We start from the raw sequence: 55159 nt of genomic DNA on the forward strand, positions 1-55159 counted from the left end.
GCGATCGTCGCCGTCATCGCGACCCTGGTGGTGGCCGGCGGGGCCTTCGCCGTCTGGACCCTGTGGAGTTCGGGTCGGGACGGACCCGCGCCGACGAGCGCACCGGTGACGGTCACCGAGACCGCATCGGCGACGACGACAACGGGGACTCCGCCACCGGATTCGGTGCCGTGCGACAGCACGGTCGGCGTCGGCTCGACGATGACCACCTGCCCCTTTGCCGCCGCCGTCCGCGACGCCTATCTGGCGGCCGGCGCGAAAGGTGAGGCGCGCACGGTGAGGGCCTTCAGCCCGGCGACCGGGCGCTCCTATTCGATGAGCTGTGTTCCCGAGCAGGGGATTGTGGTGTGTCGCGGCGGGGATAACGCCGTCGTCCATATCTACTAGTCGGTATGAGTCGTCGCCGCGTCATCTCGTATCTCGCCGTCGCGACCGCGGCCGGCTTGGTCTTCGGCGGCTGTGCCACCGGCGAGGATTCGCCCGGCCCCGCGGGCACCGCACCGGACTCGGCGGCCCCTTCGACGTCGAGCGCGTACGACCCGGGATCCTCGTCGTCGGCGCGACGTCCCGCTCCTGGTCCCGCGATGGACCGCGCGACGGCCGCCCTGGCCAAGGCCTACGGCTCGCTGAATCAGCGATTGGCCGACGTCGGCGCCAACCAGAAGGTGGCCATCGCGATCCTGCCGGTCGGCAGCAGCGCCGCCCCGATCGAGTTCGGCGACACCCGACCGCCGCAGGTGGCGTGGTCGACGATCAAGGTTCCACTGGTCATCGCCGCGGAACGGCATCACCGCGGGCCGATGCCGGCATCCGTCGCCGCGATCACGCGGTCGGACAACAACGCGGCGCAATCACTGTGGGCCTCGCTGGGCACCGACGAGCAGGCGGCAGCAGCGGTGACCGCGGTACTGCGCGACGGCGGTGATCGGCGATCGAGGGTCCCGTCGACGCGAAAGCGGCCACCGTACACGATCTTCGGCCAGACGGTATGGCGCATCGACGATGCCGCTCGCTTCACCGCGGGGCTGGTGTGCTTTCCCGACGGCGAGCGGGTAAAGCAATTGATGGGGAAGGTCGACGGGGACCAACGGTGGGGCGCCGAGCGGATGCGCGCGCAGACGTTTGTTAAAGGGGGCTGGGGCCCCGGCACAGGCGGCGGATACACCGTCCGCCAGCTGGCGCTGATCAGGCACCGAGACGGGGCTCAGACGGCCGTCGCGATGGTGACCTTCGGGCCCGGGACGACCATGTCCAGCGGCACGGCCGCGCTGAACCACGTCGGCTCCTGGCTCGATCAGCAGGCGCGCCACCTGCCGCGCGGCTTCTGCTGACTGTTAGTCGTGTCGCGCGATGGCGGGCTCGTGGGCTGCGACGGCACTGGTCTCAATCTGAAAAGTCGAATGAGGAACAGAAATCGCGAAGTGCTCGGCAACGCATGCCTTGACTGTCTCGAGGATCTCTACCGCGTGGCCGTCACGGAAGCAATCGTCGCGGACGACGATGTGAGCTGTGAGAACAGGCAGTCCTGTGGCGACGGTTGACGCGTGGAGGTCGTGCACCTCGACGACGTGGTCGAGCTCGGCGATGTGACGTCGTACTTGGTCAAGGTCCAGATCGGCCGGTGTGAACTCCATCAACACGCTGGCCGTCTCGCGCATGAGTTTGATCGCGCGCGGGACGATGAGTCCGGCGATAAAGAGTCCGGCGATCGCGTCCGCTCTCATGAAGCCGGTGGTTGCGATGACTATCGCGGCGACGATCACGCCGACCGAGCCGAGAGCGTCGTTCAGGACCTCCAGAAAAGCCGCGCGCATGTTGAAGTTCGCGCTACGGCTCGACGAGAGAACCAAGATCGCGACGATGTTCGCGGCGAGGCCGACGATCCCGAATACGAGCAACTCGGTACCCGGTACCTCCGGCGGCTCGAACAGCCGCCTGACACCTTCGACGGCCGCGTATGCTCCAACGCCCAGTAGGAGGGTGGACTGGCCGAGGGCGGCGATGACCTCGATCCTCCGAAAGCCCCACGTGCGCTTGGGATTCGCCGGCCGGAGCATGAGAGTCGCCGCGATTAGTGCTACTAGCAGGCCTGACGCATCGGCAATCGCGTGAGCGGTATCGGTCAGCAGCGCGAGACTGCCGGTGATAACTGCTCCGACAGCCTGTGCCAGAACTATGACTCCAGTGACGGAGAAGGCGAACCATAGTTTCCGCCGGTGGTCGCCAGGATGCCCGTCGGCCGCCATGGGTGTTCCGTGGTCGTGTCCTGCACCCATCGTTCCGCCTTTCGTTCCTCGTTTGCCAAACCACTCTAGCAGTAAAGAAATACGTGAATTCACAAAGTCGTGTACTATTAAGGTGGTCTCAAGAGTTGCCCAAGCTCAGGGGGATCGAGCGAGATCCGTAGGGCGGTGTCCATGTCGATTCGAGCCTCGGGTGAACGAACAGGGGTCGATCACATGGAGGTAACCCGATGAACCGTCTGTCCGAACCTGCCCGCCGCCGGTACCGCGAGGAGATGGCATCGGCGCGCAGCGTGACTGACCCGACCCGGCGCTGGAGCCACCTTGAACGCGCCCATATACTCTCGCAACCGGATCCGTGGCTGCATACATGCAATCCGCGGCGATGTTGACCTTGGCGATCCGTCAACGCGACCGACGCGAGGCTATCGGTCAAGTTGGTGCGGATCTTGCTCGCCGCGCCCGGATCGCTGACAGGCCGGTTCCCCGAGGGGAACACGGGCCGAGCGAGCGTCGGGCTCCTTCAGCCGATGCCGGTCCCCGGCGATCTGCAGCGACTGCTCGATTCGGGCGCGTAGATAGATCCACAGTGTCGGTGGCTACCCGGGGGACTCCCCGTTGCGTGTGCTGGATGCGGCGACCGACAAGTTCAGGTCGTGATCGTGTAGGTGTTGCAGCGTCGTGTCGTCGCCGGTGATGACGGCGATCGAGCTGCTTCCGATCTCGATGACCTGCGCAGTCGCGATGTCGAAGAAGATGCCGGCAACTGCCACCTCTCTCTGCTCGCCGGCGCGCAGGACGGCCGCGTGCGACCGTAGCCGTTCGACCTGGACTGCGATATTCGTCATGCTCAGCTGGTCGACTTCCGAGTAGCCGGCCTCGGCAGCCGCGCGGCGCACGGGGTGGTCGTTCTCGTACCGTGCGAGGCTGTCTCGTGCGTTATCGAGCCATCGATCGATGCTCGGCATTCCCGACCGTCCGCTGAGCAAGCCAGCCATGGCGCCGCATGCCGAGTGGCCGCAGACGACTACCGTCTCGACGCTCAGCACCTCAAGCGCGAATTCGAGAGCCGAGTCGACAGACGCGTCGCCGTGAGCGGGAACGATATTGCCGACATTCCGTACGGTGAACAAGTCCCCGGGCCCACTACCGGTTATCACGTTTGGGACGATTCGCGAATCCACACATGTAAGGAAGAACGCCTCGGGATCTTGGCCGGTGCGCAACTCATCGAGATGGGGGCGTAGCAGATGCGCGTGCCCGCTGTTGTAGTCGGCGATTCCCTTTGCGAGCGATGAATCGGTCTCACGTCGTGAGCCGCGCCACGAGGCGAAGATGTCGTCGAAGGTTGCCCGTCCCAGACTGCGGGAAGGTGGTGCCTCACCCGCCCGATCCATTCGCGCTTCCCCGATCTCGACGAAACGCACCGTGCCACCGTTGGCGCGGTGCTGTCTTGCCCACTCGTCGATTGTCTCGAACGCCGCGTGGTCGAGGAAGTCAACGGTCATCTCGACTACGACGGCGGCTCCGCGCGGCACTTGCTGCAGACTGCCCGTGAGCTTCGGCAGCGACAGGAAGGTCGCGGATCCGTCGATGCGGACCCTCCACTCGCCGGTTCCGGGGATCTCGCTCGCGTCAACGGCTACCCGGACGACCCGCCAGATCAGGAGCGCGGCAGCCACCGCGAGGCCGATCAGGACACCTTCGAGGAGGTTCAGGAACACCACGCATAGGAGAGTGATCGAGTAGACGACGAGATCGCCGGTGAGGTGCGCTAGGCGCACGTGTGACAGCTTCACGAGCTGGGTGCCGATGACCACCAGGAGTCCGGCCAGCGCGGCAAGAGGTATCTGCTCGACCAGGCCGACCAGGGACGCAGAAAACACGAGTATCCAGAATCCGTGAAGAATCGCCGACGCACGTGTGCGTGCTCCCGCCATGACGTTCGTCGAGCTGCGGACGATGACTCCGGTGATCGGCAGGCCGCCGATCATGCCGGACAACACGTTAGCGCTGCCCTGGCCGACCATTTCCCGGTCGAAGTTGGTCCGTTCACCGCTGTGCATCTTGTCGACCGCGACCGCAGAGAGCAGGCTTTCGACACTCGCGATCAAACAGATGGTCACAATCATGAGAACGACAGCGCTCCACTCGCCATTGGGTAGCTCGGGCAGCCCGATCGAGTCGAAGAGCGACCCGTCGATGCTCACCCGTTTGACCTCTCCCGGGATCGCGAGTGACACGATGGTTGCGACGACGATGGCCGCAAGCGCCGCTGGGACAATTCGAATCTTGGCCGGGACGTACTTCCAGCCGAACATGATCGCAACCACCATCAGTCCCAGCCCGGCAGACCATCCGTGAAGTGACGCCACCTGCTCAGGAAGCGCGATGACGTTCGCCCATGCGCTACTGCGCGACTCCCCGCCGAGAAGGACGTGGACTTGCTGAAGGGCAATGGTGATTCCGATGCCGGCAAGCATCGCGTGGACAACGACCGGTGCTACCGCGAGCGCTGCCCGGGCAACCTTGCTCAAGCCGAGCAGGATCTGAAGAATGCCGGCCACGACCACGATGAAGCAGGTGGTCCTAAAACCGAACTGATTGATGGACTCGGCGACGACGACCGTGAGTCCGGCAGCGGGGCCGCTGACCTGTAATGCGGAGCCTCCTATCGCGCCGGCGACTACACCGCCGACGATGGCGGCGATGAGGCCGGCAGCGACGGGCGCGTGAGACGCGATCGCGATCCCCAGTGACAACGGAAGGGCGACGAGAAAGACGACGATCGATGCTGGAAGGTCGTAGCGGGCGACCGCACGTGCCCGGTCGGCAATAGCTGGCTGGTTCATCTATCTCCCGTGGTCTACCGATGACGGATGTGAGGGACGACCGAAAGAATCCGGATGCGTTCACCGATGGGGCAGAACTGTTACGCACACAGGCGGCTAGAAGCCGGTGCTCCATTGCACCGAACGCTGTCGACGCTAATGGCAAAGACTTAGTAAAGCCTTAAGTAGGCGGATGCGGGTCGCATGATTCCCGTCACGCCGGTCGTTGCATGTGTCGACCGTCCCAAGTGACGCTTCCGGTCAATCGATAGTCGGGAGTAGGACACGAAATTCGGCGCCTCGGCCAAGGCCTTCGCTAGTCGCGACGAGCGTGCCGCCATGCGCTTCGACTATCGCCCGCGCAATCGTTAGTCCGATCCCCGTGCCGCCGGCTTCGCGACTGCGCGACGAGTCGGTGCGATAGAACCGGTCGAAGACGTGGGGCAGGTGGTCGGTGGCGATCCCATCGCCGTTGTCGGCGACGGTCACCGCCACGCGATCATTGTCGACGAGTCCAGCAGACACAGAAACCCGTCCGCCTCGCGGTGTATGTCGCTGGGCGTTGTTGAGAAGGTTGTGGAGAACCTGAGCGATCCGGACGGGGTCGACCATTACTCGGGCCGATGTCATGGTTCCGGTAACGAGCGTTACGCCGCTGTCAGCGAAGCGGGCCCGGGCTTCACGAACGGCCGCCGTGACCAAGGTGTCTGATCCCACCGGCGCGAAACGCATGGACGGTACGCCCTCGGTGACTTCGGAAACCTCTGCGATGTCATCGGCCAGTCGCCGTAAACGTAGAGTCGCTCCCTTGACTACACCGAGCGTCCGTTCGTCCGCGTCCCAGATGTGGTCTTCGATCGCTTCGAGGGTGGCGGAGATCGTCGCGAGTGGTGTGCGCATCTCGTGTGCCAGGTCCGATAGCATGCGCCGGCGCGTGTCCTCGACGTGTTCCAGCCTTTCCGCCAGTTCGTTCACCGTTGCGGTGAGTTCGTCGAACTCGCTGGCCAGTCCTGACGGCACGACGCGGGTGCGATAGTCGCCGGCGCCGATCCGGGCGGCGGAGTGTGCAACGTGGGACACCGATCGCTGGACCCGTCGTGAGATGACCCAGCTAATGGCGCCGGCGAGTACTACTGATATCCCGACGCCGACGGCGATCGCCAGGATCATCGAGATGGCGAATGCGTGATCGACATGCTGAGCTTGATCCGATTCGGTGTAGAAGTGCGCGTGTTCCAGGTGACTGTGGAACACGGTCGGCGCGATGATGTATGCGACTACGCCGGCAGTTGCGGCACAGACGGCGATCACGATCCCATGCAAACCGAGGAGGCGTCCCGCGACGCCCTGCGGCATTCTTCCCGCGAACCGTTCCCGAACGTTCCACGTCCGGGTCACTCGCCCGAGCCCATCCGGTATCCGACGCCGCGCACAGTGCGGATGTAGCGCCCCGACGTCGCCGAATCCCCCAGCTTCCGCCGCAGACTCGCGATGTGGACATCGACGAGATGATCGTTGGCGACCCAATTGGAACCCCACACCCGTTCGATTAGATCGGTCCGGCGGAACACTAATCGTGGACTACTCGCGAGCGCGTCGAGGAGGTCGAACTCCTTCGCAGTGAGGGTGATCAGCTTCGAATCGACTGTCACTTCCCGTGCCTGCGGGTCGATAGTGAGGCCGCCGATGAATCGCCGCTCGTCTGTCGGCGCCTCGTCTGTCGACATTCTTGAGCGCGGCCGCCGGAACAGCGCGTCGATCCGTGCCATCAACTCGCGAGGGCTGAACGGCTTCGTCACGTAGTCGTCGGCACCGACAGAAAGGCCGATCAGCTTGTCGACTTCGTCGGCGCGGGCCGTCACCATGACCACGTACGCGTCGGTGAATGTTCGGAGCCGACGACAGACCTCGATCCCATCGATCGACGGCAGACCGAGGTCGAGGACGACTAGATCCGGTGGATCGGTTTGTGCTGCGTCGACGGCCGCCTCGCCGTCGACTTGGACCTCAACGTCGAAGCCTCCACGCGTGAGGTACTCCGACAGCAGCGCCGCAAGATCCGTCTCGTCCTCCACGACGAGAGCCTTCAGTCCGAGCGAGCCACGTTGGGGTCCGGTGGGGTTCATTGCTCCATCGTTGCTGGTCTGTGACGTGTCCGACACCTCAGGCGCTCAACTTGACGAGAACTTGAGGTCGCGTGGACCGAAGCTTAAAGCACGTCGTGCACTGTGGTTCACGGACCAGCACAAAGGAGTGGACCTTGACTCGCGAACTGCAGCACGGCACGCACATCGGCTTGGCGAACCTAGTCGGGAACACGCCGGTCACGAGGATCGACGAACCATTCACAACGGCCGGAGAGGGTTTCTGGGCGAAGCTGGAGTGCTACAACCCGGGCGGCGGCATGAAGGATCGCCCTGCGCTGCACATGGTGGCCGCGGCCCGCGAGCGTGGCGACCTGTTGCCCGGGGCGCGCATCGTCGAGTCGACAAGCGGGACGCTCGGGCTGGGGCTCGCCATGGCAAGCATGGTCTACGGGCACCCGCTCACCGTCGTGACCGATCCGGGACTTGAGCCCATCGTTGTGCAGATGTTGACGGCTTACGGAGCTGAGGTCGATGTCGTTACCGAGCCTTGCCCCGTCGGCGGGTGGCAGCAGGCGCGCAAGGATCGAGTGGCCGAACGGCTGGCCCAAGACCCGACGGCGTGGTGCCCGGACCAATACAGCAATCCGGACAATGTCGCCGGCTACGAGCAACTCGGCCTCGAGTTGGCTCACCAACTCGGCGAGATCGACGTCCTCGTGTGCTCGGTCGGCACGGGTGGCCACTCCAAAGGGGTAGGGCGGACCTTGCGTCGGTTCAACCCAGGTTTGGAGATCGTCGGTGTCGACACGATCGGTTCGACGATTTTCGGCCAGCCGGCGCAGCAGCCCCGCCTGATGCGTGGCCTGGGGTCGAGCATCTTCCCCGAGAACGTCGACTACGACCTGTTCTCCGAGATCCATTGGGTGGCGCCGAACGAAGCGGTGTGGGCATGTAGAGAACTCGCCGCCAACCACTACGTTTCGGGTGGCTGGAGCGTCGGCGCTGTCTCTCTGGTGGCCGGGTGGGTTGCGCGCACGCGCGGTGCCGACACCCGGGTGGCAGCGATCTTCCCCGACGGCATGCAGCGCTATTTCGCGACTATCTACGACGATGAGTACTGTGAGCGTCATGGTCTGCTCGGGCGGCCTCCTGCAGAGTCACCGGTGACACTCGATGACCCGTTTTCCGAGCAGGTCGCGCGGTGGACCCGGTGCCCGAATCCGCAAGACCCGAAGGCGACTATCGACGATCTCGGAGCCGAATAGAAGTGTTAACGACCAGACCGGCGGCCCGACCGTCGTGGTGGGGAGCGTTCCGTTCCTTCGATCGCGCCAGCAAGGTGTTGATGGTCAACCAGTTCACCATCAATCTGGGCTTCTACATGCTCGTCCCCTACCTCGCCGCGTACCTGGGCGGCACCCTCGGATTCGCGGCATGGTTGGTGGGCTTCGTCCTCGGTGTCCGCAACTTCTCGCAGCAGGGCATGTTCTTGGTCGGTGGGACCCTGGCCGATCGTTTGGGCTACAAGAAGCTCATAGTGGCCGGCTGCCTACTCCGAACCGGGGGATTCGCGCTCTTGGCCACCGTGGAGTCGTTGCCAGCGATCATCGTTGCGGCGGCGGCGACCGGGTTCGCCGGCGCTTTGTTCAACCCGGCGGTTAGGGCCTATTTGGCAGCTGACTCCGGCGAACGCCGAGTGGAGGCTTTTGCCGTATTCAACACCTTCTACCAGGCCGGTATCCTCCTCGGTCCGTTGGTTGGCGCCGCGCTGGTGAGTGTGGATTTCCGAGTCGCCGCGTGGGTCGCTACTGCCGTGTTCGGTCTGCTGACTATCGCGCAAATCGCTGCGCTACCCGCCGATCGCGTCACAACGGGCGCTGACGAGGAAAAGCAGTCCGTCTTGGCAAACTGGTCTGGCATCGTGCGCAATCGCCGGTTTGTCCTGTTCTCCGCTGCCATGATCGGCAGCTACGTTCTCAGCTTTCAGGTCTACCTCGTCCTCCCGATGATGGCGCAGGAGTGGAGTTCTTCCCGTCAATGGGCCTCGTTGATCACGTCGGGGATGTTCGTGGTGACCGGGGTCGTGGCGATCGTGGGCCAGATGGGAGTGACGGCATGGGCGTCGAGGCGGTTCGGTGCCACACGTGCGCTCGTGGTCGGTATGGCGATCATGGGTCTGGCGTTCATCCCGCTCGTCGCCCCGGCCCTAGTCGGCGGTACACCGGTTGTCGCGATCGCACTGACCGTGACCGCTGTCGGCTTGGCGCTGGCAACGATCATGATCTTCCCGTTCGAGATGGATACCATCGTCCGGCTGTCCGGCGACCGGCTGGTCGCGACTCACTACGGCATGTACAACACGATCGTAGGGGTCGGGATTCTCGTGGGGAACGTGGCCACCGGAGCTCTTTTCGGCTGGGCGGTCGGCCGGTCGATGCCGGTTGTCGTGCCGCTTGTGCTGGCGTCGATCGGGCTGCTGACGGCTTGGTTGCTGCACCGCTGGAAGCGTGGAGAAACGGAGACGGTGACGGTAGTGCCCTCTACCGCTGGTTGATCTCGTGCGCGTGGCCGGTCGCGATGATCCGGAAACAGAAATCGGGTCGCCACCATTTCGGTGACGACCCGACTTCAGACGCTTCGAGAACTCTTCGGCTATCCCAGCGAGAACGGCCGTCCGTAAAAGCTCATTGTCTGCATCGCATGCTTGGTCTCGACCTGGACACTAGCGAAGGAACGAGCTTGCGCGTAGCCGGCGCAGCCGCGCAGCCCGAGTTGTGAGTTGGTGTAACTCAGCGTCGCCCGCTTCTTCTTCTTGTACGTGATTCGCGAGTCGTGCTTCTCCTGACCGAAATCGTCGGCCCGCTCGGCGTCGACCAGATAGAAGGCTCGTGCCTGGCCGGGGCCGAGCGTCACCGAAGTCCCGATCTCGGCGCCGTCGAGTGCGCCGGTTTCATCAATGCCACCACCGCCCTCGCCGGTCACTCCGCCCAGGTTCACCTGGCAGCCGACGATGTAACCGGGGTAGATCTCGATCCGGCTGGCTTCCTTGGACAGATTGACGACGAGCTTTCCCGACACCCAGGCGTTGCGGTGCAAAGGGGTGCCGCCCATCGACGGGTTGACCGTGGCCCGTTCACGGACGCGCTGGAAGCTCACCACTGTGCCATCACCCATGGTGTGGCGCTGCGTTTCGGATGGGAGGTTGTAGCGGGTGTCGGCGGCGGCGGGGGCGGCGGTCTGGGTCAGACCGGCGCCAGCTAGGGCGCCGGCAGTGGCCAAGGCCACCATCGCGGTTTTCAGCGATGCGTTCATTACTATCTATGTCCTCTTCTGCTCAATTGACGTGGTTGAAAGTATTGGTCAGCCGATGGTGAAGGGCTTGCCCCACAGGGTGATCTTCTGGTGATCCTCGCCGGTGACTTCGATGACAGCGTAGGAGCGCGCCTGCGCGTAGCCGCCGCACCCCTGGATCTCCATCTGCACGTTGCGCCAATTGAGGAAGTAGGTTCCCGGCTCCTCGATCTGCTTCCCCTTCTTGTTTGCGCTGACCGGAGCGTAGATCACCCGTCCGGGCGCCAGGGGAAGGGAAATCGAGCCCGCTGCGCCGCTGAAAGCGGCGGCGGCGTCGAGCGACCCTTCGGCGCCCAGCTTCAGCTGCCCGACGTCGACCTGGCACCCCACCACATAGCCGACTGACAGCGTCGCGGCCGCTCCCGTTGTCGCCACGCCGTTGGATCCCGGACGTGCCTCTTCGCCCTGAGGCCCGTTGTTCGGACCTGCTTCGCGGGTATCGACGCCGGGCGCGTGGACCTTGACGTTCCCTGACACCCATACGGAGCGGCCGGCGCCGTTGGCAGCCATCGACGGTCCGATCCGGACTCGTTCGCCAGTCTTGACGAGGGTCACCCCGTCGCCACGCGCCCTTCCGTCGGGCAATGCGAACCGTGCATCGGCCTCTGCCGCTGGATTGGCACCACCGACCGCTGCCGCCACAAGGGCGGTCGCAATCGCAGCCGACCTGACCGCGGCGCGCCGCGCAGGACTGGTGAGAATCTTCATGTGTCGTACTTCCCCTTCTCGAAAGTGTATGGCTGGCTCCGAGGGCCTGAGCGGGCCACGTCGCATTCGGCAACTCGCCGAACGTTACGGTGAAAAAGTTGCCATATGGTTACCCGGACGGGGCCCGTGGTGAATGTTGGGCCTTCTCAAGGCAAATGGACGGTGAACACGCCGCTGGTCGTGCCCGTCAAGCTGAGGTATCGATGTGCACCCACATTAGTTAGGATCGGTCTGCGCGCAAATCGTCACTGGACGCGGTCGCGGGATGGTTTCGGTGAGAAGGAGAGTTTCTTGATTCGCCCGGCTGGGTTTGGTGGAACACGCGGACTTGTTCTGGCGTCAGTCCTGGCGGCTACGTTGTGGTGGGAAGCGCCCTCGGCCGCGGCAGCCGACGTGACGCTGGCGCTGCCCAACGGGACTCAGCGCGGTGATGGTGTGACGATCGTCAAGACACGCGAGCGGGCGCGAGTCGGGCCGTCGATGGCCGCCAACGGGGCGGGTCGGTCGGTGTGGGTGTCCGGCGACGTGCGGGTGCTCGCCCCAGGGATCGATACACGCCGGGCCGGCCCGTTCAACTTTCCTCGCGGTGAGGATGCCATGCCGGGATCGAACGGCACCTCGTCTACGGGGGCGGCCGCTTCGTTGTCCATCGGCTACGTCGTGGGATGCCAAGTAGAGATTGGTGCGATGCAAGCCGGCCTTGGTGGTTCGATTTCGGTGGTGACCATTCTGGATAGCTTCGGTGGTTCATTCTCGCTGCCGCTGGCGCCCGGTAGAATCATCTATGCGCAGATCGAGCGGAAGCAGCTGACTAAGCCGGGCACCTACTACTTCAACTGGCGCAATTCTCAGATGGACATTCAGGGATGCGGCGGGTACGCGCAGGCGCGGTCCAGGGTCACTCTGGAAGTTACGGGGTCGGATCATCAGAAGATCACCCTGTGGGGGAGGCCGTTCTCGATTGGCTGAGGAAGTGTTCGGATTCCAAGGAGTGGCAGTGCGTGCAACGGGTTGGGTGCGGCGCGCCTGCGCGGTCGCAGTGGTCGGTATGACGGCTTTGGTCGGTGCGAGCGTCGTGGTGCCGACGGCGCATGCAGACCGCAGGCTTTCGCTTCCCGCCGAACGACAGCAACACAGAATGGGTGATGGCACCGTCGTGGTGTTCCAGCGCGTACGCGAACGCGCAACCATCAATGCATCAGTGGGAGGCACACCGCTGCACCGCAACGCGTGGGTCTCCGGGAAGTTTGCCGTGCGCACATCCCGGGTGGTGGACAACATCGAAATCGTGCCGGGCTACGTCGTTGGATGCCAGATCAATATAGGCGGTGCCAGCGGCGACGGCGGTGTGGGCTATGACGCCGACGCCTTCGGTGCGGCGGCCTACGGCGGCACTCTGACGCTAGGCCCGGGGCAGGCGAGGCGATATTATCTGATCGACTCGGAGAACGCCGATCCGTTTGGTCAGGAGCGGCATGAAGTGAAGATTCGCTACAAGAATGCCAAGCGCGGAACCTTGAGTTACGCCAATTCTCAGCTGAGCCTGCGAGGTTGTGCTGGCTATGCGCAAGCGCGATCCTTCGCGAACATCACGATCGAAACCGAGTTCGCCACTCAAACGATGAGCTTTTACGGACGCCCCTTCTCGCTGGGCTAGCCGAATCTGGCGTGGTCTCGCTCAGCACCCGGTCGCCCAGGCGATCGGGTGCTGTTTTGCGCATAGGTGCATAAGCTTGTCAAACGCTTATTGAAAATGATTGTCTTTTGACGGTCTCCGCGCAGCTCAAATTGCCTGCGGAGATCTCGTGTCATCAAAGGAGAGTCATTTTGAGTACCCTAACGAGGGCAGTGTGGACGGTGACCAGCGGAAATATCGCTGCAGGGTTGGTTGTATCCGCCGCACTGGCGCTGTCGGCGGTGCCTGTCGCACAGGCCGACGCCAACTTCCGCCTGCCCAACGGCAAGGCGCGCGGAGACGGTTTCACCATCGTCAAGACCGGTGAACGCATTCGCGTTTCGCCGTCGCTGGCCGCCAACGGCGCAGGTCGCACGGCGTGGGTGTCGGGCAACGTGCGCGTGAACGCGCCGGGCATCGATACCCGCGAAGCGGGACCCAACAACGGTCCGCGCGGCGAAGAAGACATGCCGGGTTCCAACGGGACGTCGACGACGGGGGCGGCCGCTACGCTCTCGGTCGGCTACGTCGTGGGATGTCAGGTCGACATCGGAGCGTTGTCGGCCGGGATCGGCGGGTCGATCGGCGGTGCGACGATTCTCGACACCCTCGGGGGCTCCTTCACTCTTCCGTTGGCGCCGGGGCGCATCATCTACGCCCAGATCGAGAAGAAGCAGATGGAGAAGCCGGGTACCTACTTCTTCAACTGGCGGCGTTCGCAGATGGAAGTCCAGGGCTGCGGCGGCTACGCGCAGGCCCGTTCCTACATCACGGTCGAGTAGACCGGCGAGGACCACGAGAAGGTCACCCTGTGGGGCAAGCCGTTCTCCATCGGCTGACATCGACACGACACTTCAGAACTGAGGAATGAACATGATCAAGAAGATGAAGCGCGCGTCGGTGTTGGCCCTGGTGGTCGCATCGGCAGCGTCGGTGGGGATGACCCTGGTGGCTCCGGCCGCACAGGCCGACCGGCGCGTCGTTCTGCCCAAGCAGACCCAGCGCTACACCATGGGCGACGGCACCGTGGTGACGTTCAACCGGGTGCGTGAGCGCGCGACGATCAACCCGTCGATGGGTGGAACGCCGTTGCACCGCAACGCGTGGGTCTCAGGCAAGTTCGTCGTCCACACGTCGAAGAAGGTCGGGAAGATCGAGATCACCCCCGGCTACATCGTCGGTTGCCAGGTTAATCTGGGCGGGGCCACCGGTCAGGGCGGTGCGGACAGCTTCGCCGATGGCGTCGCCGACGTCGGTGGCGAGGTCGAACTCGGACCGGGCGAGGCGAAGGCGATCTCGATCGTCGACGCCGAGAAGGCCGACGACTTCGGCAACGAGAAGCACGAGGAGAAGATCGAGTACGAGGACACTCGACGGGCATCGCTCGCCTACACGAATTCGCAGATCAGCCTCCGCGGCTGCGCCGGGTACGCGCAGGCGCGCTCCTTCGCGACCGTGCTGATCGAAACCGAGTTCGCGATGCAGACGATGAGCTTCTACGGGCGGCCGTTCTCGATCGGCTAACCGCCCGCCGTATCGAACGCGGCGTGCATCTCCCAGTAGAGGAGCTCCGACGGTGCCCCGGCGATCACTTCGATCGCCGGGGCGTCGCGCGTTCGGACGGCGTCCCCGGCGTGCAGGACTGTGCCACCCGCCCGGGATCCGGCGTCCGGGAGGGATACTTCGCCGGTCGGGAGATAGAGGTGGCCGTAGGGCGCGGCCGGCAACATGCATCGCCCGCCCGCGTCGAGCCGGGCAACGTGCAGCGCCGCGAACCGGTTGGCCAGGCTCACTGCGGCGTCGTGGCCCGGTCGTCCGGAAGCCGCGAGCACCAAGCCGCCGTTGTCGAGCTGCCCAGTGAGGTCGGCCTCCGCGTAGGAGGGCGCGAGCCCGGCGGTATCGGGGGCGACCCACATCTGGACCACGCGCGCGGGTGCCCGTGACGAGCGTGTCATGGCGTTGCGCTCGCTGTGGGTGATTCCGGTGCCCGCGGTCATCCGCTGGATCTGGCCCGGACGAAGAATCCCGTTGTGGCCCTTGGAGTCCCGGTGTTCGACCGCACCGCTCAATACCCACGTGAGGATCTCGACCTCGGAGTGCCGGTGGCGGTCGAGGCCTTCGCCCGGGTCGATCGTGTCGTCGTTGTTCACCATGAGCACCCCGTGCGCGTTGCCGGCGAGATCGTAGTTGCCGGTGGCCGGGAACGACTGCCACGAGTCGAGCCATTCGTTGCTCCAGTGGTGCCGGCCGGCAGCCCGATGGACGGTGATCACCGCGTACCGCCCCTGCCGTCGCCGAGCTTGTCGAGGATCGCGACCAGCGCCTGCCCGTCCGCCATGGAGAGCCGGCCGATGAAGAGGCGCTCCACCAGTGCGAGATGGTCGTCGGCCGCGGCGGTCAACGCGGCGAGTCCGGCGTCGGTGAGGCAGGCGAAATTGCCGCGGCGATCGGTTTCGTCCTGTTCCCGGCAGACCAGGCCGCCGCGCGCGAGCTTGTCGATCTGATAGGACAGCCGTGACGAGGAGAAGACCATCGCGTCGGCGATCTCGCTCATCCGCAGCCTCCGCCGCGGCGCATGCGACAGCAGCAGAAGCACTTGGTAGTCCGACAGCGACAAGCCGTGCCGCCGGCGCAGATCCTCGTCGAGTCGAGTCTGGATCCGCGCCGACGTCTCGATGAACGGCTGCCATGCTTGCCAGCGAGGGTCGCTGCTGTTCATCGACCGGTGTCCTATCGGTTGGCGGTGTGCGGCATGAGGGCGTCGGGCGGGATCTGGCCGAGCCGTCCGGCTTGGTAGTCCTCCAGCGCTTCGATCAGTTGCTGGCGCGTGTTCATGACGAACGGGCCGTAGGCGACGACCGGTTCGCGGATCGGCCGGCCGCCCAGGAGCAGCACTTCCATCGCGGGTCGGTGAGAGTCCTGCGAGTCGTCGGCAGCGATCGTGATCGATTCCGGGTGCGACCGATCGGTGCTGTCGAGCACGGCGAGCTGCCCCTGATGGATCGGTCGTCGCTCGGGTCCGACGCTACCCCGGCCCGACAGCACGTAGACCAGCGAGTTGAAGTCGGAGCGCCACGGCACCGAAACGCTCGCGCCGGGCTCGATCGTCGCGTGCGCGAACGTGATCGGCGTGTGCGTCGACCCGGGCCCGGCGTGACCGTCGATCTCGCCGGCGATGACCCGGATGAGCGCGCCGCCGTCCGGGGAGGCCAGCAGAGCGAGCCCGGCCCCCTCCAGGTTCTGGTACTTGGGGGCGAGGAACTTGTCCGACGCCGGCAGGTTCACCCACAGCTGGATCCCGTGGAACAGGCCGCCGGATTCGACCAGTTCGGCCGGCGGTGTCTCGATGTGAAGAATGCCCGCTCCCGCGGTCATCCACTGGGTCGCCCCGTTTTCGATCAGTCCGCCGCCGCCGGTCGAGTCCTGGTGCTGGAAGCGGCCGTCGATCATGTACGTCACGGTCTCGAAGCCGCGGTGCGGGTGCCAGGAGGTGCCCTTGGGCTCGCCCGGCTCGTATTCGACCTCGCCCATCTGGTCCATGTGGATGAACGGGTCGAGGTCTGCGCTGCTCACCCCGGCGAAGGCGCGGACGACGGGGAAGCCTTCACCCTCGTAGCCGCGCGGACCGCTGGTGATGGACTTAACGGTGCGCTCGGTCGTTTCCAGTCCCGGTTCGTGCAGGCGGGGCAGGGTCAGAGTGTCGGCGGTGATGGCGGGCATGGCCGTTCTCCTTAACTTCTAGAACGATAGTAGCTCAAATTTGAGCTATCTGACCCGGTTCAACTCCGCTCGGGTGACGAATATTCCGGACGCTATGACTCGCCGCTGGGGGCGCGCCGATGCCCGGGTTTTTGGGTGGGCATCCGGTTCGGCGGCACGGGATACGGTTTGCCCATGACGGCGGTGCCGAGAGCCATGTTGGGTCCGCACTGGGCGATGGCCGCCTCCATCTTGGGCCGCGGGTCGGGCAGTTTTACCCGGCTGGCGCGCGGGCGGCGGGCGAAATCGAAGGCCGACACCATGTCACCGGTCGTCGCGCGGCGCCACGCCGTCAGGTTCGGCACCTCGACGCCGAAGCGCCGTTCGATGAGCTGCAGTTGCGAGGTGTGGTCGAACACCTCGGACGCGACGAGCCCGCCGCGGCTGTACGGCGAGATCACCAGCGCGGGCACTCGATGTCCCAATCCGATCGGCCCGCGGATGCCTTTGGCCGCCTTGACCTTCGACAGATTCGGCGCCGACACGTACTCGCCCGGCGTGCCGGGCGGCGCGGTCGGGGGGACGACATGGTCGAAGAAGCCGCCGTTCTCGTCGTAGCTGACGATCAGCGCGGTCTTCTCCCAGACCGTGCGGTTGGAGGTCAGGATGCGCAACAGGTCGATGATGCCGGCGGCGCCGAACGCGGCGGGCAGCGCGGGGTGTTCGCACTGCATGAGCGGCGGAATTACCCAGGAGACCTTCGGCAGGCGGCCTGCCCGGACGTCGGCGGCGAGATCGTTGGGATAGGTCGGAGCGATGCCCCGCCTGGCGAGTTCGGACTTGGGGTCTCGCGACTGGGTGAAACAGCCGATCATCCCGTCGAGCAGCGCGGTGGAGATGGGGCCCTGGTCGCGGTTGTTGTAGACCTTCCAGGAGATGCCGGCCTCGGAGAGGTTCTCCGGCATCGTGCGCCAGCTGTACACGTGCTTGGGCAGGATCGTCGGCGTCTCGAGCACCGGTCCGCCGCGGACTCCGGCCGGATCGAGGTGTGCGCTGATCCAGTACAGCCGGTTGGGGCTCGTCGGGCCGAGCACCGAGCAGTGGTAGTTGTCGCAGATGGTGAACGCTTCGGCGAGGGCGCGGTGAATGGGAATGTCGTCGCGCTCGTAGTAGCCCATGAGAGCCGGCGCGTTCGCCGCGCCGACGGAGGCGATCGACATGGGCATCCAACGGTCGTTGCGGCCGCGGTTCCAGGCCTTGTGCATTCCCGCCCAGGAGTGGTCGGGATCGTTGATGCACTCGCCGTCGAGGGTGGGGCCTCGCGTCGTGTCGAGGCGGAACGGCATCGTGTAGCCGCGCCGCGTCGGCCCGACCCCGGGTGCCCACCCGTATTGCTTCCAGGCCGGCGAGGGCTCGTCGAACCCGCGCACCCCCGACATCGTGCCGAAGTAATGGTCGAACGAGCGGTTCTCCTGCATGAAGAACACGAAGTGGTCGATGTCCGACAACGAGCCGGTGCCCCCGGGATCGGCGGCGTAGGCCTTGTCGATCACCGGGCCGGCCAGCGACGACAACGCTGCCACGCCTCCGGCCGCCGAGACGGCTGCGAGGAGTTCGCGGCGAGTCATTCCCGCAAACGGACCTCGCGCCATGCGGTCTGGTTTACCACACGGCGTTGCGTGCCGTGTGGTGCGCCGAGAAGCCGATCAGGGGAAGCAGAAGTTGAACGACATCGAACCGATCGGCGGGCCGTAGATACAGACTCGCCAGCCGGAGGTCGTCGTGGCGTCCGCCTCCTTCTCGGGTGCGGCTGCCGCCGGCGCGATGGCGAGTGCACTGATGCTGACCGCAGCGGCGGCCGTCGCGAGGGCGAGCGGTAGTCGGCGTTGCATGAAATCCTCCTCATCGGTGGCGGCCGCGGAGCGCGACCGTTCGAGTGAATTCAACTCTGGCACACCCGCACCGGGTTGGAGGCGTTAACCCCGAACAGGGTGACTCGGTCCGGTTTTCCCGCCGACCGTGCCCACTTTCCCGCCGACCGTGCCCACTTTCCCGCCGACCGTGCCCGGAATCGCGCCGAGCGTGCCCTACGTGATGGTCAGGCCACCGTCGACGGGGATCGTCTGCCCGGTGACATAGCCCGACGCGGCCGACGCCAGCCAGATCGCCGAGGCCGCGAGTTCGGCCGGATCGCCAGTACGCCCGGCGAGCATGCGCGGTGCCTGGCTGTTGAGGTAGTCGTCGGCGTACTGGTCGGTCATCTCCGACTTGAAGAAGCCGGGTGCGAGCGCGTTGACGCGGATGCCCTTGCGCCCCGTCCACTGCTGGGCCAGGTCGCGCGTCAGGCCGATCACGCCGGCTTTACTGGCGGCGTAGGCGGCCTGCGGCAAGCCGGCGGTGGTGATGCCGAGGATCGACGCGATGTTGATGATCGAGCTGCCGGGCTTCATCACCTTTCCGCACGCCTGCGCCATCCAGTACGAGCCGTTGAGGTTCACGTCGATCACCTGGGTGAACTGCTCGGGAGTCTCTTTCGTCGCCGGTACCGCGGTGCCGATTCCGGCGTTGTTGACCAGCACGTCGACACGGCCGAACTTGGCCATCGCCTCGTCGACGACGTTTTGGCATGCTGCCTGATCGGCGACGTCGCAGGCGACCGCGAGACTCGTGCGGCCCGTCGGTTCGATCGCCTTGGCGGTCTCGGCCAGCCGGTCGGTGCGGCGTGCGGCAAGTACGATATCGGCACCCGCTTCGGCGAAACCGGTCGCGAAGGCGACGCCGAGCCCCGAGGACGCGCCAGTGACGATGACAACCTTGTCTTCGACGGAGAACAGGTCGGTGATACTCATGGCGTGGCCTTTCGACGAGGAGGACAGTGTGTGTCGCCGCTCACTCTACGCTGGACCGAGCGGACGCTCGGTGGGCACCGGTGCCACGCGCCGAAACACTAGGGTTCTCGACCATGGACAGTGATCCGATTCCCCGCGTCGTCATCGCCGTCGTCGTCGGCGCGCTGGGCCTCGTGGTCGCGGCGCTCTCGTCGAACGTGGTGCTGCGGCTCGTTGCCATCGCCATCGCCGCGCTGACCGTCCTCGTCTGCCTGGGCTCGCTGCGCCGCCGGCATCGACGCGAAGCGATCTGGACGCTCGTGCTCGTGCCCGTCTTGGCGCTGCTGGTAGGCATCCCGACCGTCGTCGTGGCTGGCGCGATAAACGGATCCGCGGAGCCGCGCGTCGGTGATCCCGGCTTCACGCCGCGAACCAAGGCCGCCCCGCGGGCAGCGCCGACGACCGAACGGGTTCCGGCGAATCTCAACGCCGCATTGCGCGACGCCCCCGACCGGGCCGACCGGCTGGTGCCGAACGGGTCGGCCACCGTCTTGCGCGTCAATCTGCGTGACACGTGGATCAGCGTGGACGTGTTCGACCCGAGGACGGGCGAGGAGGTTTCCTCGTCGCGATCGACCGGAAGCGACTGGTCCGACTCACGTAAACGCCGGGCAAGCGACCGTCGCACGTTCGCGCGATCGGAAATCGCGGCGCTCGACCTCGACCGCGCTCGTGGCGAGGTGCTCGAGGTTGGCGCGAAGCTGAAGCTCGTCGACGAGTCCCCCCACGCCTCGGACGGCATCACGCTCAAGCGGAGGTATCAAGACGACAAGTTCGTCGCCGAGTACTCGATCTCGGGGAGCACGATCGAGGTCGATGACCACGGCCGGATACCCGAGACTACCGGCGCGGCGGTGCTGGAGACGATGTTGCCGGTCGCGCGAAGAGTGATGGTCGAAGCCGGTCTCGACGTGCGAGCGCCGATCATCGGACGTTTCGACTTCCGGGCTTTCGACGACGCGGCCTCCTCCGTTTCGGCCACGTCGGTGCAGAACTCGGGCGGGATCGCCATCCGCTTCGCCGGCGGCCCGATCAACGAGATCGTGATCGTGCCTGGCCAGTTCCCGATCGTCCGTCCGATCACCCGGCGCGGCGACAGCGCAGGGTTTCCGCTGGCTGCCCTGACGAGCGAGACTCTGTTGAAGGTCCGCGGCGACGTGATGGCGCGGGCCAAGGCGCCGGCCTACGACGCGGATCTCGTCGGGCTCGAAGTCGGTCCGGTGCCGGGCGCCCGGCACGACGGCGTCTTCATCCGCATGCAGGTAGGCCCGGTCTCGCACCGGACCGGCGGAATTTTCACCCTCGACGGACGCTGGATCCGCGACGGCCGGTACTGATCGCGCTATTTCTCGATCGCGCGGCGGACTTGCACGGCGAGCTCTTCCTGGATGCGTTCGGGTGCCTTGATGACGCCGCGGCCGCCGAGCGCGTCGACGGTGGACAGCACCTGCTCCAGATAGGCGGCCCGCTCGGCGCCCTCGGTGCCGTCGGCGTGCCGGAGCAGTTTGAGTGCGCGATCGCAGGCCTGCGCATCGGCGTCGGCCAGATTCGCCGTCCCCGTCGACCGCGCATAGCGGTCGGCTTTGGCCCAGTCGCTGCGCAGCATCGACACAGCGTCGACGTACTCCTGCGCGGCTTTCGGGCCGGGGTACTCGTCCGACGACAGGTTGCCGACGAGTTCCAGCGCGTCGTGGAAGTCGATGATCGGCGGTGCCGACAGATCCCACATCGCGGGGTACTGCAGCAGCATGGCCGGGTCCAGCTCGTAGGCGCCGTAGGCGGTGAGCACCACGCGGTGGTGTTCGGCGGCCCGGTCCCACTGCGCGCGGACGGGATCGGCCGGTGCGGCGGCGCGACGGTCGTCGGCCGACGATCCCAACAGCAATCCGCCGGCGGCCCCGGTCAGCAGCACCGTGCTCGCGATGAGCATCCCGACCGGGCCGAACGGGCGCCAGATCACCAGGACGATCAGGAGCACCAGATCGACGGTGACGCAGATCCTCGCGGCCAGGCCTGCCATGTTCATGCGATCAGTTCTACCCGCTACCCGCTCAGGCGGTGAACCAGGCCGGGTCGGTCTCGGCGGTCGTCTGGTCCAGCGACCGCAACAGCTCCAGCTGCGGCCCGGTCGACGGCAGCTCGAAGCGGAAGAAGTAGCGGGCCGCGGCACGCTTGCCGTCGTAGAAGTCGCCGGTGGCATCGCCGACCGCCAGCAGTTGCTCCAGCCACATCCAGGCGATCACGATGTGGCCGGCCGCCTGCAGGTAGACCGATGAATTCGTCAGTGCGACAGTCGGATCCGCGCCGGTCCACAGCTTCGCGGTGGTGGCGACCAGGTCGTCGACGGCGGTCCGCAGCGCGGCGGCGAACTCGGCCGCTTCGCCGTCGGCCGGTGCCGCGTCGATCGTCGCGGTGATCGTCTCGACGAGCAGCGCCAGGCCTGCGCCGCCGTTCATGGTCACCTTGCGGCCGAGCAGGTCAAGTCCCTGGATGCCGTTGGTGCCCTCGTGGATGGGGTTGAGTCGGTTGTCGCGGTAGCACTGCTCGACGTCGAATTCGGTGGTGTAGCCGTAGCCGCCGTGGACCTGGATCGCGAGGTTGTTCGCCTCGGTGCACCACCGCGACGGCCATGCTTTCGCGATTGGGGTCAGCAGTTCGAGCAGCGTGTGGGCGCGGTCCCGCTCGTCGCCGTCGGAGGTGCTCTCGATGTCGACGAGCCGCGAACTGTACAGTCCGAGCGCCAGCGCCCCTTCGACGTAGGACTTCTGCGCCAGCAGCATGCGCTTGACGTCGGCGTGCTCGATGATCGGACTCGGGCCGGACTGATCGGCCCGCTGCGCCGCGACGATCGACCTGCCCTGTGTGCGCACCTTCGCGTAGTCGACCGAGGCGAGGTAGCCCGCGTACCCGATGGCGGTGGCGAGGAACCCGACGCCGATGCGGGCCTCGTTCATCATGTGGAACATGTACGACAGGCCGCGGTGCTCTTCGCCGACGAGGTAGCCGATCGCGCCGGGCTCGCCCTCGTCGGGCCGGTGCGTCCCGTCGCCGAAGTTCAGCAGCGTGTTCGTCGTTCCGCGGTTGCCCATCTTGTGGTTGAGGCCGACGAGTGCGACGTCGTTGCGCGTCCCGTCGGGCAGGAACTTCGGCACGACGAACAGCGAGATGCCCTTGACGCCGGAGCCGCCGCCGGGCGCCTTGGCGAGGACGAGATGCACGATGTTGTCGGTCAGTTCGTGCTCGCCCGCGGAGATCCACATCTTGGTTCCGGTGATCCGGTAGGTCCCGTCGCCGACGGGGCGCGCCTTGGTCGTGATGTCGGCCAGCGACGAGCCGGCCTGGGGTTCGGACAGGCACATCGTGCCGGAGTAGCGGCCGGCCAGCATGGGCCGGACCCACGTGTCGATCTGCTCCTCGGTGCCGTGCGCGACGAGCAGATTGGCATTCGCGGTGGTGAGCAGTGCATACGACGAGGTGCCGGGGTTGGCGGCCTGGAACCAGGCCATCGACGCCCGGCTGATCGTCATCGGCAGGTCGAGCCCGCCCAGGTCGGCGGGGAAGGGCGCCGCGATGAGATCGGCGTCCGCGTAGGCGTCGAGCGCGGGCTTCACGTCGTCGATCAGCACGACCTTGCCGTCGTCGCCGACATACGGGGGATGCTGGTCGCCGGCCTTGTTGTGCGGAGCGAACAGCTTTTCGGCCAGCTCGGCCGAGAGGTCGAGCACGCCGTCGAATGTCTCCCTGGAGTGTGCGGAGAACCGTTCGCGCGTGGTCAGCGACGTGATGTCGAGCCATTCGTACAGGAGGAAGTCGAGGTCCCTGCGGGACAGCAGATGTGCCACCGGGCCACTCTATCGCCGGAATACCGGGCAGCCGCCAGGGGTTACCCAGGGCATGCGCGTGGAGATCTGGTCCGACATCAACTGCCCCTTCTGTTACCTGGGCACCAAGCGGTTCGCCGACGCGGTGACGCGTCACGGCGCCGATGACGTCGAGGTGGTGCACCGAAGCTTCGAACTGAACCCGGAGGCTCCGGCCGGCGAGTCGCGGCCGGTGCTTGACTATCTGGCGGAGAAATACGGAATGCCGGTCGAGCAGGCACAGGCCAACGAGCAGCGGCTCGCGGAGCAGGCGGGCGACCTCGGACTCGGCTACCAGACGCACGGCCGCGACTTCGGCAACTCGTTCGACATGCATCGACTGGTGCACTTCGCCGCGGCGCAGGGCCGCGCCCAGGAAATGCTCGACGCGTTGTTCCGGGCGAACTTCGCCGACGAGGGGTCCGCGTTCGGCGATCCCGAGCGCCTTGTCGGCATCGCGGTCGACGCCGGTTTCGACGAGACCGCCGTGCGGGCCGTCGTCGACGATCCGACGGCTTTCGCCCAGGAGGTGCGCGACGACGAGGCGCAGGCCCGCGCGCTCGGGGTGAACGGGGTGCCGTTCTTCGTCTTCGACCGTGCCTTCGCGGTGTCGGGGGCACAGCCCACCGAGGTATTCGTGTCGGCGCTGCAGCGCGCGGCGGACGCGGCCGACTAGTTCGGCTGTCTAGTTCGGGCTATCCGTATCCGGGGCCGCGCGGAGTGATCACCGCACTCGGTTTCAGGCCGCTGTCGCGCAGTTCGACGGCCGCCAGGGCGCGGATCACCGGAACGTGACCGCGGCGCCAGTCGCCCGCCGGATCGTCGGAGATGTCGTCGAGCACGGTGAGCGGCTGGGTGGTGATCGCGCGCAGCGCCAGCAGGTCGATCCCGGCCTCGGTGTCGCGGAGGCGGACGTGGGTGCTGGCGCGGCGGATGAACCGCAGGCGCAACGGGATGTACAGGGACAGCACCATGATGATCGGCACGATCGCCACCGCGATGGCCAGCCACCAGGCGAAGGTGTGGACCGCCTCGGCCTGGGTGCGCCCGGCGTCGGCGAGCGTATCCGCGGCGCCGCCCGCGCCTTCGAACGGCTTGGCCAATTTGTCGCCGACCATCGGCACGTTGTCGGCGCTGTTGCCGGCGTCGCGCAGCTTCTCGCCCATCGTGGAACCCGCGCCTTCGATCATGCGGCCGGGCACGGCGAGCTTCATCGTCACGTCGAAGACGACGGTCGCCAGCCAGATGGAGATGGCCGACCAGACCAGCACCCACAGGTCGCCGAGGATCTGACGGGTCCGGCGGGCCGGTGTGTCGGCGTAGAGCTTCATGCCGTCATGATGCCCCGGTGCCGCGTGCGGCGCCGACGAAGGCGCGGATCGCCGCGTGGTCTTTGACCCCGGGGGCCGATTCGACGCCGGAGGAGACGTCGACTCCCCACGGCCGGGCGGCGGCGATGGCGTCGGCGACGTTGCCCGGGTTCAGTCCGCCGGCGAGGATCCACCGTCCGCCGGGCTGCTCGGTCAGCGCGTCGGTGTCCCATCGCTGACCCGATCCGGGCCGGGCGGCGTCGAGGAGCAGCGCCTCCTCGCCGTACGCTCCGACCGTCAGATCGGGCTCGTCGGCGAGCGAGGTGGCCCGCCACAGTCGAGCGAGCCGAGTCTGGGCGACGGCGAAGTCGGCGGCGTCGTACCCGCCGTGTAGTTGCAGCACGTCGACGCCCAGCGCGACGGCGAGGTCGGCCGCCTCGGCGGCGGTCTTGTCGTTGACGACCAGAACGGTGTCGGCACCATCGCCCACGGCTGCGACGATCGCCCGGGCCGTCGCCAGATCGACGGCGCGCGGCGAGGTCCGATTCATCACGACGCCGATCGCGTCGACGCCGGCGTCGATGGCCACCAGCGCCGCGTCGACGGTGGTCAGCCCGCACACCTTCACGTACACGAGACGACAGCGTAATCGCGTTGTCCTGACACGCGCCGGTACGGCGGGCGATAATCGTGCGCATGGCAGATCGGGGTACGGGCGGCGACGCTCCGCGGACCGGCCGGGAACGGCTGCGCAAACTGACGCGCGCGGCGCTGACCGCCGACGAGACCGTCGACCAGGTCGAGGGCATCCTCGGCGACATGGGCGAAGTCCTCAGCGGCCTGAACGGCACCATGGGCACGCTGGAGGGCACCCTCGGCACCTTCGACTCGTCGCTGGAGAATCTGGCGACGACGATGAACCGCGTCGACGGCATGGCCGACCAGGTCGAAGACCTGATGGCGCGGCTCGAAGCGGTCGTCACGCGCGTCGAGCGGATCGTCGGAGTGGTCGATACCGCACTGGCTCCGGTGAGCGCGGTCGAGTCGGTCGGCCGCGGTGTCGCCGGGATACTGGGCCTCGGGCGCCGGGAATGATCTGAGGCGCCCCTTCCCGGGCCGCCGCGGCCGTCGTTCGCCGAACCCATCTTCGCGAATCGGACAGGCGCTATTCGCCGTTCGTTCACCTTTGCGCCCCGGCTCGTCCACTCGCGCCCCATAGCGTCCGTTCTCGACGAGCCCCGACGGTGGGCCGCCAGGACGAAAGGCCGATGGTGAAGATCGAGCGCAAGGGTGCCCGCGCGAGCGCGGCAGTGGCAGGAGTAGCCGCCGTGATGGCGGTGTCGGCGTGTGGTGGGTCGGGATCGGCCACCATCACCGGCGAAGGGTCGACGGCACAACAGAAGGCGATGGAGCACTTCAGCAACGTCTTGACCGACAAGGGCGGTGCGGTGCTCGACTACACCGGCAGCGGATCGGGTGACGGGATCAAGAAGTTCCTCGCCGGAGACGTCGACTTCGCCGGTTCGGACTCGCCGCTCAAGGAAGACGAGGCGGCCAACGCCAAGACGCGCTGCAACGGCAACGACGCCTGGCATCTGCCGTTGGTCGCCGGCCCGGTCGCACTGGCCTACAACCTCGACGGTGTGGAGAACCTGACGCTCTCGCCGACGGTCCTCGCGAAGATCTTCGACTCGAAGATCACCACCTGGAACGACCGCGAGATCGCCGCGCTCAACCCGGGCGCGAAGCTGCCGTCGTCGAGGATCGTCCCGGTGCACCGCAGCGACAGCTCCGGCACGACCGACAACTTCCAGAAGTTCTTGCAGCTCTCGGCACCCCAGGCGTGGCCGTACGAGCACTCCAAGGAGTTCAAGGGCAAGGGCGGATCGGCCGCGTCGAAGTCGACCGGTGTCGGCGACACCGTGAAGAAGACGCCGGGCGCGATCACCTACGTCGAGTGGGGCTTCGCCACCGAGAACAACCTCGGCGTCGCCGCGATCGACTTCGGGTCGGGTTCGGTGAAGCTGACCGCCGAGTCGGCGGGCAAGGCGCTCGACGCCATCGAGTTCAAGAACCCCGGCGCCAAGGACCTGGTCGTCGATGCCGACGCGCTGTTCAAGTCGAAGGCCGACGGCGCCTACCCGCTGATCCTCACGCCGTACTCGGTGGTGTGCAGCACCGGCTACTCCGACGAGGCGACGGCCCCCGCGCTGCGCGAGGCGTTCTCGACGATCCTCGCCGACGGCCAGGAAGGGCTCGGTGAGCTCGGCTACGTGCCGCTGCCCGCCGGTTACCAGGCCAAGATCAAGCCGACGATCGACGCGCTGAAGTAACCAGTGGTTGCCCCGAAGCAAATGACGACCCCATCCACGGGACGCCATCGCGCGCCCGATGACGCCAACGTCACCCCGTCGGCGTCATCGGGCGGTAAGCCTCCCGCCAACCTCACCGGTTCGGCCGCCCGCCGCCTGGGCGACGTGATCTTCCGTCGACTCGCCACCGGGTCGGGACTCCTGGTCACCCTGGTGATCGCCCTGATCGCGGCCTTCCTCATCATCTCGGCCGCACCGTCGCTCGCGGACAACGAGGCGAACTTCTTCACCTACTCGGGCGACTGGATCGTCGGCGGGGGCGAGCTGAAGTTCGGCATCCCCAAGCTCCTCTACGCGACGCTGCTCGTCTCGATCATCGCGTTGGTGATCGCGATGCCGATCGCGCTGGGCATCGCGATCTTCCTGACCGAGTACGCTCCCAAGCGTCTCATCGGTCCGGTCACCTACCTCGTTGACCTGCTGGCCGCCGTGCCCTCGATCGTCTACGGCCTCTGGGGCATCCTCGTCCTCGGGCCGGCGATGGTTCCGGTCAACAACTGGCTGGTCGCCAACCTCGGTTTTCTCCCGTTCTTCGCCGAGCCGAAGGACAACGTGACCAACATGTCGACCGGGGGCACGCTACTCACCGCCGGCATCGTGCTGGCGGTCATGATCCTGCCCATCGTCACCGCCGTCACCCGCGAGGTGTTCGTACAGACGCCGGTGGCGCACCGCGAGGCCGCCCTGGCCCTGGGCGCCACCAAGTGGGAGGTCGTGCGGACGTCGGTCCTGCCGTTCGGGTTCTCCGGCTACATCAGCGGATCCATGCTCGGCCTGGGCCGTGCCCTCGGCGAGACGATGGCCCTGTACCTGATCATCTCCAACACCGGTCCGATCGACTTCAACCTGATGGAGAGCGGCGAGACCTTCGCGACGAAGATCGCGAACAACGCCGCCGAGTTCGACACGCCCGCGAAGACCGGTGCGTTCATCTCCGCCGGCCTGGCCCTGTTCGTCCTGACGTTCCTGGTGAACGCGGCCGCGCGCGCCATCGTCGGCAGAAGGCAGGCCTGATATGACCACCGTCGAATCCGCCGGCCGCGGCACACTGCGCCGCCCCGGCTCCAGCTTCAAGCCGCTCAGCGGGCGTCGCAAAGCCGTGAACTCGGTGGCGCAAGGTGCCGTCACCCTGGCCGTCGTCATCGCGCTCATCCCGCTGGCGTGGCTGCTCATCACCCTCGTGTGGAACGGCATCGAGCCGATCCTCGACCCGGATTGGTGGTTCCGCTCCGAGCGATACGGCGGCGCGGCCAACGCGATCGTCGGCACGCTGATCCAGACGCTGCTGGCGACGATCATCTCGGTTCCGCTGGGGATCATGGTCGCGATCTACCTCGTCGAATATTCCGACGGGACATCGTTTCTGGCCCGCGCGACCACCTTCATGGTCGACATCCTCTCCGGTGTGCCATCGATCGTGGCGGCGATGTTCGTGTACGCCGTGTGGCGCACGACGCTGGGCTTGCCGCGGATGGGCTTCCTGGTCGCCGTCGCGCTCGTCTTGCTGATGATGCCGCTCGTCGTGCGCAGCACCGAGGAGATGCTCAAGATCGTGCCGCAGGATCTGCGCGAGGCCTCCTACGCGCTGGGTGTGCCGAAGTGGAAGACGATCGTGCGGATCGTGCTCCCGACCGCGCTGTCGGGCATCGTGACCGGGGTGATGCTCGCCGTCGCCCGAGTGATGGGCGAATCGGCGCCGGTGCTGATCCTCGTCGGCGCGACGAGAGCGATGAACTGGAATCCGTTCGCGGGCAACCAGGAGTCGCTGCCGCTGATGATGGTGCAGCAGTACGGGCAGGGGCCGAGTGCCTTCGACAAGGTGTGGGGCGCCGCCCTGACCCTGGTCCTGCTCGTCGCGATCGTCTACGTCGGCGCCAAAGTCGTGTCCAAGGTCTTCGCGCCTAAGAAATCCTAGACCTCCCCACTTTCCCTCAAAGGACGAAATCACATGGCCAAGCGCCTCGATATCACCGATCTGAATGTGTACTACAGCAAGTTCCTCGCCGTGAAGGACGTGTCGCTGAAGGTTCCGCCCCGCAGCGTCACTGCCTTCATCGGACCGTCGGGCTGCGGCAAGTCGACGGTGCTGCGCACCCTCAACCGCATGCACGAGGTCACGCCGGGCGCCTACGCGACCGGCCACGTCCTGCTCGACGGCGAGGACATCTACGGCAAGGCCATCGACCCGGTGAGCGTGCGCTCCACCATCGGCATGGTCTTTCAGCGGCCCAACCCGTTCCCGACGATGTCGATCCGCGACAACGTCGTCGCCGGCCTCAAGCTGCAGGGCGAGCGCAGCGGCAAGAAGCTCGACGAGGTCGCCGAACGCAGCCTGCGCGGCGCCAACCTGTGGGACGAGGTGAAGGATCGCCTCGACAAGCCGGGCGGCGGCCTGTCCGGCGGTCAGCAGCAGCGGCTGTGCATCGCGCGGGCCATCGCCGTCCAGCCGGACGTCCTGCTGATGGACGAGCCGTGCTCGGCGCTCGACCCCATCTCGACGCTGGCGATCGAGGATCTGATCGGCGAGCTGAAGAAGGATTTCACCATCGTCATCGTTACGCACAACATGCAGCAGGCGGCCCGAGTGAGCGATCAGACCGCGTTCTTCAACCTCGAGGGCGTCGGGCAGCCGGGGCAGTTGGTGGAGTTCAACGACACCGAGACCATGTTCTCCAACCCGGACAAGAAGGAAACCGAGGACTACATCTCCGGCCGGTTCGGCTGATCTCCGCCCCGTCTATCCCTAACGGACTTCCAGAAAGCAGGCATACCAGTGCGTTCCGCCTACCACGAACAACTCGAGATCCTGAACAGGACTCTCGGCGAGATGTGTGAGCTCTCCGGGCTCACCATGGAGCACGCCACCAGGGCGCTGCTGCAGGCCGACCTCGAGGTCGCCGAGAAGATCATCGAGGACCGTGAGCGCATGACGGTTCTCACCGCCGATGCCGAAGACCAGGCGTTCAAGCTGCTGGCGCTGCAGGCGCCGGTCGCCGGCGAACTGCGCGAAGTGGTCACCGGATTCCAGATCGCCGCCGACATCGACCGGATGTACGCACTCGCGCTGCACGTCGCGAAGGTCGCGCGTCTGCGCCATCCCGAGCCGGCGCTGCCCGAGGAGGTTCGCGGCTACTTCGCCGAGATGGGCCGGCTCGCCGTGCGGCTGGCGCAGGGGGCCCGCGAGGTGCTGAGCACGCTCGACCCCAAGGCCGCCCTCGCGCTGGGCGTCGACGACGATGCGATGGACGACCTGCACCGCCATCTGTTCAGCGTGCTGATGGACCGCGAGTGGCCGCACGGCGTCGCGGCTGCCGTCGACGTCACCCTGCTCGGCCGGTACTACGAGCGTTTCGCCGACCACGCCGTCGCGATCGGCCGGCGGGTCGTCTTCCAGGCGACGGGCAAAACGCCCGAGCAGTTCGCCGACGCCGAGCAGTAGGCCGCCGATCCAGCATCGTTTCGCCAGTCCTACACCGATCGACGGTGGACGGGCGAAACTATGCGGGATGCGGGCTAGCGGATCGCGTCGGCGACGACGATGCCGCCGCGGCCCGGAATCATCGTGACGTTGCGGTGCCGTGGCTTCTCCGGCGCGCGGTCGTGCGTGCGGAGTTCGACTCGACGCAGGATGGCGCCCACGACCGTCTGCAATTCGGCGACGGCCAGCGGTGCGCCCAGGCAGCGCCGGATGCCGCCGCCGAACGGCATCAGCTCGTACGGATTGATCCGCACGCCGAGGAATCGCTCCGGCTGGAAGGCGAACGGCTGCGGGTAGAGGTCGTCGCGGTGGTGGAGTAGCAGAATGCTGACCAACGCGGTGATTCCGTCGCCCGGTCGCGCGTCGATGTGGGTGTCGTCGAAATCGAACGGGCCGAACAGTTCCCGCGCCACGATCGGCACCACCGGGCGTGTGCGCATCGATTCGTTGACCAGTGCCTCGACGTAGGCCTCGTCGTCGGCTCGTGCCGCTCGCTGTGCGCGCCGGTAGACCTCCGGATTGCGCGTGAGCCGCTCGAAGGTCCACGCCACGGTGTTCGCGGTCGTCTCGTGCCCGGCGAGGACTAGCGTCATCAGTTCGTCGCGGATCTCGCTGTCGGGTAGCAGGTTGCCCTCGGTGTCGCGCGCTTGCAGCAGCAGCGACATGATGTCGTCGCGCATCCCCGATTCACCCGCGGCGCGGCGTTCGTCGAGGACCCGGTAGACGGTGCGGTCGACAGCGGCCAGGACGAGCTTGAGCAACCCGACCGGGTCTTCGCGGCGCGAGTTGGCCAGCTGGGTGACGGTGGCCATCGGCGTGGTCGACAGCCGCAGCAGGCGCAGTATCGCCGTGCGCATGGCTCGTTCGGCGTCGGTCGTGTCGCGCGGGTCGGGGAGACCGAAGACGGCCGACATGATGACGTCGAGCGTGATCTGCTGGGCGATGTCGGCCAGCGCGACCGGCTTGCCGATCGGCCAGGTCCGCAGGCCGTCGTCGGTGGCGCGTTCGATGCTGGCCTGGTAGTTCGCGACGGCCTTGCCGTGGAACCGGGGCAGCAGCAGCGCCCGCTGCTGGCGGTGCCGTTCGCCGACGGAGGTGAGAACCGAATCCGGGCCGACGATCGGCGCGAGCGGCGACTGGTGCGTCGCCGAGGGGGCGATCGACTCGTCGGCGGTCATGATCGCCTTCACGTGGGCGGGATCGGTCAGCACGATCACCGGCCCCGGCCCGCCGCGCAGCCGGTAGCGCAGCACGCGGCCGCCCGGCGTCCCCGCTGCGCGCGCCGCGTCGCCGAACAGTAGGTCGCCTTGCCGGGTCACGAACTCCAGTGACGTCGAGAATTCGCCCAGCGGGTGAAAACGTTGCTGTCGCACGAGGGCGATCGGTCCGGGTGCTTCGCCCGGTGCGCCGATGCCCGAGCGGGCGTGCGGCGGGGCCAGGTACCAATGGCGGATACCGACGGTCGACGATGCGGTGAGCGTGCTGGTCATGCGAATCCTCCCCGTTGGCCAGCGTATTACGCCGCGCGGTGTCGCGGGCCGGCTTCGACGGCCTGTCGGGCCTCCTTGCGGCGGCGCTCCAGCTTCAGTTCGCGGTCGTGGAGCGCGTCGGAGAATTCGCGACCCCGGAAGTCGAGCCCGTTGGGGTTGCGCATCAGCAGATAGAGGATCTCGCCGATGATCGCGGCGATGACGAGATACAGCATGGCGTGCTCCTTTTGCCCGGTGCCCGGTGGTGGTCGCCGGGTCTGACATCCACGCTATGGATCTCGTCGGCGCAGATCAGCGGGCTACGGGACGATCCTCGGCGCCGTCCGTGGGAGGAGGAACAATCCTCCCGAGGGCGGAGGTTCTGGCCCCTGGACAGGACTACGATCTCAAGGATGGGCTGGCTGTTGGAACGCTATCGGCACATGTTTGCGCTGATGGGCTACCACTATCCGCCGCACTACATGCTCATTGCCGAGGCGGGGCAAGTGCTCTTCTGCTCGTTCGCCGTCGGGCAGCGCGTCGCCCTGGGAGTGTCCGGTTGGCAAGCGCTGATCGTCGCGGCGGCGGCCGTGCTGGGACTCGCGCCGACGGTGGCCTTGCTTTTCAAGATGAACCGCCCGCTGCTGCCGCTGCTGCCGGCGCACTACATCGGGACGGTCGCGTTGTTCTGGCTGGTTCCCGTTCACGGCGACGTCGCTCCACTGATCCTCGTGCTCGGCGCGACCACGGCAGCGGCGGTGACGACTTTTCGTCAGTCGTGCGTCTATGTCCTGCTGTTCGCGACGGCGGCCGCGGTGGGAACGATCACCGGCGTCGCCGAGCAGGGGTGGCTGATCGTCCTGATGGTCGGGTTCGGCGGATGCGTCGGCCAGCTGCTGCAACAGCAGCTGCGGGCCATGGAGGCCGAGCACCGGGAACATGAGCGCCAGCAGATCGTCGAGCGGGCGGGCATCGCCGGCGAGGTGCACGACGTGGTCGCGCACTCGTTGAGCATCGTGCTGCTCAACGTCACGGCGGCGCGCCGCTCCCTGGAGGCGGGCCGCGGTACCGGCGGCGGTGCGGACGCCGGCGACGTCGACGATGCTCTCGACGCGCTGCGGGACGCCGAAGCGCAAGGTCGGGAAGCGATGGGCGACGTACGGCGCACGATCGAGTTGCTCCGCAGCGACGGCTCGCCCGACACGCCGCAACCCGGTCTCGCCGATATCGACGGCTTGGTCGCCGGGTTTCGCAGGGCGGGTTCCCAGATCGATTGGAAGTTCCGCCTGCCCGGCGAGAAGCTGTCCAGCGCAACCGAACTCGCCGTCTACCGGGTGGTGCAAGAGTCGTTGTCCAATGCCTCGCGACACGCTCCCGGCGCGGCGGTGGCGGTCGAGGCCGGCCCCTCGAGGGCCGGCGGTTACACCGTGCAGGTCAGCAATCCGATCGGCGTCGGGGGCCGGGCGGGCAAGGTCGGGTCGGGTTTGGGGATCGCGGGGATGACCTCGCGGGTGGAGAATCTCGGTGGCGGGTTTAGTGCCGGCGCTGTGGGGAACCGGTGGGTGGTGAACGCGCGCTTCGGCGCGTCGACCGATGAGCCCGCGGCGACCTGCCTGATCGAGGAGGTCATTCGTGGACGGTGAAGTGATCCGGGTCGTCCTCGTCGACGACCAGGAGCTGGTGCGATCCGGTCTGCGACGGATCTTGCGGCGGCGAGACGGCTTCGAGATCGTCGCCGAGTGCGGTGACGGCGATGAGGTGCCCGCGACAGTCGCGGCGTCGGATCCCGACGTCGTGGTGATGGACCTGCGGATGAAGCGGGTCAGCGGAATGGCGGCCACCCGAGCGCTGCGGGCCGCGGATTCGCCGGATCGGCCCGGCCCTCCGGTCCTCGTTCTCACCACCTTCCGCGACGAGGAGTTGCTATCGGAGGCGTTGCGGGCGGGTGCGGCCGGCTTCGTGCTGAAGGACTCGCCCGCCGAAGAACTCATTCGCGCAGTGCGACTGGTGGCTGCGGGCGAGGCGGTGCTCGACCCGGCGGTGACCGGGCGGGTGCTCGACACGTACCGGTCGTCGAGCCCGCCGCCGAGTGGTGACGGCGCCAAGGCGCTGGACCGCCTGACGGCTCGCGAACGGACCGTGCTGGAACTGATCGGGCGGGGTCTGACCAACGACGAGATCGCGGCCGAACTGGTGATCTCCGTCGTCACGGTGAAGAGCCACGTCGGGAAGATCTTCCGGGCGCTGGGCGTTCGCGACCGGGCCGCCGCGGTGGTGTTCGCTTTCGATCACGGCGTGGTGTCGCCGCGCACCCGGCGCTGACTGACTCCCGCTGACTGGGCTTCTTTCGGGCGGGTGGCTGGCGTTGCGCTCAGAGGGAGCGGTAGTCGCGCACCGGCATGCGCGGTCCGCGCCGCGCCGGGCGGACGCCGTAGAGTTCGCAGAGCCGCACTACCCGGCCGCGCTGACCGGCGAACGGTTCGAGCAGTGCGAGCATGCCGGCGTCATCGACGGGTTCGCCGATGAGGGTGTGTCCGACGACCGTCGGGAGGTGGTAGTCGCCGACGGGGACGGCGTCGGGATCGCCGATGGCCCGTCGGCGCACCTCGGCCGCGGTCCACGGTCCGACGCCGCGCAGCGACGTGAGGTGGTCGACACCGCGCTCCACGTCCATCGCGGAGGCGCGCACGATGGTTCGCATCCGCACCGGCTCCGCGCCGCTGCGGTGCCATTCCCATGACGGGATTGCCGCCCAGTCGGCTCGTCGGGGCGGGACGCGCAGCGAGGGGTCCGGCCCGGGTGCCGGTTCTCCGTGGCGACGCAGGAGGTAGCGCCACGCCCGCCAGGCTTCGGTGCCGAGCACTTTCTGTTCGAGTACCGCGGGGACGAATGCCTCCCAGACGCGGTTCGACCGGCCCAGCCGCATGCCGCGCGCCCGGCGCTGCATTTCCTGGACCACCGGGTTGTCGGTGACGAGGGCATCCGGATCGTCGGATGCGCCGAGGAAGTCGGGGAATGTATCGATCAGCCACGTCGCCCCCGGCCCCCACGCGTCCGCTTCCATGCTTCCGCCGCGCGAACGCAGGCGCAGGGTGCCCGGGCCGTCGGGCGTGTGCGACGCGCGCCAGAGCGTTCCGTCGCGGTCGAAGCGCATCGCCGGGTCGCCGCTGCCGCGGCGGTGCTGGCCCACCGTCGCCGCGACATCCACCGGGAATGCCGGTGTCCAGGTGCGGGTGACGGTCACTGGAGTTGGGGCGCGACTTCCTCGGCGACGAGGTCCAGGTGATCGAGGTCTGCCAGGTCGAGGACCTGCAGGTAGATCCTTGTCGCACCGGTGTCCCGATATCTGGCGATGGCGGCCACCGCCTCGTCGACGGTTCCCGCGGCGCCGTTGGCGCGGAGATCGTCGACGTCGCGTCCGATGGCCGCGGCGCGGCGTCGGAACTCCTCTTCGTCGCGACCGCAGCAGACGACCAGACCGACGGACCGTAGGACGCTACCGGGGTCGCGGTCGATCGCCTCGCATGCCGCGGCAACGCGGTCGTACTGGCGCTCGACCACGTCGATCGTCTGGAAAGCGACGTTGAACTCGGCGGCGTATCTGGCGGCGAGGGCCGGGGTGCGAGTCTTGCCTTGGCCGCCGATGATGATCGGCGGCGGTGACTGGACGGGCTTCGGGAGCGCGGGGGAGTCGGACAGCGTGTAGTGCTGGCCGTCGAACGAGAACCGCTCGTCGCCGGGTGTCTGCCATAGGCCGGTGATGATCGCCAGTTGTTCCTCGAGCCGGTCGAAGCGTTCGCGAACCGGCGGGAACGGGATGCCGTACGCCTTGTGCTCGTCGTCGAACCATCCGGCGCCTAGTCCGAGTTCTACGCGTCCGCCGCTCATCTGGTCGACTTGGGCGACGGAGATGGCAAGAGGTCCGGGCAGGCGGAAAGTGGCCGAGGTGACGAGCGTGCCGAGTCGCACGCGCGACGTGTCGCGGGCCAGGGCGGCCAACGTCAGCCACGCGTCGGTGGGCCCCGGAAGTCCGGAGACGCCGCCCATCTTGAGGTAGTGGTCGGAGCGGAAGAAGCCGTCGAAGCCGAGCTTCTCGGTGCGTTGCGCGACCGCGAGCAGATCGTCGTAGGTGGCGCCTTGCTGGGGTTCGGTGAAGATGCGGAAGTCCACGCATCCACCGTAGCCCGCTGACCGGAATGCTTCAGCTGAGCCGGAAAGCGTCAGCGAAGCTCATGCCACCTCGTCGGCCGGTGCCGGGCGGTACATCGGCCAGATCGGTGGCCCGCCCATCGGCAGCACGACCTCATCGACCACCTGGAAGCCGAAACGCTCGTACAGGGGGAGGTTCGCGCGGTTCGAACTCTCCAAGTAGGCGGGGACGTCGATCTGGTCGAGGCGGTGGCGCAGCAGGGTGCTGCCGATGCCGCGGCCCGCTTCGACGGCGCCGATGGTCGAGAGATACCAGTGGGGTTCCGTCGGCCGCAGTTTCGGGAACATGTCGTCGACAATCGCTCCGCGCCGGATCCTGGTGCGAAACACGTTGAGCGCCTGGAAGGTTGCCGTCCATCGGTTGATGCTCGGACGATAGCCGGGTGGGTCCCACACGGCCGCGCCAACCGCTGTGCCGGTGTCGTCGAGGAGGAGGTCGGAGGAGCCGGGCGCGCGGTGATAGGCGCCGACGAATCGGAACATCGCCTCGTCGCGGCCGGGATCGTCGACCAGCCAACGGATCATCGGATCATCGCGAAACGCCTGAGCGAGGACGCGGTAAGAGTCGTCGCGGTTGCTGTCGTCGAGCGACACGATCGGCATGGTTCTCACGTTAGTGGGAGGTCGGGCCGGCCGCACTGGTTGTGCGGCCGGCCTGACATGAGTCCTCAAACAACGTGTGCGGTCCTCAGGGATGCGGGTCTGGGTTGTTGGGTGCGGGGTGATCTCGATACACCGCCTCGCAGGCTCGGCGGCACTCGATCACCCAATAGGGCCGGATCGCTTGATTGGGTGGTCGAGTGAATCCCGAGCTTGCGAGGGATTTGTATCGAGACCACGGCGAGCGGGTCGGGATGGTTGTTGGGTGGTCGAGTGGCCGCGACGGAGGAGCGGGTGTATCGAGACCTGCGGGTTGATCTCGATACGCCGCCTCGCAGGCTCGGCGGCACTCGATCACCCAAAAGGGGACTCGATCACCCAAAGGGCACTCGATCACCAAAGGGGACTCGATCACCGAGATTGGGCGCTGACGGGAGCTTGATCGCTCAGGAGTTTCGACGCGTCGCCGTGCGGCGCGTCCGGCTTCGCCGATAATTGGGTCCATGCCGGCGCGAAACGATGTGGTCCTGCGCCCTGCGAGAGTCGAGGATGTCCCTCAACTTCGAGCGTGGGACCGAGAACCTCACGTCATCGCTTGCACGACCGATGATCCGGCCGCGACGACGGCCTTCGACGGTATCGACTGGGTCGACGAGATCGAGTCCGCGAGCGACGTCAGCTACCACTTGATCGCCGAGGTCGGCGGACGCCCGATCGGCGCGATGCAGGTCATCGACCCACAGCGCGAACCGACACATTACTGGGGCGATGTCGGCCCGAATCTGCGCGCTGTCGATATCTGGATCGGCGAGACGGATGCGCTCAACCACGGCTACGGCACGCAGATGATGACGCAGGTCATCGACGAGGCGTTCGCGGATCCGGCGATCGAGGCGATCATCATCGACCCGCTCAACTCGAACACCGACGCCCACCGCTTCTATCAGCGTCTCGGCTTCCGGCCCGTCGGCCGCCAAGTCTTCGACGGCGACGATTGCCTGGTGCACCGCCTCGACCGTGACGACTGGGCCTCGCGCTAACGGAGTTCCAGATCGACGGCTTCCCGCAACGCGGTCTCCAACTGATCGAGACCCGGCTGCTCGGCGGGGAAGTGGCCGCAGTTCTCCAGCATGACGTCCCTGGTCGGCGCTGCCACGCGGTCGAGGAATCGCAGACTCAGCTCGGGCGGCGTCCACGAATCGGCCGCGGGGTGGACGAGCAGGACCGGCGTATCGGTGAAACTCTCCGGTGCCGCGTGCGAGTAGTTCATGTAGCTCGACAGCCAGCCGATCGGCACTCGGACCCCGGCGCCGAGCGGGTCGTCCATGCACGCTCGTGACAACGCGGGGTTCCGGCTCATCGCGGCGGTATCGGCCATCCACGAGATCGGTACCGACAGTCCGCCCGCCACCGTCGACATCGCCCGCAACGTCACCGGCGCCGAGCGGCCCATCCAGGAGAACCGGGACGCGGCCGCGCGTGCCGCGGGGTCGCTCGGGTCGAGCAGACAGGTGGCGATCACCATCGAGACCGAGCCCGACCGGGCGGCGAGTTCGTAGCCGAGCATCCCGCCCATACTGGCCCCGAACACGACCAGCGGCCGTCCGTCGTCCTCGGCCGTGGCGAAATCGCAGAGCAGGTCGATCCAATCGTGGTACCGGACCGCAGAGCGCCGCGGCACTTCCGTGCGGCCGTACAACGGAAGGTCGATCGCGGCGACGTCGACTCCCTCGTCGGCGACCAACGACGCCAACGGCCAGACGAGAGCGCTGTGCCCGCCCCCGCCGTGCAGGGCGAGCACCCGGACGGGGGACTCGGGTCGCCGCGCCCGCGCGACGTGGACATTCATGTCGCGCCAGTTCCACCACGTCGACTCCGGGCCGACGGTGATCCGGTCGCGGAACTCGGCCGGTAGGAATTCTGCATATCCTCGGTAATCCATACCCATTATCCTGCGAAGATGCCGACCCGCCGACAACTCGCATTCGGGTGTCGATGAGTACCGCCCGCAAACACCCGTCCCAGCAGCGCTCTCGCGAAATGGTCGAGTGGATCGTCGAGGCGGCTGCTCGCGTTTTCGAACGGGAGGGTATCGACGCGACGACCAATCGCATCGCCGAGGAGGCGGGTGTGTCGATCGGATCGCTCTACCAATACTTCCCGGACAAGCACGCGTTGCTCGACGAATTGGCGATGAGGCACATCGACGAAGCGGAGGCAGCGCTGGTGTCGGTCTGGGGCGACACCGACAACGGCGGCGACGACCGCGACGTACGCGGCCTCGTCGAACGGCTGGTTGCCGAGACCGCCCGCCTGCATGAGGACGACGGCCCGCTGCATCGGGTGATGAGGGTCCACGCCGGGCGTTCGGCCGAGGTGGCCGACGCGTTCGCCCGGGTCGTCGCCGACTTGACCGACCGGGTCGAGAAAGCGCTGGCGGACCGCGAAATCGACGACGCGGACGGGCGCGCTCGGCTCATCGTCGCCACCATCGACGCCCAGGTGCACGGCGTTCTTGCCGGTGGAGACGCCGAGCGCCGCGCCGACCGGCTGCGGCTCGTCGTCGACCAGGTGATGGCGGTAGTCGACGGCTAGCCAAGATGTGGCTCCCCGACGGGAGGCCCCGATTGGCGTCGCGACTCGATTCCCGATAGATGTGGGGTATGGGCGATTCCGCGAGTTCTTCGTCGAGCCGGACCGATCAGACATCGCGGAAGCGACTCGTGATCATCCTTGTCGTGGTGGTGGCGGTGTTCGCCGCGCTGGTCGGCATCGCGCAACTGACGGCGAAAGACTCACCGACCGCCGACGACGAGCCGGCGGCACAGCCGTCGACCTCGGCGACAACTAAGGTCCCGCGGCGCCCCGACGAACTAGCTGTCGTGCGGCGCGACTCCGGCGACCCGATGGCGATGGGCGACGTCAACGCGCCGGTCGTGCTCGTCAACTGGACCGACCTTCGCTGCCCCTACTGCGCGGTGTTTCACCGCGAGGTGCTTCCCGTCATCGAGACCGAATACATCAAGACCGGGAAGGTGCGCCTGGAGGTGAACGATGTCGCCTTCTTCGGTGAGCAGTCGGAGAAGGCGGCGGTCGCGGCGCTGGCGGCGGCCGATCAGGGCAAGTACTTCGAATTCACGAAAGCCGTCTATGCCGAGGCGCCGCAGAAGGGACATCCCGACCTGCCGCGCGACCGATTGCTCTACTTCGCGAAGAAAGCCGGGGTGCCCGACCTCGCGCGCTTCGGCAAGGACCTTGATCGCGAGGACCTGCTGGTCAAGGTGCAGGAGACCACCGCGGCAGCGCAGGGTATGAGCGTGCCGAGCGTGCCGTTCTTCGTCGTCGGCACGAGTGCGCTGGCCGGCGCCCAGCCGGTCGAGACCTTCCGCGCCTACCTCGACGACGTGATCAAGAACGCGCGCTGATGGAACTCGGCCTGCTCGGCGCCTTCCTCGGTGGCGTCCTGACCCTGCTGAGTCCGTGCTCGGTGATGCTGATGCCCGCCTTCTTCTCGTTCGCCTTCACCAGTCCGGGTGCGCTGATCGCCAGGACGGGAGTGTTCTACCTGGGCCTCATCACGACGCTGGTCCCGTTGGGCATCCTCGCCGGTTCGCTGGGAGCCTTCGTGAATCAGCACCGTGCGACCTTCGTGACGGTGGCCGCGTGGATCGTCATCGCACTTGGCGTCGTGATGGTCGCGGGGATCCCGCTGCCGACGCTGTCGCGGACCAGTACGGCGTCGGGCACGTCGACGGCCGCGGTCTACGCGCTGGGCACGGTCTACGGACTTGCCGGAGTGTGCGCCGGGCCGCTCCTCGGCGCGGCGCTGACCTACGCCGCGCTCGGCGGCAATGCGGCGCTCGGCGGTATCACGCTTCTCGTCTTCGCCGCCGGGATGGTCGTTCCGCTGTTGATCTTGGCGTTCGCCTGGGACCGGCTGCCCGCCGTCCAGCGGCTCGTACGTCCGCGCGAAGTCTCGATCGGATCGTGGCGCAACACCTGGACGATGATCGTCGGCGGCCTGCTGACGATCGGGGTCGGCGTTCTCCTGCTCCTCACCGACGGCACCGCATCGCTCGGTGGTCTGGTCGGCGCGACGGACCAGTTCCGGCTGGAGTCGTGGATCATGCGTACGACGTCGGGGGTGCCGAATGCTTTAGTTGTCGTCGTCGCACTGGCGATCGCGGCGGCCGGATGGTCGGTCGGGTACCTGGGTCGCCGGGCGCCGCGGGGCGACAAGCCCGGTTCGCCGAGGACCTAGGACACCACCAAGATAACTACGCAGCGTAGTAGCATGAGGTCGTGCTCGTGCGCGCGAACAGCCTGTTCGCCGGTATCGCCTCGTTTGTTCTCGGCACCGGCGCGCACACGGCTGCCGGGGCCGTCTCCCCGGACGCCCGCCAGCTGACTCTGCTGGCGATGATCGCCGGTGTTGTTTCGATGATCCGAGCGGGGCACGCCATCGCGGAGCAGCGAGAGCACAGCACTGGCCGACTGACCAGCAGCTGGAAGTCGGTAGTTCTGGTGCTGGTCGGTGGCCAGTTGGCCGCCCATATCGTCCTGTCCGTCCTAGCCGCCCCCGGCGGCCACCACGACGTGAGCAGTCTCGCGATGGTCGGCTGGCATGCAGCGGCCATGCCTGCGGCAGCTGTGCTGCTGGTCTCGGCATCGTGGCTGTTGAGAGTGCTGACTTCGACACTTCGCGTTATCGGGCGGCCAACGCGTTTGGGTGCGAATCCGACTCGCCCAGCGGTGCCGACCCGCAAGGATCACGCGCTTCACGGCCTCGCGCCACAGCTTTCGGTGGGGAGGCGGGCTCCGCCGCTCGTCGGCTGACCTCGCACTTCTTCTCGCCCGTCCTGCAGTGAAGCAGGCGGGTCTTCCCCTATGTCCGAAAAGAGAGAAAAACCATGAGAGTTCCGTTTGCCCGTTTAGTGGCCACCGTCGCTGGTTGTGCATTGATGCTGACGGCCGTCGCGTGCTCCAATGCCGACCAGAGCGCTGTCACGACCGGTCCGCGCACCCCGCTGGTTCTGACCGAGCAGTGGGTGAAAGCGGCACCGCAGAGCGACCATATGTCGGCGTTGTTCGGCACCCTGACCAATGAGTCTGACGACGAGGTTCGCGTCGTATCCGGAAGTACCTCCGTCGCGAAGAAGGTCGAGATGCACGAGATCGTCGAGCAGGGCGGACAGACTGTGATGCGCGAGGTCGACGGCGGGTTCGTCGTCCCCGCCCGCGGCCGCCTCGAACTGAAGCCGGGGGCCAACCACATCATGCTGATGGGGCTTAGGCAGTCGATCGCCGCGGGCCAGGCGGTCACCATCGAGTTGCGTACGACCGACGGGGCGCACCTCACGGTGACCGCGCTGGCTCGGGACTTCGCCGGCAATCAGGAGGAGTATCAGCCATGACCGGCCCGCGTGAGTCGGGTCGGCTCTCGCGCCGCGGATTCCTGGCCGGGACTGCCGGAACGGTGGGTCTAGGCCTCGGTGCTGCGGCTACCGGATTCGGCGTGGGGCGCTCGTCGCCCTACGTCGAATCGGCTGGGCAGACCGTCGACTTCTACGGCCGCCATCAGGCCGGCATCGTCACCACTCCGGCCGCACATGCCAACTACATCGGGCTGGACCTGGTCGATCCCGTTGATTCGGTGGCGCTGGGCGGGGTGCTCAGACTCTGGACCCAGGACGCGGCCCGGCTGACGCAAGGCGAGCCGGGGTTGGCCGATCCAGAACCTGAACTGGCGGTGATGCCGTCGCGGTTGACCGTGACCATCGGGATGGGTCCCCGGCCTTTCGAAGGGCCAGCGTTGGCGGCCAAGCGCCCGTCATGGCTCAAGCCGCTGCCCACGTTCTCGATAGACAGGCTGGAGAAACGGTGGGGACAGACCGATCTGCTGTTGCTGATCGCCTCCGACGACCCGGTCGCGCTGGCGCACGCGACGAGAATCCTGACCGCGTCCGTGCGGACTGTGACCCGGGTGAACTGGGTGCAGCAAGGATTTCGCACCGCGCGGGGAACGCAGCCGGTCACCCATACGCAGCGTAATCTGTTCGGCCAGCTCGACGGCACGGTGCAGCCCGCCGAGAGCGTCTACGACGCCTTGATCTGGAATGACGGTACCGAGCAGCCCTGGCTGACCGGGGGGTCGTCGATGGTCCTGCGTCGTATCTCGATGCACATGGACACGTGGGAGGAGCTCGACCGCGGGAACCGCGAGTTGGTCGTCGGCCGCAAGCTGGACACCGGCGCGCCGTTGACCGGCGAACGAGAACACGATGAACCCGACTTCGCCAAGACACGCAACGGGCTGCCGGTGATTCCGGCATCGTCGCACATTGCGCGTGCCCACCGCAGGGCCGAGCACGAACAGTTTCTGCGGCGCGCCTACAACTACGATCTGGCGCCCGCCGCCGGGCTGCCCGGGACCGAAGCGGACACCTCGAACAGCGGGTTGATCTTCTCGACCGTCCAACGCGATCCGGTGCGGCAGTTCGTTCCGGTGCAGGCGCGCCTGGCCGAGCACGACGACCTCAATGTGTGGACAACGCCGATCGGGTCGGCTGTCTACGCGCTACTCCCGGGTGCTATGCCGGGGGCTCCGCTCGGATCGTCGCTGCTTGGCGCCGAGGCCGGTTAAGCACCTGTCCGGTCGCGTCGCCCAATTTCTGCTCTCGGCAGAGACGCGGGTCGCTGCCGCGCCGAGACGCTAGCCTGGTCGGTATGACTGCGACAACGCGGAACGACGAGCCCGAGGCCCTGTGGCGCGAAGTGCTCGGGGAAGTCCTTCGCGAGGAACGCGCTGGTCAGCGCAGGATCCTCACCAACGTCGCCGCCGAGGCAGGTGTTTCGCCGCAGTACCTTTCGGAGATCGAGCGGGGGCGCAAAGAACCGTCGTCGGAGATTCTGGCTGCCGTCGCCGGGGCGTTGGGGTTGTCGCTGCTTGAGGTGACCGCCGCCGTGGCGTCCCGCCTTGCCGCGTCGTCGCAAGTGCCCGTCGTCTCGACCTTGTCCACGATCACCAGCGCTCCCGTGTCGCCCGGCCAGAGCCCCACATCTGGCCGGGCCTCCCTGCACCTGGTCGCCTGAGCCGTCACCGGGTCGTCATCACCTCGTCGACGATCCCGTATTCGACCGCGTCTGCTGCGGGCAGGATCAGGTCACGGTCGGTGTCGCGGCGCAACGTGGCGACATCCTTGCCGGTGTGCTTGGCCAGCACCTCCTCAAGCTGAGCTCGTACGCGGACCACCTCGTCGGCGTGGATGATGAGGTCGGGAATGGTGCCCTGACCTTCGATCGACGGCTGGTGGAGTACGACGCGGCCGTGCCCCAGGATCGACCGCATGCCCTTGGCGCCTCCGGCCAGCAGGACCGCGGCCGGACCGGCGGCTTGTCCGACGCAGGTCGTGGTGACCCGGGCCCGCATGTACTGCATCGTGTCGTAGATGGCGAGCATCGCCGACGGTGAACCGCCCGGCGAGTTGATGTAGAGGTTGATCGGCAGGTCGGGACTGTCGGATTCGAGGTGCAGCAGTTGGGCGATGAGCGCGTTCGCCACCCCGTCGTCGATTTCGGTGCCTAAGTAGACGATGCGATCCGACAGCAGACGGCTGTAGACGTCGAGGGAGCGTTCGCCGTTCGGGGTGCGCTCGGTGACGTAGGGGATGGTGTAGTTGCTCATCGCGCGCCTCCGATCGCGGCGGCGGTCATCATCGACGCGGGCCGGTGGAACGAGGGGTAGGCGTCTTCGATGCGGTCGACGATCCGGTCGGCGAAGCCGTAGTCGACGGCTTCCTCGGCCGTGTACCAGTGATCGTGCTGGGAGTCCTCGACGATGCGGTCGAGCGGCTGGCCGGTGTACCCGGCGATGAGACCCAACACGGTATCGCGGGTGTGGCGCAGGTCTTTCGCCTGCACCTCGACGTCGACGGCGGTGCCCCCGATCCCGGCCGAGCCCTGATGCATGAGGATTCGGGAGTGGGGGAGGACGTAGCGTTTGCCCGGGGTCCCGGCCGACAGCAGGAACTGGCCGGCGCTCGCCGCCGTGCCGAGGGCGACGGTCGCGACATCGTTGGGGATGAGCGCGATGACGTCGGCGATCGACAGCATCGCGGGGACCGAGCCGCCCGGCGAGTTGATCCAGAAGCTGATGTCCTTGCGCGGGTCCTGGGCGGCGAGCAGGAACAGCTGGCTGGTCAGCCGGTTGCCGAGATTGGCGTCGAGTTGGTCGCCGAGGACGATCACCCGCTGGTGGAACAAGTTGGTCCGCAGCTCGTCGTCGATGGTGGTGTCGGTGCTTTCGCTCATATTCGAAGCGTGCCTGGGAAGCCTTGTGGCGCACCACGTTTGCTGCTGTCAGCCGATCTGCTGTGGGCTGCGTCGCGCGTTGTCGGCAATTGCGGGGTCGGCTGTGCGATCCTCGCGGAGATCCCAGGCGAGCACCGCGACGACGGCGGCGACGAACACGACCTGGAGCACCGTTCGCGGCAGCAACGTGTCATCCCACCGCAGGTCGGTCTCGTTGACCGCCTTGTAGACGTTCGCCGGGAACATGGCGAGAAGCATCAGTGCCAGGCCGCCCGCGGCCCTACGGCGCAGCGGCCTCCAGAAGAGGGCTGCCGCGGCTGCCAACTCAAGGATTCCGGTGAGGGTCACCAGGAACTCCGGTGCCGGCAGCGCTGGCGGAACCATGGCGATCAGCTCGTCGCGCATCCCGACGAAGTGGGCGATCCCGGTCATGGTGAACATGACCGCGACCCCGGCGCGCAGCGCCACCGGCCAGGGCCGCCACGACGGTATGGCCGTGCGTCCGATCATGTGCACGACGAGCGTGGTGGCGATTAACGCGATGAGCGGTTCCATGATGGCCTCCCGAAGTTCAGAACTTGTCAACGACAAGATTGGCACGCAGGACTAATCTTGTCAACGTATAGATTGCGGGTAAGATCCGATCCATGGCCTATCACCACGGCGACCTGCGTCGCACGCTGCTCGACGCGGCCGCGGAGTCGATCGCGGAGGCCGGCGTCGCCAAGCTGAGCCTGCGCGCGCTCGCGAAGCGGGTCGGGGTGTCGAACGCCGCGCCGACACATCATTTCGGTGACAAGACCGGTCTCCTGACGGCGCTGGCAACCGAGGGTTTCGAGCTTCTCGCCGAGTCGCTGACCGCCCCCGGGGCCGGCAAGGATCTGGTGGACATGGGCGTCGCCTACGTCGGTTTCGCGCTCGCGCACCCGTCTCACTTCGCGGTGATGTTCGAGCCCAGCCTGCATCGATGCGGAGATCCGGGGCTTGCCGAGGCAGGCGCCCAGGCCCGTGCGGCGCTCGCGACCGGCGTCGCCGACGCCCTGCACGGTTCGGGAGGTGACGGTGATGACCAGGAAACCCAGCTGGCCGCCTGGTCGCTCGTGCACGGCTACGCCACGCTCGTCCTCAGCGGTGCGATCGAGGTCGCGGACCCGATCTCCCTCGCCAGAAGCATCGCCAGCCACCTCACCGTGTGACGACAACGCCGACGTCCGGAACCACATAGTGGTTCTAGACGTCGGCGTTGTTCACAATCTGTCCGGGTCCACAGACTGCGTGCCGGGAAAACGTTCGCGCGGTCGCCTCGCTGCCCGCCGCGCACATACTGGCCGCATGCCCAAGCCGCCCGCCTTGCTGGAGGATCTGCTCGACGTCCAGGACGGTGTTGTCACGCGTCAGCAAGTGCTTGATTGCGATCTCCCCGTCTCCTACCTGCGTCGACGGCTCCGACGTCGTGAATGGGTGTCTGTGAGCCCCGGTGTCTACGTCACCCACACCGGTCCGATGACCTGGCGCCAACGGGCGTGGGCCGCGGTGCTGGGCGTACAACGCGCCGCACTGAGTCATCAATCGGCTGTATGCCTGGTGCGACCCGACGTACCGCGGTCCGGGCCGATCCACATCGCGGTGGGACGCAAGTGTCGGGCTCCCAAGCGTGCTGGCGTGGTGGTCCACCGCTACGCGCAGATCGACGACCGCGTCCTGTGGAATGCGCGTCCACCACGCGTCCGGATCGAACACGCGGTGCTCGACCTTGCCGCGGAAGCCTTGCGCGAGGTCGATGCGATCGCGCACCTGGCGGACGCGGTCCAAGCGCGCTTGACGACGGTTCCCCGCTTACAGTCGGCGTTGGCGCAACGGTCCCGACTCAGGCGCAGCGGTTGGATCGCCGCTGTGCTCGCCGACATCGCCGACGGATCGTGTTCGGTGTTGGAGCGCGGCTATCTGAGGCGGGTGGAGCGAGCCCACGGGCTGCCGCGGCCCCGTCGACAGGCGGCGACCACCGCGGGACGTCGGGGTTTCCGAGACGTCGACTACCCGGAGTGGGGGCTCGTCATCGAACTCGACGGCAGAGCCGCGCACGACGACGCGCACGCCCGCGACCGCGATCTGGAACGCGACCTCGACGCGGCGGTGTCCGCGGACCGTCGCACGCTCCGGCTCGGCTGGGGTCAGGTGTACGGCCGCCCATGCAGCACCGCTCGCAAGGTTGCCCGGATGCTCCAGAATCTTGGCTGGTCGGGCACTCCGACATCGTGCCCCAAGTGTGCCAACGCCGACGCTTGAGACCACATATTGGTTCCAAACGTCGGCGTTGTCGACGACATGGATCGGCGACGGAACTCAGGACGGCTGCGAGATTGCCGGCCCTCCGGGCGAGCGCAGCGCCCGGTAGGCCGCTGGCCCCAGGATTTCGGCCAAGGCGCCTGGCTGCCAGGACGACTCCGAATCGAGCATCATTCGAATGCCGGTCTCGCAGATTCCGATGAACACGCTGGTCAGCACGGGAAGGGTTCGATCGATGTCGGCGACCTGCCAGCGTTCGAACAGGGGGCGCATCACCTGCGAAGTCTGGGTGCTGATGTCGGCGCGGCCGGTGGCAATCGTTGCGGCCAAGATGGGGTCCGGGTCGTCGGCGAAAATGATTCGCCAGGACGCTGGACGCCCCTGGACATCGCTGAACAGGGAGCGGAACCCGTCGACGAACATTTGCTCCACGGATCCGGTTCTCCGTGGGGGCAGGATCGACTGCAGCCGGGACAGCGATGCCGCCGTCTCACGCTCTAGGAGTGCCGAAAGCAGCTCCCCCCGACCCGGATAGCAGGCGTACACCACCGGTCGACTGACTCCGAGTCGGGCGGACACGGCGCCCATGGTTATCTGGGCGACACCGTGCTCGGCTGCGATCTCCAGAGCCGTGTCGAGGACCTGTGGCCGACGCCGCTCGGGTCCGAGGTGCTCAGCCCGCACCTGGCTGCCCTTCCCTGTCATTAGTGCAACTCTACGTTCGCGATCAGCAGTATCGGCCAGGCGATCACCTCGCCGATCAGTGAGAAGGCCCTATCCGCGCCGGTGAGTTGCTCGAGATGGTCGCTGTGGTTCGCTGCCCAGAACACACCAATGGTCAGATAAGGAATGACCACGACGACGATGCCCATGATCGCCAGGTGCATCAGCTGCCGGACACTCAGTTGCCGGTTCAGCAGGGTCTGCCATCTGCTCATCGGATCGCCCCCAGAATCGACTGTGATTCGATGAGGCCTTCATCGCTGGGTGTGGAGCCCGCACCGAAAACCCGCTGGTATTGCCGGTCTCGCAACTCCAGATGTGCCTCACGCGGGTTGGCCAATCCGAATCGCCGCTGCGCTTCCCGTGGGGTCGTGGTGACCGGATTCGTCGGGGGCACCGACCGCAACACCCTCGCGGCCACGGGCACGGATGCGGGCGAGATCAGGCGCAGCAGTATCAGCTCCACCCGACTGCTCAGGCTTACCAGCGTGAACGCGGCGCTGAGCGGCGACACCACGACTGCGTCGAGCAGTCGCGAGGTGGAGAGTCCCGCCATCTCGCGCATCCACCGCGGCATGGTGGCTAGTGTTCCACGACGTAGGAACCAGCTGATCACCCTGGAGCCGGGCCGTAGCAGCAGCGGCATCTCGGGCAGCATCACCTCCGCCTGCAACAGATGGTTCATCGCCTTCTTGGCGATGTCGGATCCGATGAGTTGGGGGCGCATGACTTCGAAATACTCCTGGACGCCCTCACGGGTTCGGGGTACGTCGGCCGGGTCGCATGTCTGCAATTCGGCGGCCAATGCGCACTCCTCCCAGTAGCGCGATTCTTCCTCGGACGAGAGCCGGCCAGGACCGTACTTCTCGTAGGCGACCAGTATCGAGTGCCAGGCCGTGAGGTGGATCCAGAGCTGGGAGGCGGGGTCGTTGGCGTCGTAGCGGCCGCCGATCACGGGGTCTGTGCCGATCGCCTTCGAATGGATCTTGACGAGGACATCGGCGGCTTGGGTCGTGGAGCGGCTGTCATCGAACGCGACCATTGCGAAGTATCGCAGGGTGCGGTCGTAACGAGTCCGTGGCCGCTTGTAGATGTCGGACGTCTTGTCGACGGCGGCAATCAAGTTCGGGTCGAGTTCCTCGATCACCACGGCGCGTTGGAAGCCGATGGTCAACGATGTCGGGTAACTCCACACCTTCCAGGTCACCGAGTCGGGGCCGAAGAATCCGTAGTCCTCGGCCGGTTCGATAGGAGCGAGGCTCAGCCAGTCGCGTAGTGTGCTCATGAAGGTACTTTCCTACACCATGTCGTAAATTGCAACACGATGTAGGAAAGTTGGTTCGGGTCCGACCCAGCGCCTCGCCGGGGCTACGCGTGTGCTGGTCAAGCGCCGATGGCGTTCGCCAGTCGTAAGGCTTCCCGACGGTTGGACGCACCGAGCTTTCGATAGAGCGACTTACGATGGCTGTTAAGCGTGTTCTCCGAGATGTGCAGGAGCGAGGCTATCTCAGCCATGGACATCTGGCTCCGCAGCAGTCCGACCAGCTCGGCCTCTCGCCTGGTCAGGCTAAAATCTGTACCGCCCTTAAAGCGCGCATACCTGCCACGAACGGCTAGACACTCAGCGACAAACGCCTCATGGGCTCCGTCATAGCGGCTGAGTACGCCGGCCAGCGCCGGGTCACCGCCGTCGACGAACGGATACCTCACCTGTTCCGGGGCCGCGGCCGTCAGCGCGTGTCGGAGCGCAGCGTCGGCCGCTGAGCGGTCTCCGACGGACTCGGCGAACAACGCCTCGGCAACGTGTACTGCGACAGCGATATAGGGCGGTAGGGTGCGACGGTCCACGCGGGCGAGGAGATCCGGCGCCCGCTCGGGAGCGCCAAGTCTGATGCAGGCGGCGGCCAACGTTGCGTTCAGCGCAGGCATCGAGCGCGGGTCCTGCAGAATCAGGTCCACGATCTCCAGCACCGTGTCGCGCTCGCCCCGACTCTCAGCGATCCTGGCCTGGGCCAGGGCGGTGAATGCCGACCACGCGACGCCGTGGCTATCGGTCGTGGGTATGAGTGCCAGACCTGCTTCGGCGTCAGCGATCGCCACCGAATCGCCGAGTGCGACTGCCGCGAGCACCCGGTGAACCCGTGCAAGCGGCTGATACCCATCGCGAGCGTCGTCTATCGGCGATAGCTCTGTGAGCATCTGCAAAGCGGATACTAGGCGTCCTTGCCACAGTGCGGAGAACGCGTTGGCAAAGGCTTCGATACCCGAGTCGTAGGACGCCCAGGTGTCATCGGATGCGCTGGTGTCAACGGCAGTCGCCGCGTCGCCAGCCCCGACTTTCGCTGGCGCTGTCGCCGCGGTGAACTGGCCGGAAGCCGCCAGGGCGAAGACTTCATTGGCGCGTATCCATCGTTCGAGTCCGGCGAGATATCGGGCGCCGGCGATATCCTCGGTCGCGCATGCTGTACGAGCCGCAGTCAATAGATCAGCCGCCAGGCGCGGATTGCGTCGCAGCCGCAGTTCGCTCCATCCAGTGATGAATAGCGCGCAAATGCGCATCATCGAATCGGTATTTGCGCTCGACATGGCAGAGTCGCCGACGATGGTAGCTGCGGTGCGGGTGGCGGCCCCCTCGATTTCCAGCCTGTTGTCCGAGCAGATCATTGCGGCCAGATCGCGTACCAACAATGCGCGCCACGAGGGGTCGTCAGGCAGATGGCGCTGCGCCTCGGCCCGGAGCGCGGCTGCGCCCACCCGATCACCGGCGACGTCGCGGCAGCAAGCCTGGATGTAGGCGAGCACGGCATATGGCTCGCGGGTGATGTGGCCGTCGAGGGATGAACGCAACTGCTGGCAGACTTGGTCAAGGTCCCCACCCTGCGACCCGATCACTGCCGGCAGCCATTCATCGACAACGATCGCGTAGGCCAAGGCACTCTCCGAGCCGAGGTTCGCCTGTTGTGCTGCGGCGACAGGTGATCGTTTGCGCAAGTGACGTGCCGCGGCCCGATGTAACTCGGCTCCACGTGCCCGGTCGCGGGTGGCGAGGATCTCGCGGCAGCCGCGGGCGAATAGGTTGTGCCAGCGATAAATGGGCGCGCGGTCGGGCGCTTGCGGATCGTCGAAACGGTCGAGGAAAAGGCTGCGCCCACGACAGTGTTCGATCATTTCGGCGGCGTCGGGTCTTCCGGTGAGAGCATGGGCCAGTTCGGCGTCAACGGTTTCGGTGGTGGTCGTGGCCAGAACGAAATCTCTCAGGTCTGCCGGCAGCATAGCCAGAACGTTCTCAGCGATGTAGTCGGTGACCAGGGCCGGGTCTTCGCTTGCCAACGTGCTGCGCACCGCGATAGGCCAGCCCCCGGTGCGGCATTGGAGCGAAGCGGCGTCGGCATCGGACAGTTCGATCCCGCGGGACGCCGCCACCGCTGTGACCTCGGCTGTGTCGAAGGCCAAGTCGCCGCCGCCGAGTAGTTTGGCGTCGTCATGCATGATGAGTCGGCTCAGTCCGGAGACCAACTCCCCGTGCCCGACCAGCAGGAGCTTCAGGTTCTTCGGTACGTGTCGCAGGAATGCCTGGACTTCCGGGTCGGCTAGCGCGACCACGGCGCGATGCGCGTCATCGATCACCAACGTCACGGTGCAGGCAAGGGATTGGATTGCGGTAGTCAGCTGGGCGAACCCCTGGGCCTGGATGCTGAGCGCGCGAGTCAGATCGGCGCCGTTTTGGCAAAGTGCGGTCGTGATCCATCGAGCTAACTCGGCAGACGTGTCGATCTTGTGCGCAAGCGAAACCCACCCCTCGATCGAGGAGACGTCGGTTTGCCATTGGCGTGCCGCGACGGTCTTGCCGTGCCCAGGCGGTGCAGCCATGACTACCACGGAACTTGTCTGCAGACCCTCATCGATCATTGCGGCGACACGGGGGCGGGCGATGGTATCGGGCCGGACCCTGGGCGGGGTGATGAGGTACCACGCCGGTGCTCTACCGAAGGTTGGGCCGCTCATCGAATCCACCCCCTAGGGGTGAGGAAACGCGCCGGGCACATCTCTAGCGTTGGGACACATGACCGCACACTCGCGAACCTCCCTACCCATCCCAGATATCGCTCAACCAGGCTATACGGCGTACGACGCGAAGGACCCGGATTCTGAGTACCCGGCGATAACTCCGCTGATGCCGCCCGTGGGGTCGCCGAATGTGCTGCTGGTGCTGCTCGACGACGCTGGCTACGGTGCATCGAGCGCATTCGGCGGCCCGTGTCAGACGCCCAATCTCGAGCGACTTGCCGGCAACGGTTTGCGTTACACCAAGTTTCACACCACTGCCCTCTGTTCCCCGACGCGCGCCTCGCTGCTCAGCGGCCGTAATCATCACACCGTGAACATGGGTGGCATCACTGAGATCGCGACCGCCGCGCCCGGTTATACCTCGCAGCGACCAAACACCTGCGCGCCGCTGGCCGAGATCTTGAAACTGAACGGTTACTCGACCGCCCAGATTGGTAAGTGTCATGAGATCCCGGTGTGGGAAACGAGCCCGATGGGCCCGTTCGACAACTGGCCATGTGCTGGCGGCGGTTTCGAGTATTTCTTCGGTTTCGTCGGAGGCGAAACGAACCAGTACTATCCCTCGCTCTATCAGAATACGTCCCAGGTTGACCCATCGGGGACGCCCGAGGACGGCTACACCCTTAACGAGGAACTCGCCGACAAAGCCATCGATTACCTGCGGCGCCGCGCTTCTCTCACTCCGGAAAAGCCCTTCTTCATGTATTACGCCCCCGGTGCCACCCACGCACCGCACCATGTGCCGCAGGAGTGGGCAGATAGATACAAGGGTGTGTTCGATCAGGGGTGGGACAAGTTGCGGGAGGAGACCCTCGCTCGCCAGATCGAACTGGGCACAGTGCCGCCTGACACCGAACTGACCGAACGCAGCCCAGGCCTGCCTTCTTGGGACGATCAGCCTGAGGAACTCAAACCGGCACTGGTCCGTCAAGCTGAAGTGTACGCCGGGTTCATGACGCAGACGGACTACCACATTGGCCGGATTCTGGACGAGTTGGAGGACCAAGGAATCATCGACGACACACTGGTTATCGCGATTTGGGGTGATAACGGGGCCAGTGCCGAGGGCACTTTGCAGGGAAGTATCAACGAGATGATCACCCTCAACGGGCTCAACCTGGAGACGCCGGAGATGATGATCGAGGCGAAAGAAAGACTGGGTTCTCCCGGGATGTCAAACCACTACGCGGCTTCGTGGGCGCATGCGATGAATACCCCGTTTCAGTGGACAAAGCAGGTTGCCTCCCACTTCGGCGGCACGCGCAATCCGATGGTCGTGCATTGGCCGGCGCGGATTGGCGAAGCGGGTGTGCGCACCCAGTTCGGTCATGTAAGCGATATTGCGCCGACGATTCTGGAGTTGGCTGGTCTGCCCGAACCGACAGTGGTCAACGGCGTCCAGCAGCGGCCAATGGAGGGCACCAGCTTGGCCTATACGTTCGACGAACCAGATGCTGCCGAACGTCATGACTTGCAGTACTTCGAGATGTTCGGCAACCGTGCCGTGTATTACAAGGGGTGGACTGCGGTGACCAAGCACCGCACACCGTGGGAGACAGGTGCGGTGGAGCTTCCCGCCTTCGACGACGATGTTTGGGAGCTTTATGACACCGCGACGGACTGGAGTCAGGCGAAGGATTTGGCTGCCGAGCATCCTGACAGGCTGCGTGAGATGCAGCGGCTATGGCTCATTGAGGCGGTCAAATACAACGTGGTGCCGATCGATGATCGCGCCGCAGTGCGGGCGATCGCCAAACTGGCGGGTAGACCCGAACTGATAACGGGCACCAGCCAGCGGCTGTATTCAGGGATGAGCATTCCAGAGCAGACTGCCTTGAACACACAGAACCGCAGCTGGGCACTGACCGCGTCGATCACCGTTCCGGAGCAGGGGGCCGACGGAGTGATCGTGTCGTTGGGCGGGGATATCGGTGGCTGGGTTATGTACGTGCTTGATGGCGTGCTGATCTACGGATATAACTTCCTTGCGCTCGATCGCACGCGGGTGCGGGCATCCGCGCCGCTAGAAGCGGGGAAGCATGAGGTGCGGATGGAGTTCATCTACGACGGGGGCGGTACAGGCCAGGGTGGAACCGCGACGCTGTTCGTCGACGGCACCGACGTGGGAAGCGCTCGACTCGAGCGCACGGTGCCCGGAGCGTTCACCGGTAGCGAGACCTGCACTGTCGGCCGCGACCCCGGCTCACGTGTGATCGAGGACTATCCGGAGTACCACAACGGCTTTACCGGTTCGATCGACTGGGTGCAGATCGACGTTGACGACATCGCCGCCGACCACCATGCCCAGCAACTCGACCATAAGGTGCGAATTGCCATGGGCACCCAGTAGCGGCACCGTCATTACTAAGGAGGATGAATGCTCACCCTGCCAACGAGCGCAGATATCTTGCGGATCCGTCGTGAAGCGCTACTGAATCGGGCCATCGAAGCGTACAAGTTCTTCTACCCGACAGTGTCGCAACAGATGAACTTCGAAGCGCTGGTCAAGTACGGTGCCCCGGCGAACGTCGGCTGGTTGATCCAGCTGAGCAGCCCGCAATCGGTCTCGCTTACCCAGAACTCCGACACCCCTTACGGCCTGGGCTGGATCGATGTCTCCGAGGAACCGATCGTCGTCGACGTACCGGCGGGTCCGATTATCGGTGTAGTCAACGACGGAAACTTTCGGTACGTAACCGATATTGGCAGCGTAGGGGAGGAGGCCGGGGCGGGTGCTAGCTACCTGTTCGTCTCCCCCGGATACACGGGAGATCTGCCTGATGGTTACCTGGCGCGGCGGCTCGACCTCAACCGAGCGCTGATCGCGACCCGTGCGCCCAACCCCGACATCGATGCCGGCAAAGCGCTCCTACGGACGATCCGGATGTATCCGCTGTCGCAGGCGGATGCGCCGTCAGAGAATAGTTTCGTGGATACGACCGGTGTTGATACGGTCGCGAATCCGTGCGAGGTCGATGGCACCTTCGCCTTC

General features: G+C 66.4%; 58 protein-coding genes and 2 pseudogenes (1 of these 60 cut by a window edge). 31 read left to right on the forward strand and 29 right to left on the reverse strand.

The window, feature by feature from the left end:
• A pseudogene (locus tag GOARA_RS20350) lies at positions 1–387 on the forward strand (serine/threonine-protein kinase); the annotation flags it as partial.
• 5 nt (positions 388–392) lie between these two features.
• The gene (locus tag GOARA_RS03155) at positions 393–1331 is read left to right on the forward strand and encodes a serine hydrolase (protein ID WP_007320841.1); all 939 of its coding nucleotides are present in this window, start codon (positions 393–395) and stop codon (positions 1329–1331) included.
• Positions 1332–1334: 3 nt separating this feature from the next.
• On the opposite strand, the gene GOARA_RS03160 is transcribed toward GOARA_RS03155, so the two are convergent.
• Positions 1335–2276, reverse strand: a complete 942-nt coding sequence (locus GOARA_RS03160) for a cation diffusion facilitator family transporter (RefSeq protein WP_007320842.1) — start codon at positions 2274–2276, stop codon at positions 1335–1337.
• 197 nt (positions 2277–2473) lie between these two features.
• Here GOARA_RS03160 and GOARA_RS03165 point away from each other — a divergent pair.
• Positions 2474–2794: pseudogene (locus GOARA_RS03165) on the forward strand (DUF3703 domain-containing protein); the annotation flags it as partial.
• Positions 2795–2842: 48 nt separating this feature from the next.
• Here GOARA_RS03165 and GOARA_RS03170 read toward each other — a convergent pair.
• The 3 genes from GOARA_RS03170 to GOARA_RS03180 form a co-directional block, all read right to left on the reverse strand.
• Positions 2843–5095 (reverse strand): SulP family inorganic anion transporter, encoded by a 2253-nt coding sequence (locus tag GOARA_RS03170; protein WP_007320844.1) that lies wholly within the window; start codon positions 5093–5095, stop codon positions 2843–2845.
• 240 nt (positions 5096–5335) lie between these two features.
• Positions 5336–6430: a sensor histidine kinase gene (locus GOARA_RS03175; RefSeq protein WP_007320845.1), complete on the reverse strand. Its 1095-nt coding sequence runs from the start codon at positions 6428–6430 to the stop codon at positions 5336–5338.
• Positions 6431–6468: 38 nt separating this feature from the next.
• On the reverse strand, positions 6469–7200 hold the full coding sequence (locus GOARA_RS03180; RefSeq protein WP_007320846.1) for a response regulator transcription factor: 732 nt from the start codon (positions 7198–7200) through the stop codon (positions 6469–6471).
• 134 nt (positions 7201–7334) lie between these two features.
• Here GOARA_RS03180 and GOARA_RS03185 point away from each other — a divergent pair, with 134 nt between their 5' ends.
• Both GOARA_RS03185 and GOARA_RS03190 read left to right on the forward strand, forming a co-directional pair.
• Positions 7335–8426 (forward strand): PLP-dependent cysteine synthase family protein, encoded by a 1092-nt coding sequence (locus GOARA_RS03185; RefSeq protein ID WP_007320847.1) that lies wholly within the window; start codon positions 7335–7337, stop codon positions 8424–8426.
• Positions 8427–8506: 80 nt separating this feature from the next.
• Positions 8507–9715 carry an MFS transporter gene (locus tag GOARA_RS03190; RefSeq protein ID WP_007320848.1) on the forward strand — a complete coding sequence of 403 codons (1209 nt, stop codon included), beginning with the start codon at positions 8507–8509 and terminating at the stop codon, positions 9713–9715.
• 98 nt (positions 9716–9813) lie between these two features.
• On the opposite strand, the gene GOARA_RS03195 is transcribed toward GOARA_RS03190, so the two are convergent.
• Positions 9814–10473: an MspA family porin gene (locus GOARA_RS03195; protein WP_007320849.1), complete on the reverse strand. Its 660-nt coding sequence runs from the start codon at positions 10471–10473 to the stop codon at positions 9814–9816.
• A gap of 48 nt (positions 10474–10521) precedes the next feature.
• Positions 10522–11220, reverse strand: a complete 699-nt coding sequence (locus GOARA_RS03200) for an MspA family porin (protein ID WP_007320850.1) — start codon at positions 11218–11220, stop codon at positions 10522–10524.
• 393 nt (positions 11221–11613) lie between these two features.
• On the opposite strand from GOARA_RS03200, the gene GOARA_RS03205 reads away from it, so the two are divergent.
• The 4 genes from GOARA_RS03205 to GOARA_RS03220 all read left to right on the forward strand — a co-directional run bounded on the left by GOARA_RS03205 (position 11614) and on the right by GOARA_RS03220 (position 14419).
• Positions 11614–12189, forward strand: a complete 576-nt coding sequence (locus tag GOARA_RS03205; RefSeq protein ID WP_245548341.1) for an MspA family porin — start codon at positions 11614–11616, stop codon at positions 12187–12189.
• 28 nt (positions 12190–12217) lie between these two features.
• Positions 12218–12877, forward strand: coding sequence for an MspA family porin (locus GOARA_RS03210; RefSeq protein ID WP_245548342.1), 660 nt, complete (start codon positions 12218–12220; stop codon positions 12875–12877).
• A gap of 191 nt (positions 12878–13068) precedes the next feature.
• The gene (locus GOARA_RS03215; RefSeq protein WP_007320853.1) at positions 13069–13677 is read left to right on the forward strand and encodes an MspA family porin; all 609 of its coding nucleotides are present in this window, start codon (positions 13069–13071) and stop codon (positions 13675–13677) included.
• Positions 13678–13768: 91 nt separating this feature from the next.
• Entirely contained in the window at positions 13769–14419 is a 651-nt protein-coding gene (locus GOARA_RS03220) for an MspA family porin (RefSeq protein WP_007320854.1), read from the forward strand.
• Here GOARA_RS03220 and GOARA_RS03225 read toward each other — a convergent pair.
• The 6 genes from GOARA_RS03225 to GOARA_RS03250 all read right to left on the reverse strand — a co-directional run bounded on the left by GOARA_RS03225 (position 14416) and on the right by GOARA_RS03250 (position 19443).
• Positions 14416–15168 carry a pirin family protein gene (locus GOARA_RS03225; RefSeq protein ID WP_007320855.1) on the reverse strand — a complete coding sequence of 251 codons (753 nt, stop codon included), beginning with the start codon at positions 15166–15168 and terminating at the stop codon, positions 14416–14418. The genes GOARA_RS03220 and GOARA_RS03225 overlap by 4 nt on opposite strands.
• Positions 15165–15614, reverse strand: a complete 450-nt coding sequence (locus tag GOARA_RS03230) for a MarR family winged helix-turn-helix transcriptional regulator (RefSeq protein ID WP_007320856.1) — start codon at positions 15612–15614, stop codon at positions 15165–15167. Before GOARA_RS03230 ends, GOARA_RS03225 begins: the two co-directional genes overlap by 4 nt.
• An 11-nt stretch (positions 15615–15625) precedes the next feature.
• Positions 15626–16615, reverse strand: coding sequence for a pirin family protein (locus tag GOARA_RS03235; RefSeq protein WP_007320857.1), 990 nt, complete (start codon positions 16613–16615; stop codon positions 15626–15628).
• 92 nt (positions 16616–16707) lie between these two features.
• On the reverse strand, positions 16708–18246 hold the full coding sequence (locus tag GOARA_RS03240) for a phospholipase C (protein WP_007320858.1): 1539 nt from the start codon (positions 18244–18246) through the stop codon (positions 16708–16710).
• Positions 18247–18300: 54 nt separating this feature from the next.
• On the reverse strand, positions 18301–18486 hold the full coding sequence (locus GOARA_RS03245) for a hypothetical protein (RefSeq protein ID WP_007320859.1): 186 nt from the start codon (positions 18484–18486) through the stop codon (positions 18301–18303).
• A 195-nt stretch (positions 18487–18681) separates the two neighbouring features.
• Positions 18682–19443 carry an SDR family NAD(P)-dependent oxidoreductase gene (locus tag GOARA_RS03250; protein ID WP_007320860.1) on the reverse strand — a complete coding sequence of 254 codons (762 nt, stop codon included), beginning with the start codon at positions 19441–19443 and terminating at the stop codon, positions 18682–18684.
• 113 nt (positions 19444–19556) lie between these two features.
• Between GOARA_RS03250 and GOARA_RS03255 the strand changes: the two genes are divergently transcribed.
• A complete protein-coding gene (locus tag GOARA_RS03255) occupies positions 19557–20819 on the forward strand; it encodes a hypothetical protein (protein WP_007320861.1) in 1263 nt (420 codons plus the stop codon).
• Positions 20820–20824: 5 nt separating this feature from the next.
• Here GOARA_RS03255 and GOARA_RS03260 read toward each other — a convergent pair whose 3' ends face one another.
• Together GOARA_RS03260 and GOARA_RS03265 are read right to left on the reverse strand one after the other, a co-directional pair.
• Complete coding sequence (locus GOARA_RS03260) at positions 20825–21508, reverse strand: hypothetical protein (protein ID WP_007320862.1); 684 nt, start codon at positions 21506–21508, stop codon at positions 20825–20827.
• A 25-nt stretch (positions 21509–21533) separates the two neighbouring features.
• Positions 21534–23324, reverse strand: coding sequence for an acyl-CoA dehydrogenase (locus GOARA_RS03265; RefSeq protein WP_007320863.1), 1791 nt, complete (start codon positions 23322–23324; stop codon positions 21534–21536).
• 52 nt (positions 23325–23376) lie between these two features.
• Between GOARA_RS03265 and GOARA_RS03270 the strand changes: the two genes are divergently transcribed.
• The gene (locus tag GOARA_RS03270) at positions 23377–24018 is read left to right on the forward strand and encodes a DsbA family oxidoreductase (protein ID WP_007320864.1); all 642 of its coding nucleotides are present in this window, start codon (positions 23377–23379) and stop codon (positions 24016–24018) included.
• Positions 24019–24037: 19 nt separating this feature from the next.
• Here the strand turns inward: GOARA_RS03270 and GOARA_RS03275 are convergent, their stop codons facing one another.
• Together GOARA_RS03275 and GOARA_RS03280 are read right to left on the reverse strand one after the other, a co-directional pair.
• Positions 24038–24673 (reverse strand): hypothetical protein, encoded by a 636-nt coding sequence (locus GOARA_RS03275; protein WP_007320865.1) that lies wholly within the window; start codon positions 24671–24673, stop codon positions 24038–24040.
• Positions 24674–24677: 4 nt separating this feature from the next.
• A complete protein-coding gene (locus GOARA_RS03280; RefSeq protein ID WP_007320866.1) occupies positions 24678–25286 on the reverse strand; it encodes a phosphoribosylanthranilate isomerase in 609 nt (202 codons plus the stop codon).
• A 62-nt stretch (positions 25287–25348) separates the two neighbouring features.
• Here GOARA_RS03280 and GOARA_RS03285 point away from each other — a divergent pair, with 62 nt between their 5' ends.
• The 6 genes from GOARA_RS03285 to phoU all read left to right on the forward strand — a co-directional run bounded on the left by GOARA_RS03285 (position 25349) and on the right by phoU (position 30463).
• On the forward strand, positions 25349–25747 hold the full coding sequence (locus tag GOARA_RS03285) for a hypothetical protein (RefSeq protein WP_040521595.1): 399 nt from the start codon (positions 25349–25351) through the stop codon (positions 25745–25747).
• Positions 25748–25923: 176 nt separating this feature from the next.
• Entirely contained in the window at positions 25924–26985 is a 1062-nt protein-coding gene (gene pstS / locus GOARA_RS03290) for a phosphate ABC transporter substrate-binding protein PstS (RefSeq protein WP_040521642.1), read from the forward strand.
• Between the two features lie 21 nt (positions 26986–27006).
• Positions 27007–28038, forward strand: a complete 1032-nt coding sequence (gene pstC / locus GOARA_RS03295) for a phosphate ABC transporter permease subunit PstC (protein ID WP_040521597.1) — start codon at positions 27007–27009, stop codon at positions 28036–28038.
• A 1-nt stretch (position 28039) separates the two neighbouring features.
• Complete coding sequence (pstA, locus tag GOARA_RS03300; protein WP_007320870.1) at positions 28040–28939, forward strand: phosphate ABC transporter permease PstA; 900 nt, start codon at positions 28040–28042, stop codon at positions 28937–28939.
• Between the two features lie 33 nt (positions 28940–28972).
• On the forward strand, positions 28973–29749 hold the full coding sequence (gene pstB, locus GOARA_RS03305) for a phosphate ABC transporter ATP-binding protein PstB (RefSeq protein ID WP_007320871.1): 777 nt from the start codon (positions 28973–28975) through the stop codon (positions 29747–29749).
• 48 nt (positions 29750–29797) lie between these two features.
• Positions 29798–30463, forward strand: a complete 666-nt coding sequence (gene phoU / locus GOARA_RS03310) for a phosphate signaling complex protein PhoU (protein WP_007320872.1) — start codon at positions 29798–29800, stop codon at positions 30461–30463.
• 74 nt (positions 30464–30537) lie between these two features.
• Here the strand turns inward: phoU and GOARA_RS03315 are convergent, their stop codons facing one another.
• Together GOARA_RS03315 and GOARA_RS03320 are read right to left on the reverse strand one after the other, a co-directional pair.
• A complete protein-coding gene (locus GOARA_RS03315; RefSeq protein ID WP_007320873.1) occupies positions 30538–31992 on the reverse strand; it encodes a cytochrome P450 in 1455 nt (484 codons plus the stop codon).
• Positions 31993–32018: 26 nt separating this feature from the next.
• Positions 32019–32207: a hypothetical protein gene (locus GOARA_RS03320; RefSeq protein WP_007320874.1), complete on the reverse strand. Its 189-nt coding sequence runs from the start codon at positions 32205–32207 to the stop codon at positions 32019–32021.
• Between the two features lie 177 nt (positions 32208–32384).
• On the opposite strand from GOARA_RS03320, the gene GOARA_RS03325 reads away from it, so the two are divergent.
• Together GOARA_RS03325 and GOARA_RS03330 are read left to right on the forward strand one after the other, a co-directional pair.
• Positions 32385–33614: a sensor histidine kinase gene (locus GOARA_RS03325; protein ID WP_007320875.1), complete on the forward strand. Its 1230-nt coding sequence runs from the start codon at positions 32385–32387 to the stop codon at positions 33612–33614.
• On the forward strand, positions 33604–34293 hold the full coding sequence (locus tag GOARA_RS03330) for a response regulator transcription factor (protein WP_007320876.1): 690 nt from the start codon (positions 33604–33606) through the stop codon (positions 34291–34293). The genes GOARA_RS03325 and GOARA_RS03330 overlap by 11 nt, the downstream gene beginning before the upstream one ends.
• Positions 34294–34342: 49 nt before the next feature.
• On the opposite strand, the gene GOARA_RS03335 is transcribed toward GOARA_RS03330, so the two are convergent.
• The 3 genes from GOARA_RS03335 to GOARA_RS03345 are packed head-to-tail and all read right to left on the reverse strand — an operon-like array spanning position 34343 to position 36783.
• Positions 34343–35215 carry a DNA-3-methyladenine glycosylase family protein gene (locus GOARA_RS03335; protein WP_007320877.1) on the reverse strand — a complete coding sequence of 291 codons (873 nt, stop codon included), beginning with the start codon at positions 35213–35215 and terminating at the stop codon, positions 34343–34345.
• Entirely contained in the window at positions 35212–36141 is a 930-nt protein-coding gene (locus tag GOARA_RS03340) for an LLM class F420-dependent oxidoreductase (RefSeq protein WP_007320878.1), read from the reverse strand. The genes GOARA_RS03335 and GOARA_RS03340 overlap by 4 nt, the downstream gene beginning before the upstream one ends.
• 60 nt (positions 36142–36201) lie before the next feature.
• The gene (locus GOARA_RS03345; protein WP_007320879.1) at positions 36202–36783 is read right to left on the reverse strand and encodes a GNAT family N-acetyltransferase; all 582 of its coding nucleotides are present in this window, start codon (positions 36781–36783) and stop codon (positions 36202–36204) included.
• A gap of 500 nt (positions 36784–37283) precedes the next feature.
• Between GOARA_RS03345 and GOARA_RS03350 the strand changes: the two genes are divergently transcribed.
• Positions 37284–37820, forward strand: coding sequence for a GNAT family N-acetyltransferase (locus GOARA_RS03350; protein ID WP_007320880.1), 537 nt, complete (start codon positions 37284–37286; stop codon positions 37818–37820).
• Here GOARA_RS03350 and GOARA_RS03355 read toward each other — a convergent pair.
• Positions 37817–38722, reverse strand: a complete 906-nt coding sequence (locus GOARA_RS03355) for an alpha/beta hydrolase (protein WP_007320881.1) — start codon at positions 38720–38722, stop codon at positions 37817–37819. The two genes, GOARA_RS03350 and GOARA_RS03355, sit on opposite strands and share 4 nt — an antisense overlap.
• Before the next feature lie 53 nt (positions 38723–38775).
• Here GOARA_RS03355 and GOARA_RS03360 point away from each other — a divergent pair, with 53 nt between their 5' ends.
• From GOARA_RS03360 to GOARA_RS03390, 7 genes are all read left to right on the forward strand, one after another.
• The gene (locus GOARA_RS03360; protein ID WP_138947514.1) at positions 38776–39375 is read left to right on the forward strand and encodes a TetR/AcrR family transcriptional regulator; all 600 of its coding nucleotides are present in this window, start codon (positions 38776–38778) and stop codon (positions 39373–39375) included.
• Between the two features lie 128 nt (positions 39376–39503).
• Positions 39504–40205, forward strand: coding sequence for a DsbA family protein (locus tag GOARA_RS03365; RefSeq protein ID WP_007320883.1), 702 nt, complete (start codon positions 39504–39506; stop codon positions 40203–40205).
• The gene (locus GOARA_RS03370) at positions 40205–41041 is read left to right on the forward strand and encodes a cytochrome c biogenesis CcdA family protein (RefSeq protein WP_007320884.1); all 837 of its coding nucleotides are present in this window, start codon (positions 40205–40207) and stop codon (positions 41039–41041) included. Before GOARA_RS03365 ends, GOARA_RS03370 begins: the two co-directional genes overlap by 1 nt.
• Positions 41042–41082: 41 nt before the next feature.
• Positions 41083–41616, forward strand: a complete 534-nt coding sequence (locus tag GOARA_RS03375; RefSeq protein ID WP_007320885.1) for a hypothetical protein — start codon at positions 41083–41085, stop codon at positions 41614–41616.
• Between the two features lie 125 nt (positions 41617–41741).
• Positions 41742–42194 carry a copper chaperone PCu(A)C gene (locus tag GOARA_RS03380; RefSeq protein ID WP_170265551.1) on the forward strand — a complete coding sequence of 151 codons (453 nt, stop codon included), beginning with the start codon at positions 41742–41744 and terminating at the stop codon, positions 42192–42194.
• Positions 42191–43423 carry a Dyp-type peroxidase gene (locus tag GOARA_RS03385; RefSeq protein WP_007320887.1) on the forward strand — a complete coding sequence of 411 codons (1233 nt, stop codon included), beginning with the start codon at positions 42191–42193 and terminating at the stop codon, positions 43421–43423. Before GOARA_RS03380 ends, GOARA_RS03385 begins: the two co-directional genes overlap by 4 nt.
• An 83-nt stretch (positions 43424–43506) precedes the next feature.
• Positions 43507–43872 carry a helix-turn-helix domain-containing protein gene (locus GOARA_RS03390; protein ID WP_007320888.1) on the forward strand — a complete coding sequence of 122 codons (366 nt, stop codon included), beginning with the start codon at positions 43507–43509 and terminating at the stop codon, positions 43870–43872.
• 4 nt (positions 43873–43876) lie between these two features.
• On the opposite strand, the gene GOARA_RS03395 is transcribed toward GOARA_RS03390, so the two are convergent.
• The 3 genes from GOARA_RS03395 to GOARA_RS03405 are packed head-to-tail and all read right to left on the reverse strand — an operon-like array spanning position 43877 to position 45645.
• On the reverse strand, positions 43877–44464 hold the full coding sequence (locus tag GOARA_RS03395) for a ClpP family protease (protein ID WP_007320889.1): 588 nt from the start codon (positions 44462–44464) through the stop codon (positions 43877–43879).
• Positions 44461–45090 (reverse strand): ClpP family protease, encoded by a 630-nt coding sequence (locus GOARA_RS03400; RefSeq protein WP_007320890.1) that lies wholly within the window; start codon positions 45088–45090, stop codon positions 44461–44463. The genes GOARA_RS03395 and GOARA_RS03400 overlap by 4 nt, the downstream gene beginning before the upstream one ends.
• A gap of 48 nt (positions 45091–45138) precedes the next feature.
• Complete coding sequence (locus GOARA_RS03405) at positions 45139–45645, reverse strand: DoxX family protein (protein ID WP_007320891.1); 507 nt, start codon at positions 45643–45645, stop codon at positions 45139–45141.
• Between the two features lie 92 nt (positions 45646–45737).
• On the opposite strand from GOARA_RS03405, the gene GOARA_RS03410 reads away from it, so the two are divergent.
• A complete protein-coding gene (locus GOARA_RS03410) occupies positions 45738–46286 on the forward strand; it encodes a TetR/AcrR family transcriptional regulator (protein WP_007320892.1) in 549 nt (182 codons plus the stop codon).
• A gap of 136 nt (positions 46287–46422) precedes the next feature.
• Entirely contained in the window at positions 46423–47376 is a 954-nt protein-coding gene (locus GOARA_RS03415; protein WP_040521606.1) for a putative endonuclease domain-containing protein, read from the forward strand.
• Positions 47377–47433: 57 nt separating this feature from the next.
• Here GOARA_RS03415 and GOARA_RS03420 read toward each other — a convergent pair whose 3' ends face one another.
• The 4 genes from GOARA_RS03420 to GOARA_RS03435 form a co-directional block, all read right to left on the reverse strand.
• Positions 47434–48081, reverse strand: a complete 648-nt coding sequence (locus GOARA_RS03420) for a TetR/AcrR family transcriptional regulator (protein ID WP_007320895.1) — start codon at positions 48079–48081, stop codon at positions 47434–47436.
• On the reverse strand, positions 48081–48314 hold the full coding sequence (locus GOARA_RS03425; protein WP_007320896.1) for a hypothetical protein: 234 nt from the start codon (positions 48312–48314) through the stop codon (positions 48081–48083). Before GOARA_RS03425 ends, GOARA_RS03420 begins: the two co-directional genes overlap by 1 nt.
• Positions 48311–49384: an oxygenase MpaB family protein gene (locus GOARA_RS03430; protein WP_007320897.1), complete on the reverse strand. Its 1074-nt coding sequence runs from the start codon at positions 49382–49384 to the stop codon at positions 48311–48313. The genes GOARA_RS03425 and GOARA_RS03430 overlap by 4 nt, the downstream gene beginning before the upstream one ends.
• A 98-nt stretch (positions 49385–49482) precedes the next feature.
• Positions 49483–51969 carry a helix-turn-helix transcriptional regulator gene (locus GOARA_RS03435; RefSeq protein ID WP_170265553.1) on the reverse strand — a complete coding sequence of 829 codons (2487 nt, stop codon included), beginning with the start codon at positions 51967–51969 and terminating at the stop codon, positions 49483–49485.
• A 193-nt stretch (positions 51970–52162) separates the two neighbouring features.
• Here GOARA_RS03435 and GOARA_RS03440 point away from each other — a divergent pair, with 193 nt between their 5' ends.
• Together GOARA_RS03440 and GOARA_RS03445 are read left to right on the forward strand one after the other, a co-directional pair.
• The gene (locus GOARA_RS03440; protein WP_007320899.1) at positions 52163–54517 is read left to right on the forward strand and encodes an arylsulfatase; all 2355 of its coding nucleotides are present in this window, start codon (positions 52163–52165) and stop codon (positions 54515–54517) included.
• A gap of 27 nt (positions 54518–54544) precedes the next feature.
• Positions 54545–55159, forward strand: partial view of a DUF1214 domain-containing protein gene (locus tag GOARA_RS03445; RefSeq protein WP_007320900.1) — the beginning only. The gene runs 735 nt beyond the window's last position; only the first 615 of its 1350 coding nucleotides appear in the window; it begins with the start codon at positions 54545–54547; its stop codon lies beyond the right edge, outside the window.

This window comes from Gordonia araii NBRC 100433 (genome assembly GCF_000241265.1).
Classification (GTDB): Bacteria; Actinomycetota; Actinomycetes; order Mycobacteriales; family Mycobacteriaceae; genus Gordonia; species Gordonia araii.

What these genes read in the sequence shown, in the direction of transcription:
- GOARA_RS03435 (WP_170265553.1), bottom strand. Translation starts at nt 51,969, where the DNA reads ATGGCTGCACCGCCTGGGCACGGCAAGACCGTCGCGGCACGCCAATGG.
- GOARA_RS03385 (WP_007320887.1), top strand. Translation starts at nt 42,191, where the DNA reads ATGACCGGCCCGCGTGAGTCGGGTCGGCTCTCGCGCCGCGGATTCCTG.
- GOARA_RS03355 (WP_007320881.1), bottom strand. Translation starts at nt 38,722, where the DNA reads ATGGATTACCGAGGATATGCAGAATTCCTACCGGCCGAGTTCCGCGAC.
- GOARA_RS03315 (WP_007320873.1), bottom strand. Translation starts at nt 31,992, where the DNA reads ATGACCAGCACGCTCACCGCATCGTCGACCGTCGGTATCCGCCATTGG.
- GOARA_RS03155 (WP_007320841.1), top strand. Translation starts at nt 393, where the DNA reads ATGAGTCGTCGCCGCGTCATCTCGTATCTCGCCGTCGCGACCGCGGCC.
- GOARA_RS03200 (WP_007320850.1), bottom strand. Translation starts at nt 11,220, where the DNA reads ATGAAGATTCTCACCAGTCCTGCGCGGCGCGCCGCGGTCAGGTCGGCT.
- GOARA_RS03240 (WP_007320858.1), bottom strand. Translation starts at nt 18,246, where the DNA reads ATGGCGCGAGGTCCGTTTGCGGGAATGACTCGCCGCGAACTCCTCGCA.
- GOARA_RS03400 (WP_007320890.1), bottom strand. Translation starts at nt 45,090, where the DNA reads ATGAGCGAAAGCACCGACACCACCATCGACGACGAGCTGCGGACCAAC.
- pstA (WP_007320870.1), top strand. Translation starts at nt 28,040, where the DNA reads ATGACCACCGTCGAATCCGCCGGCCGCGGCACACTGCGCCGCCCCGGC.
- GOARA_RS03230 (WP_007320856.1), bottom strand. Translation starts at nt 15,614, where the DNA reads ATGAACAGCAGCGACCCTCGCTGGCAAGCATGGCAGCCGTTCATCGAG.
- GOARA_RS03325 (WP_007320875.1), top strand. Translation starts at nt 32,385, where the DNA reads ATGGGCTGGCTGTTGGAACGCTATCGGCACATGTTTGCGCTGATGGGC.
- GOARA_RS03195 (WP_007320849.1), bottom strand. Translation starts at nt 10,473, where the DNA reads ATGAACGCATCGCTGAAAACCGCGATGGTGGCCTTGGCCACTGCCGGC.
- GOARA_RS03180 (WP_007320846.1), bottom strand. Translation starts at nt 7,200, where the DNA reads ATGAACCCCACCGGACCCCAACGTGGCTCGCTCGGACTGAAGGCTCTC.
- GOARA_RS03410 (WP_007320892.1), top strand. Translation starts at nt 45,738, where the DNA reads ATGGCCTATCACCACGGCGACCTGCGTCGCACGCTGCTCGACGCGGCC.
- GOARA_RS03440 (WP_007320899.1), top strand. Translation starts at nt 52,163, where the DNA reads ATGACCGCACACTCGCGAACCTCCCTACCCATCCCAGATATCGCTCAA.
- GOARA_RS03175 (WP_007320845.1), bottom strand. Translation starts at nt 6,430, where the DNA reads ATGCCGCAGGGCGTCGCGGGACGCCTCCTCGGTTTGCATGGGATCGTG.
- GOARA_RS03415 (WP_040521606.1), top strand. Translation starts at nt 46,423, where the DNA reads ATGCCCAAGCCGCCCGCCTTGCTGGAGGATCTGCTCGACGTCCAGGAC.
- GOARA_RS03245 (WP_007320859.1), bottom strand. Translation starts at nt 18,486, where the DNA reads ATGCAACGCCGACTACCGCTCGCCCTCGCGACGGCCGCCGCTGCGGTC.
- GOARA_RS03405 (WP_007320891.1), bottom strand. Translation starts at nt 45,645, where the DNA reads ATGGAACCGCTCATCGCGTTAATCGCCACCACGCTCGTCGTGCACATG.
- GOARA_RS03425 (WP_007320896.1), bottom strand. Translation starts at nt 48,314, where the DNA reads ATGAGCAGATGGCAGACCCTGCTGAACCGGCAACTGAGTGTCCGGCAG.
- GOARA_RS03380 (WP_170265551.1), top strand. Translation starts at nt 41,742, where the DNA reads ATGCTGACGGCCGTCGCGTGCTCCAATGCCGACCAGAGCGCTGTCACG.
- GOARA_RS03430 (WP_007320897.1), bottom strand. Translation starts at nt 49,384, where the DNA reads ATGAGCACACTACGCGACTGGCTGAGCCTCGCTCCTATCGAACCGGCC.
- GOARA_RS03270 (WP_007320864.1), top strand. Translation starts at nt 23,377, where the DNA reads ATGCGCGTGGAGATCTGGTCCGACATCAACTGCCCCTTCTGTTACCTG.
- GOARA_RS03255 (WP_007320861.1), top strand. Translation starts at nt 19,557, where the DNA reads ATGGACAGTGATCCGATTCCCCGCGTCGTCATCGCCGTCGTCGTCGGC.
- GOARA_RS03395 (WP_007320889.1), bottom strand. Translation starts at nt 44,464, where the DNA reads ATGAGCAACTACACCATCCCCTACGTCACCGAGCGCACCCCGAACGGC.
- pstB (WP_007320871.1), top strand. Translation starts at nt 28,973, where the DNA reads ATGGCCAAGCGCCTCGATATCACCGATCTGAATGTGTACTACAGCAAG.
- GOARA_RS03350 (WP_007320880.1), top strand. Translation starts at nt 37,284, where the DNA reads ATGCCGGCGCGAAACGATGTGGTCCTGCGCCCTGCGAGAGTCGAGGAT.
- GOARA_RS03260 (WP_007320862.1), bottom strand. Translation starts at nt 21,508, where the DNA reads ATGAACATGGCAGGCCTGGCCGCGAGGATCTGCGTCACCGTCGATCTG.
- GOARA_RS03160 (WP_007320842.1), bottom strand. Translation starts at nt 2,276, where the DNA reads ATGGGTGCAGGACACGACCACGGAACACCCATGGCGGCCGACGGGCAT.
- GOARA_RS03420 (WP_007320895.1), bottom strand. Translation starts at nt 48,081, where the DNA reads ATGACAGGGAAGGGCAGCCAGGTGCGGGCTGAGCACCTCGGACCCGAG.
- GOARA_RS03170 (WP_007320844.1), bottom strand. Translation starts at nt 5,095, where the DNA reads ATGAACCAGCCAGCTATTGCCGACCGGGCACGTGCGGTCGCCCGCTAC.
- GOARA_RS03250 (WP_007320860.1), bottom strand. Translation starts at nt 19,443, where the DNA reads ATGAGTATCACCGACCTGTTCTCCGTCGAAGACAAGGTTGTCATCGTC.
- GOARA_RS03190 (WP_007320848.1), top strand. Translation starts at nt 8,507, where the DNA reads ATGGTCAACCAGTTCACCATCAATCTGGGCTTCTACATGCTCGTCCCC.
- GOARA_RS03390 (WP_007320888.1), top strand. Translation starts at nt 43,507, where the DNA reads ATGACTGCGACAACGCGGAACGACGAGCCCGAGGCCCTGTGGCGCGAA.
- GOARA_RS03320 (WP_007320874.1), bottom strand. Translation starts at nt 32,207, where the DNA reads ATGCTGTATCTCGTCATCGCCGCGATCATCGGCGAGATCCTCTATCTG.
- GOARA_RS03275 (WP_007320865.1), bottom strand. Translation starts at nt 24,673, where the DNA reads ATGAAGCTCTACGCCGACACACCGGCCCGCCGGACCCGTCAGATCCTC.
- GOARA_RS03345 (WP_007320879.1), bottom strand. Translation starts at nt 36,783, where the DNA reads ATGCCGATCGTGTCGCTCGACGACAGCAACCGCGACGACTCTTACCGC.
- GOARA_RS03220 (WP_007320854.1), top strand. Translation starts at nt 13,769, where the DNA reads ATGATCAAGAAGATGAAGCGCGCGTCGGTGTTGGCCCTGGTGGTCGCA.
- GOARA_RS03360 (WP_138947514.1), top strand. Translation starts at nt 38,776, where the DNA reads ATGAGTACCGCCCGCAAACACCCGTCCCAGCAGCGCTCTCGCGAAATG.
- GOARA_RS03370 (WP_007320884.1), top strand. Translation starts at nt 40,205, where the DNA reads ATGGAACTCGGCCTGCTCGGCGCCTTCCTCGGTGGCGTCCTGACCCTG.
- GOARA_RS03235 (WP_007320857.1), bottom strand. Translation starts at nt 16,615, where the DNA reads ATGCCCGCCATCACCGCCGACACTCTGACCCTGCCCCGCCTGCACGAA.
- pstC (WP_040521597.1), top strand. Translation starts at nt 27,007, where the DNA reads ATGACGACCCCATCCACGGGACGCCATCGCGCGCCCGATGACGCCAAC.
- GOARA_RS03285 (WP_040521595.1), top strand. Translation starts at nt 25,349, where the DNA reads ATGGCAGATCGGGGTACGGGCGGCGACGCTCCGCGGACCGGCCGGGAA.